Raw genomic sequence first — 57,671 nt, 5'->3', positions numbered from 1 at the left:
TCAAGGTTCAGCGCTGGCTCCAGGAACAGGAGGAAGGCGAGGCGGACATGCGCCCGGTTTCCCTGGCGGCGATGGCTGACAGGGCCGGCCTCGAAGAGCGCACCTTCCTGCGCCGCTTCCACAAGGCGACGGGCCTGAAGCCGACCGAATATTTCCAGCATGTCCGCGTCAGCAAGGCCCGCTCGCTGCTCGAAACCACCAATCGCAATGTCGACCAGATCGCTTGGTCGGTCGGCTATGAGGATCCGGCCGCCTTCCGCAAGGTGTTCGCCAAGCTGATGGGGTTGTCTCCGCGCGATTATCGGCGCCGGTTCGCCGCCGGGCCGGCGATCGGGGCAGCGGCCTAACACCATCGTCGTGATGGGGCGGAACCTTGGATTTGCGTCATTGCGAGCGCCGCGAAGCAAACCAGAAGCCCCGAGCGGTGCACTTGACCGAGAGCGGATTGCTTCGCGGCGCTCGCAATGACGCGTCCGATCAAAAAGTTAGAGCAAAGTGCGTTCCGTCTAAACGCGCTTCGCACTAGCCTGCAACGGCAGCGGCTTCCGGTTCGCGCCTGTCGGAGCGTTCCAGGGCCCAGGACACCAGGAAGACCAGCAGGCCGGCCACGGCCAGGAGGGCGCCGACCCAGCCGGTCGACGCCCAGCCGAAGCCGGCGGCGACGGCAACGCCGCCGAGCCAGGCGCCGAGGGCATTGGCGATGTTGAAGGCCGAATGGTTGAGCGCGGCCGCGAGCGTCTGGGCATCGCCAGCCACGTCCATCAGGCGGGTCTGGATCGCCGGGCAGATGGCGAAGTTGCAGCCGATCAGGAAGACGCAGAGCGAGATCATCCAGGGATTGGATGCGGTGAGGCCGTAGAGCGCCATCACCACGATCACCCAGACCAGCATGCCGCCGATGGTCGCCATCAGGGCGCGATCCGCCAGCCAGGAGCCGGCGATGTTGCCGACATTCATGCCGATGCCGAACAGCACCAGCGCCACCGGCACGAAAGCCGGCGAGAAACCGCTGAGCTGGGTGAGGGTGGAGGCGACATAGGTGTACACGGCGAACATGCCGCCGAGGCCGATGGCCGGAATCGCCAGGGTCAGCCAGACCTGCTTGCGCCTGAGGGCGCCGAGTTCGCGCAGCGGGCTGGCGCCCGGCTGGACCTTGTCGAGCGGCATGAAGGCCAGGATCAGCATGGCGGTAAGAGCGCCGATGGCGCCGACGGTGGCGAAGGCGAGGCGCCAGCCCAGGGCCTGGCCGAGCCAGGTGGCGAGGGGGGAGCCGACCAGTGTCGCCAGGGTGATTCCCATCATCACGCGCCCGACGGCCTGGGCGCGCCGATTGGGCTCGGCCATGCCGGCGGCGACCAGGAAGGACACGCCGAAATAGGCGCCATGCGGCAGGCCCGCCAGGAAACGGAAGCCGATCAGTTGGTAATAGCCGCTCGCCAGGGCGCTGGCGGCATTGGCGGCGGCGAACACCACCATCAGCCACAGCAGCAAGGTACGGCGCGCCATCCGGGCCGAGAGCACGGCGATCACCGGCGCGCCGACGACCACCCCGAGCGCATAGGCGCTGATCATGTGGCCGGCCTGCGGCTCGGTGACCAGAAGCCCGTTGGCGACGTTCGGCAGGATGCCCATCGAGGCGAATTCGCCGGCGCCCACGCCGAACGCGCCGACGGCGAGGGCGAATTCGATCCAGGCGGTGCGATGGCGCTGGGAGGGGCTGCCGGCGTTCAGGTCGGCAAGGGAGGCGGTGGCCGGATGGGTCACGGGAAGGCTTTCAGGGCAAGGAAGACGAAACAAACGAAATGAGGAAGCCGGCGGCGCGGAAGCGCAGGCTGGCAATGGCTTGAATCGGCGATTTGGGAACGATCTATTGCATCGCAATATTGCTGGCGACGGCGAGAATGTAAATCGGTTTACGTCTGCATTTCGGCATGGCTCGGGCATGAGCTATGCCTGAAGACGGACGTCTCGCTCGCTCTTGGAAATGCGGCGGTTCGCAGGGACGGCGTTTGGCTGCAAGCGCCTCTATCCTGAGTTCCCTGCGAGAGTGGCTAAGCGGGTCGGCTCCACGGCCGAGCAAGGCTGCCCGCGACCCTGATGCGGCTAATAGGGCTTGGCTGCCACATAGCCATAATAGTTCATCAGGAAGTCCCCCAGCGTGAGCGTTCCGCTCAAGGGTACCTCGCGATAACCGTTGCCCCAGGTGTAGATGTGGAACCTGACCTCGCCATTCTCCAGCTTCATCTCGGATTGCAGCACGACCCAATGATCGTCGCGGATATCGGAGCTCTGGGTCTGATGGCCGTCGACCATGTTGGAGCCGATGAGCAGGACGACATGGTAGCCCGCCGCGAGCAGCCGGTTTGCCTCCTTCATGTTGTCGGTGTCGCGCTGGTGGCGGAAGAAGTTCGCATCCTCCCGCACATCCGTGTAGCCGGCCTGGCCGAACCAGTAGGCCAGTTCCATCGGCGTCGTCATGCCCGAGAACCCGCCACCGGTCGAATCGTAGTGGATGGCCCAGTCGTTGGAATTACGGATGCTGGCCAGCGTCAGCCAGTCGACCGGCGCAATATCGGAGGATGAGGGAGCCGCATGGCGCAGATCGGCTTTCGGCTTGATCGGAAGTCTGTAGAGCACGCCCTCGCCCTTGTCGTACATGTCGCAAGCGAAGGCGGCATAGGTTCCCGGGCGGTCGCGCAGGACATTGAAGACCAGCGCAGCCGGCCCGCACAGATTCGTCTGGTTCTGGTCGAGCGTCCCCGGGTAGGCGACGCGGATGATGATGCCGATGCCGACTTCGTCCCGGTCGAGGTTCGGCCATTGGGCGCGGCCGAGTTTGCGCATGAAGTCGCAGGCGCGGCCGACGGCATAGCTGCGCTGGACCGAGGAAACGTCGAACGGCCATTTTGCGATCATCGTGCCGGCCTGGTCGACGAAGCGCTCCAGCATCGTTTTCGATCGCGGCATGATGGTGTTGGATTTCTCGCTGATCATCTTCAAATCGGCGAGTTCGCTCTGCGTCACCCGACCATCCTGCAGGGTCGCCCGGAGAATCTCGACGACCTCGACATGGTTGAGATGGTGATCATTCGCCAGGGCCTCGCGCAGCGCCTTGGACACCGATTTGCTCTGGAACACGCCCCACGGCCCGGCGGGAGCAGCAGCCGGTGTCGGCGAGGGACGCGCCGCCAATTCCTCCAGCTTGGCGATGGCCGCGCCGGTAGGTTCGATGAAGCCCGTCTGGTGCGCGGGAAAATATTTCTTCTGGAACGTCAGGATGGCGCTGCACAGCGCATCGCTGGCAATGCCGCCGACGACACGGCCTGTAATGCCGGCCTCCGCTCCGCCTTCATTCCTGGGAATGAGGTTGAGGAGGGCGATGACGATCTGTTGGTCTTCGGCCCAGTTCTGACACTGGGCGCCGGTCGAAGCGTGGCGGCCGACGCGCGCACGAAGGGGTATGGCGATCCTCCTTCTCGCGATTGGCACTGTCTTCTCGCGATCGGTACTGTCCCGGATGGACTGACCTTATCGACGCCTGGCGTTTTGAGTATCCACTTTATAGGGGAGGCGCGTGACTTGCCCGTTATCGGCCCGTGTCCGTGCTTCCCTTCTCGTCCGGCAGCACGGCAATGGCGTCGATCTCCACCAGCACGTCGGGCAGGAACAGCGAGGCGACGCCGACGAGGGAACTGGCCGGCGGCCGCTCTGTGCCGATCCAGCGATCGCGCACCGCCCGGATCACCGGCAGCTGGCTGGGCTCGTAGTCCCGCACGTAGATGGTCACCCGGGCCAAGGCGCTGAAATCAGCACCGGCCGCCTGAAGAGTGGCGAGGAGATTGGCGAAGACCTTGTCGAGCTGGGAGGCGAGGTCGTCGCCCACGACCTTGCCCGCTTCGTCGAACGGAACGTGGCCGGAGAGCAGCAACAGGCGGCCGTCTTCGACCAGCATGGCCTGAGAAATGCCGGGAATGGTAGAGCCGGGTGGATTGATCGGGCGTAGCATGAAGACTTCCTCCGTCAGCCGGAGCGTTTTGGCAGGTGAAGATGACGCTGTCTCGACCCATGCATCTCGCCGAAAGGCGCGCAACCTTCTCGGTCGAGAAAATGCGTCCAAACAACGGGCCGGTTCACACCGTCCTGTCGAATTCCGTCAGCGCCCGCCGGGCCAGGCGATAGAGCTGCGCCGGGCGCTTGCGTTCGGCGGTGGCCGTCGCCTTGGCGTCGACTTCCTCGAGAATCTGCATCTCCATCAGCTTGCGGCGGAAGGCGCTGTCATTGAGTTGAGCGCCCATGGCCTTCTCGTAGACGGCCTTGAGTTCGGGCAGGGTGAACTGCTCGCCGAGCAGGAAGGCCGGCAGAGTGGAATAGCTCGCTTTCGAGCGCAGCCGCGCCAGGGCGGCGGCGATCAGCCTGTCATGGTCGAAGGGCAGGGGCGGGCAGCGGTCGGGATCTACGCGCTCGAAAGGCGGGGCGCCGGCTGCCTCGGCGGCGGCCAGGCGCTCTTCCGGCACCAAGGCGAGATAGACGACGGCGATCGACCAGCCCCGCGGATCGCGGTCCGGGCCGCCGAAGCTGCGCACCTGTTCGAGATAAAGGCCGTCGAGCCTTGCCTTGGCGGCGAGGATGCGCCGCGCCGAGGCCTCGATATCGGCATCCTCCTCCGGCCTGACATAACCGCCGATCAAGGCGAGCGCGCCGCCATGGGGATCATATTCGCGCCGTTGCAGGCAGAGCCGCAGGCCATCCTCGTGCAAGGTGACGAGAACGATGTCGACCGTGGCGATCGGGCGCTGTTCAGGCCCGGCAGGAGGGGCGGAGGGCATTTCGGCATCCATTCGCTGAAGTGTGGAGCAACGGCAGGGTCCATGGGCGCTCCCCGCCTGCGCTGCCAATTCCACCCGATCGCCATAGCACAGCCGAAAGCCGGGGCAAGAGCAAGACGCAAAATGCAATTTGTGATTTCATGGAGTGGCAAACACGCTTTCACGGATACGTTCCCCTCATTGCGTGTTCGCTCGGGAACTGACCGGCGCTGCGATCCACCGTGGAATGGCGTCCAATCCGGAGTGGAGGGAGATATGCGTTCATTCCTGTCGTCAGCCTTGCTGGTCGTCCTCGTCGCGGGCTGCGCCGAACATCGCCCCGAGGTCGTCAGCAAGCCCTACATCCCCCATGTGCCGAGAATCCCCGGCAATTACGAAGCCGCCGCCCGCTTGCCGGTACCGCCCCGGCCGGAACCGCAGCAACCGTCCTCGTCCGGCAATTTCCTCGAAGAGATGGACCGGTCGGACAGGGTCTATTGTTCCACAATGGTCACGCCCACCCATAGTTCCTATCGCTGGTGCAACAAGCATAGCTACCCAACCAAGTACGACCGATAGGCCTGTCTCGGCAGTATCTCCCGAAGCTGGGGGGCTCGGATCGGACGCCTGCACGTTCGCGCGCAGAGCATTTCGCGACTGGACGGAGTCGCCGGGAATCGCAAGGACGTACGTCAGAACAACGAGTTAGAGCAAATGAGCGTTCACGCTTGAGTGCGCTTTGCTCCAGAGCTGTCGGAGGCGCTGCCGGGGCCGGGATCCGCCGGCGATGTGCGCTCCAGCACCAACGAAAAAGGCAGTTCATTAAATTACAAAATACAATTTGCACTTTGTAATTTAATGACTTAAAACGAACTCTATCGACCTCGATCACCTCAGGAGCCAGCCATGGCCACCATTCGCCGCTATCCCTTCTTCAGCCACGCCCGTGTCGAGGCCTCCTCCTTCCTCGGCGTCTACAGGCGAGGCCGCCTCGCCCGGTCGGGCAGGGGCCAGGCCGTATGGTTCTCGCCGCAGGGCAGCACCTCGCTGGTGGAGGTGCCGGCCGATGATCGCAATCACATCGTCGCCGTCACCGGGCGCACTGCCGATTTCCAGACGGTGAGCGTGCAGGGACTGGCAAGCTGGCGCGCCCAGGAGCCCGCCTTGCTGGCCGAACGCATCGACTTCTCCGTCGACCTGCGCACCGGCTCCTATCGTGCCGATCCGGTAACCCAGGTCGAGAGCCTGATCGACGGACTGGTGAAGACGGCGGTCGAGCGCTTTCTCTCCGCCCGCAGCATAGGCGCCGTGCTGGCCGAGGGCGTCGGCGCCCTGCTGTCCGAAGTGGAGCGGGATCTCGCCGCCACCGGATCGCTGGCGGCCATCGGCGTTGCCCTCACCGGCATTCACCTGTCCGACCTCACGCCCTCGCCGGAACTGGTGCGGGCCCTGCGCCAGCCGACGGCCGAGAAGCTGCAGCAGGCCGCCGACGAGGCGACCTTCGCCCGCCGGGCCGCCGCGGTCGAGAAGGAAGCGGCGATCGCAGAGAACGAAACCAAGGCGAAGATCCGGCTGGAGGAGGAGCGGGGCCGGCTGTTCGAGCGCGAGCGCGAGAATGAGCTCGCCCAGGCGCGCACGGCCGCAGACAAGAACCTGGTGGCGGCCGAAGGCGAGGCCACGGCCCGGGAGTTGACGGCCCGCAGCCAGGCCGTCACGCGCGGCGTCGCCTCGGAGGCGGAAGCCGAGGCGATCCGACGGCTGGACGAGGCCAGGCTCGCCGGCGAGCGCGTCCGCGCCGAGATCGCCAACACCCTGCCGGTGCTGATCCCGGTGGCGGAGGCCCTGAAGGAAGCCTTCGCCAACGCCAAGGTCGGCACGCTCAATCTCGGCCCCGACGTGCTGGCCCAACTCGGCACCGTGCTCGGCGCAGCCCTGGCCAAGGGCGAGAAGCAGGTGGGGTAATGTCGTACCAGGAGCGTCGACCTTCAGGTCGACATCGTCGCCCTGCCGGCAAGCGCCTCGTTTTCAAGATGTCGATCTATAGCGTTTTGCGATTAGACGGAGTCACCTAGAATCGCAAAGACACGTCAGAACAATGAGTTAGAGCAAATAAGCGTTCACGCTTGAACGCGCTTTGCTCTAGAGATCGACACTCCACTTAGGAGCCCGCCATGTCCCTTCTCGCTCCCCGCGTCATCCTGGTCCGGCGCGAGACCGATCTCGATCGCATCCGGGCAAGCTACACCAGCGCCGCCGCGGCGCGCTTCGTGCTGGAGCGCAAGGGCCTGACGCTGGAGGCGGTGGAGGACACACACCGGCGTTTCACCGAGGCGCTGCAGCGCATACGGACCGCCATCCCGGCGGACTGGCGCCAGGCCACCATTCTGCGGGCCGATGTCGAACGCTTCGTCTTCGGCCCCGAGGATGTCGTGCTGGCGGTCGGCCAGGACGGGCTGGTCGCCAATGTCGCCAAATATCTCGATGGCCAGGTCGTCATAGGCATCGATCCGTTTCCGGGACTGAACGCCGGCGCCCTGGTGCGGTTCGGGGTGGAGGATGCCGGTGACGCCTTGCGGGACGCCGTGAAGGGCAGCATCCGTATCGAGGAGCGGGTGATGGCGGAGGCGCGCCTCGATCAGGGCGAGCGCCTGCTGGCCCTCAACGAGATCTTCGTCGGCCATGCCAGCCACCAGTCGGCGCGCTACACGCTTTCATCGGGAGGGCAGAGTGAGCGCCAGTCCTCCTCGGGCCTGATCGTCGCCACTGGGACCGGTGCGACCGGCTGGGCCGCCTCGATCCTCAAGGCCACCCATGCCAGCCTGGACCTCTCGTCGGTGCAGCCGCGCCTCGGCTTCCTGGTGCGCGAGGCCTGGCCGAGCCCCACCACCGGCGCCGAGCTGGTACGGGGGCTGGTGGAGGAGACGCCTGTCGTCGTGACCTCCGAAATGGACGGCGGCACCATTTTCGCCGACGGCATCGAAAGCGACCGCCTCGCCTTCGACTGGGGCCGCCGTGTGGAGATCGCGCCGTCGGCAAGACGGCTGAGGCTGGCCGTGCCGTGAGGAGGCGACAGGTGTGCCGATCTCCAGATCGGCATCTGCCAGATTGACAAATGTCGTGTTTCGAGAATGCCGATCTGGAGATCGGCACACCTATCCGGCGCCATACCGGCAGGACGGACATTCGCAATCTGCCGCCCTTGGGTTCTGCCGCCCTTGGGTTCTGCCGCCCTTGGGTTCTGCCGCCCTTGGGTTCTGCCGCCCTTGGGGCAAGACGTCGCGGGGGTTACGCCGGATCGCGCGCCATGGTATCGGCTTGCGCCTGTCATTTGGTGTCGGCCGCCGAGCTTCGGCGGGCCTTGATGCGTCTCCTCCAGGAGATCCGTATCCCGGGGGCCAGTTCTTAGGAGTGTACCGTGCGCTTTGCTTCCGTGACCGATCGTTTGGCCGATTTGGGTGCGGCGAAATGGGCCGTGCATTTCGAGTCGCGCCGCCGTGTCGCCGCCGGCGAGCCGATCATCGAGCTCACCATCGGAGAGCCCGATACGCCGGCGCCGCAGGCGCTGATCGATGCCGCCATCGCCAGCCTTCAGGCACGCCGCATCCGCTATTCCGGCGGGCGTGGCGAGCCATCGGTGCTTCAGGCGATCGCTGCCAAATATTCCAAGCGCACCGGCCGCAGCATCACCACCGACAACACCGCCTATATGCCCGGCACCCAGACCGCCCTCTACGCCGCCCTCGCCGCCCTGGCCGAGGCCGGTAACGAGGTCCTGGTCGGCGATCCGCTCTATGCCACCTATGAAGGCGTGATCCGCGCCAGCGGGGCCGACATCGTGCTGGTGCCGCTCGACCCGGCCAATGGCTTCCATCTGCGCGCCGAAGACCTGGAAGCCCGCATCACGCCGCGTTCGCGCGTCCTGCTGCTCAACTCCCCGCATAACCCGACCGGAGCCACGCTGTCGCGCGACGAGATCGCCGCCATTGTCGACGTCTGCCGCCGCCACGATCTGTGGATCGTCTCGGACGAGGTCTATGAGATGCTGTCCTATGGCGCGCCCTTCGCCTCGCCCTTCGACCTGGCCGAGGGGGCCGAGCGCACCGTGGTGGTGTCTTCGCTCTCCAAGTCGCACATGCTGCCGGGCATGCGGGCCGGCTGGTGCGTCGGCCCCACGGAATTCATCGAGCGCCTGCTGCCGCTGTCGGAGATGATGCTGTTCGGCGGCCAGCCCTTCATCCAGGACATGGCGGCCTATGCCCTGAGCGAAACCTTTGCCGAATGTGCCGAGAGCGCCGAGAGCTTCCGCGTGCGGGCCGAGATCCTGCCCGAGATGCTCGCCAATGCGCCGGGCCTGCGTTGCCCGAAGCCCGAAGGCGGCATGTTCGCCATGGTGGACGTCTCCGGCACCGGCATCGACGGCGAGGCCTTTGCCTGGCGTCTGCTCGAAGAGGAGAAGGTGGCCGTCATGCCCGGCGCTTCCTTCGGTCAGCAGGCGGCGGGGCACGTGCGCGTCGCCCTCAGCGCCGATGCTTCGCAACTGCGCGAGGCCGCCAGCCGCATGGTTCGTCTGGCGATCCGGCTGAACCAGGGCAAGGCGGCCTGAAGCAGGATTTTCCTTCTCCCCCTGTGGGAGAAGGTGTCCCGAAGGGACGGATAAGGGGTGACATGCCAACTGGATATGGCGTGTCACCCTCATCCCCCTGCCGGGACCTTCTCCCGCAAGGGGAGAAGGGACTATTTTCGGCAAGACTATGCCAATCCGATAACAAACCACATTCCCGGGGAAACCATGGCCGATCATCCTCATCTCGGCACGCTCATTCCGCAATTGCTGGTCGAACGCGGTATCGATACGGTGTTCGGCATTCCCGGCGTGCATACGGTCGAGCTCTATCGCGGCATTCCGGGTTCAGGGCTCACCCATGTCACGCCGCGCCATGAGCAGGGCGCCGGCTTCATGGCGGACGGCTATGCCCGTGCGACCGGCAAGCCTGCCGCCTGCTTCATCGTCACCGGCCCGGGCCTTCTCAACATCGCCACCGCCATGGGACAGGCCCTGGCCGACAGCATCCCGATGCTGGTGATCACCACGCTCAATCCGCGGCAGACCCTCGGCCGCGGCGAGGGGCGCCTCCACGAATTGCGCGGACAGTCCGTCGTCGGCCGCGAAGTATCCGCCCTCGCCCTGACGATCTGGACCGTCGACCAGCTCGTTCCCGCCTTCGACGAGGCCTTCGCCTTCCTGTCCTCCTCGCGCCCCGGCCCGGTGCTGATCGAGATCCCGATCGATCTTTTGTCCGAGCCCTTTCCGGGACCCGTCACCAGCATGCGCAAGCCAGCCGGGCCGCCGATGCCGCGCGCCGACGACGTCGAAGCGGCCGCCACCCTGATCGCCAAGGCGAGGAAGCCGCTGGTGATCGCCGGCGGCGGCGCGGTTGCCGGCGCCGATGCCGTTCGCGAACTGATCGAGAAGCTGGGAGCCGCTACGCTGCTCACCGCCAATGCCAAGGGTATCCTCCCGGCCGCACATCCGCTGCTGGCCGGCGGCTGCATGCTCACCCCCTCGCTGCATCGGGCGATCGGCGAGGCCGATCTCGTGCTGGCGCTCGGCACCGAACTCGGCGAAACCGAATTCTGGTACGAGCTCGATGGGCTGAAGCTCAACGGCGTGGTGATCCGCGTCGACATCGATCCGCGCCAGCTGCATCGCAATGCCCGCCCAACCCTGCCGGTGGTGGGCGATGCCGGCCTCTTCGCCGCCGCCCTGGCGCCACTGGTGAAGGCGATCGAGGGAGGTGCCGCCTATGCCCGGCAACTGCAGGCCGCGCGTCTCGACGGAGCCGATCCCCGCTATGTCCGGCATCGCCCGCTGCTCGACGCGATCTGGCAGGTGCTGCCCGACGCCGTCGTCGCGGCCGATTCCACCGCGGCCAGCTATGGCGGCAACTTCATGGCCGAGCCGCCCGCCGCCCGGCGCTGGATGAGCGCGGCCACCGGCTTCGGCACGCTCGGCTACGCCCTGCCCGCCGCCGTCGGCGCCAAAGTCGGCCGTCCTAAGGTGCCGGTGGTCTGCATCATCGGCGATGGCGGCTTCCAGTTCACCTTGCCCGAGCTTGCCAGCGCGGCCGACGCCGGCGCCCCGATCATCGTGCTGCTCTGGAACGACCAGCGCTACGGCGAGATCGAGGAATATATGGTCCGCAATCAGATCGCCCCCCTCGGCGTGCGCCTGCAGGCGACCGATTTCAGCGCCGCCGCCAAGGCCTTCGGCGCCAAACATGTCGCGGCCCGCTCCCTCGGCGAGGTCAAGGAGTCCCTGCTCGCGGCCGCGAGCGCGCCCGTGACTACGATCATCGAGATGGACGCGTCGCAATACGCCTGATCCATGTCGCGATCGGCATGAAGGGCGCCATGAAAAGACTAGAAATGACGCCTTCATCTGCTGGAAGTTTCGAGCGCCGTTCAATCGGCGCGGATCGAATTCCGCTCGATTATAGCGTTTTGCGATTTGGTGGAATCGCCAAGAATCGCAAAGACGCGTCGAACCAAACAGTGTGAGCAAAGCGTGTTTCCGTCTGAACGCGCTTTGCTCCAGGGGGAAACGCCGATGCAGTTCGCATTGACCGAAGAGCAGGACATGCTGGTCGAAACGGTGCGCCGTTTCGTCGAGGAGGAGCTCTATCCGCATGAAGCGCTGGTCGAGCGCACCGATGAGGTGCCCGACGACCTCGCCGCCGAGATCAGGAAGAAGGCGATGGAGCTGGGGCTCTACGCCGCCAACATGCCGGTGGAACTGGGCGGCGGCGGTCTCGATGCCGTCGGCATCGCCTTGCTGGAGCGCGAACTCGGCCGGGCCAATTACGGCCTGCAGATGGTGGTGGCCCGCCCCTCGAACATCCTCCAGGGCTGCCGGGGCGCCCAGCGCGAGCGCTGGCTGCTGCCCGCGATCCGCGGTGAGCGCGTCGACTGCCTGGCCATGACCGAGCCGGGCGCCGGTTCCGATGTGCGTTCGATGAAGACCAAGGCCGTCCGCAAGGGTGACAGCTATGTCATCAACGGCCAGAAGCACTTCATCAGCCATGCCGACAAGGCCGATTTCATCATCCTGTTCGCCGTCACCGGCACGGAGGAAACCAAGCGCGGCCCGCGCAACCAGATCTCCGGCTTCCTGGTCGACAAGGACACGCCCGGCCTGACCGTGCGCCCCGGCCCGCATGCGCTGTCGCATCGCGGCTACCATAATTGCGAGCTCTATTTCGACAACTGCGTCATCCCGGCCGACCAGCTTCTCGGGGAGGAAGGCAAGGGCTTCGACCTGATGAGCGAATGGCTGGGCGCCACCCGCCTCACCGTGGCCGCCACCGCCGTCGGCCGGGCGCGCCGGGTGATGGACGAGACCCTGGCCTGGGCCGGCCAGCGCAAGCAGTTCGGCCAGTCGATCTCGCAGTTCCAGGGCATCTCCTTCCCGCTCGCCGACCTCGCGGTGGAGCTGGAGGCGGCCGATCTCCTGACGCTCCGGGCCGCCTGGCTGCTCGACCAGGGCAAGGCGACCGACGCCGATTTCGCCATGGCCAAGCTGGCGGCCTCGGAGATGCTGGGCAAGCTGACGGATCGGGCCATCCAGACCTTCGGCGGCATGGGCCTGATGGACACCCTGCCGATCGCCGGCTGGTGGAAGGATGCGCGCGTCGAGCGCATCTGGGACGGCACCAGCGAGATCCAGCGCCTGATCATCGCCCGGCAGATGCTGCGCCCGCATGAGGGGCGCTGAGGCGATGTCCCGAAACAATTGAGGCGTCACCTTTGTCATACCCGGGCTTGACCCGGGCATCCAGAGGCCCGTCGCCGAGGTTGGGAGGGAGGAACTGGATTGCCGGGGCAAGCCCGGCAATGACAAAGATCGAGCCAGCTCGATCCGTTTCGTGACGGATGAACTCAAAACGGCGGCGCTTGGCGGGAGCATGAGGATCGTGCAGGAAGGAACACCTCTCCCGCATGCAACTGCCAGGCCCCGGAAGATCGCCATGACCGAAATACCGACCGCCGCCGCCTATCTCGCCGATCTCACCCGGCGCATCGGGGCCCTGTTCTGGGCCAATGCCGATGCCATTGCCGCGGCGGCCGCCGCAGTGGAGCGCACGGCCAGGCAGGACGGCCTGGTCTATGTCTTCGGTACGGGCCATAGCCATATGCTTGCCGAGGAGGCGCATTATCGCGCGGGCGGCCTCGCCCTCACCGTGCCGATCCTCTCGGCGGTGACCATGCTGCATGACGGCTCGGTGGCCAGCACGGCCTTCGAGCGCATTCCGGGCATGGTCGCCCCTGTCCTGGCACGTTATCTGATCGGCCCCAAGGATGTGCTGATCATCGCCTCCAACAGCGGCGTCAACATCGCTGTCATCGAGGCGGCGGAGATCGGCAAGGCGGCCGGCGCCACGGTCGTCGCCATCACCTCGCTCGCCTATTCCAGCCAGGCGGCGCAGGGGCGGCCACGGCTCGCCGATCGCGCCGATATCGTGCTCGACAATGGTGCGCCTCCGGGCGACGCCAGTGTGGCGCTGCCGGACAGCGAGTTGCGTACGGGACCGGTCTCGACCTCGGTGGGCGCTGCCCTGCTCAATGCGGTCTTCGCCGAGGCAGCCGCACGCCTGCAGGCCGAGGGAGGCAATGCCCCGCTCTATCGCAGTGCGAACATGCCGGGGGCTGCCGAAACCAATGCGGGGCTGATCGCGCGCTATCGCCCGCGCAACCCGCATTTGTAGGGAGAGCCTGGCACATGGAAGGAACCCGCAGCGAAAAGGGGCGTCGGCCATTCGAGCGTTTGGCTCCGAAATGGCAGGGCAGCAAGTGAACACGGTCCCTTCCGTGACAGAATTTTTACACGAAGCGGCATCAATCGCCATGAGCAGATTGACGCCGATCTCATGCTCGTCAACCTTGTAGCAACGCCTCCTCCCTAGGGTGCGAGGTTTCCCCGCCTGCTTTGTCTCCATAGGTCCTACCGCATGTCCGTCGTCGATGGCCTCCGCCGCCTGCTCAAACCCCGCCATATTGCTGTCGCGGGCGGGCGATTGGCCTCCGTGATCATCCGTGAATGCGACCGCATCGGCTATGCCGGGCCGATCTGGCCCATTCACCCCGAGAAGACCGAGATCGCCGGCCACAAGGCCTACAAGACCGTCGCCGATTTGCCTGAAGCCCCCGATGCGGTCTTCATCGCAACGCCGCGCGAGCCCACGGTCGACATCGTCGCGGCCCTCGCCGAACGGGGGGCCGGCGCGGCCGTCTGTTATGCCGCCGGTTTCGCCGAGGTCGGCGAGGAAGGCGCGGCCCTGCAGAAGAAGATGGTCGAGCTCGCCAAGGGCATGCCGATCGTCGGCCCCAACTGCTATGGCGTACTCAATCTGCTCGATGGCTGCGTGCTCTGGCCCGACACCCACGGTGCCGAACGGGTGGAGAAGGGCGTCGCCATCATCACCCAGTCCGGCAACATCGCGCTCAACATGACGATGCAGCGCCGCGCGCTGCCCATCGCCTATGTCATCGCCGTCGGCAACAAGGCGATCGGAGACCATGGCGACTATATCGAGGCGCTGCTGGCGGATGAGCGCGTCACGGCGATCGGGCTGCATGTGGAATCGATCGACGATGTCGCCTTGTTCTCCAAGGCGGCGATCAAGGCACTGGAAAAGGGCGTGCCGCTGGTGGTGCTGAAGACGGGCCGTTCGGAGATCGGTTCGGAGATCGCCATGAGCCACACCTCCTCGCTCGCCGGCGCCGACGCGCTCTACAACGCCCTGTTCGCCCGGTACGGCGTTGCCCGTGTCATCGACGTACCGGCCTTCATCGAGACGCTCAAGCTCATGCATCTTTTCGGCGGCCTGCCCGGCAAGCGCATCTCCTCGATGAGCTGCTCGGGCGGCGAGGCGGCCCTGATCGCCGACCTCGCGGCCGACCGGGACCTGGACTTCGCGCCGATCCCGCCGGAGAACGCCGCACGCCTGCAGGAACTGCTCACCGAGAAGGTGCACGTCTCCAATCCGCTCGACTATCACACTTATATCTGGGGCAATGAACCGGCCAACGAGGCGGTGTTCACCGAGATGCTGAACTCGGGTTTCGACCTCAATCTCCTGGTCCTCGACCAGCCGCGCACCGATCGCGGCCTGGTGCCGGATGGCGGCTTTGCCGCGGCCCGCGCGGCGATCACCCGTGCCGCCGTGGCTACGGGTGCGCGTGCCGCCGTGGTGTCTTCCCTGCCCGAGAACATGCAGGAGGACGACGCCAAGGCGCTGCTCGCCGATGGTGTGCTGCCGATGCAAGGCATGGGGGATGCGCTCACCGCGATCACCCACGGCGTCGATTTCACCGCGGCGCGTGCGGGCTGGGAGAAGCTCGTCCCGCTGCGCCGGGTCGCACGCATCGATGTCGGCAGGGCACGCCTGCTCACCGAGTATGAGTCCAAGCACTTGCTCGGCCGCCACGGCCTGGAGCTGCCGCCGAGCCGCATCGCCGGCACGGTCGAGGCCGCCTCGACGGCTGCCGCCCTCGGCTTTCCGGTGGCGATCAAGATCCACAGCGAGAAGATTGCCCATAAATCCGATGTCGGCGGCGTCAAGCTCGGCCTGCGCTCGCGCGCCGACGTGACCGATGCCGTCGCCTCCATGTCGCATCTGGGGGATCGCTTCCTGGTCGAGCGCATGGTGGAGGGCGCCGTCGCCGAGCTCATCGTCGGCGTGGTGCGCGATCCCCAGTTCGGCCCGACGCTCACCGTCGGAGCCGGCGGCGTATTGGTCGAGATGCTCAAGGACGCGGCCGTGATGCTCCTGCCGGTCACCGCCGAGGAGATTCGCGAAAAGCTGATGAGCCTGCGCGTGGCCCGCCTGCTGGAGGGCTTCCGCGGCAAGCCGCGCGGCGATATCCGCGGGGCCATCAAGGCCATTTTGGCCATCGCCGATTTTGCCGAGCGCCATGCCGACCGGCTGGTCGAGCTCGACGTCAATCCGCTCTTCGTACTGCCCGAAGGGCGCGGGGCCGTCGCTGCCGACGCGCTGGTGCGCATGCTGGATTGAGCCTGGTGTCGCCACCGGGATTGACCCACTGATAATATCGTCATTGCGAGCGGAGCGAAGCAATCCAGAGCTTCTCCGCTGAAAGGCTGGATTGCTTCGCTCCGCTCGCAATGACGGCAAGGATTGATTGGCGGGCGAGCACGGGCTTGCCTGTGTGGCCTGTTTCAGGAGATTGCCATGTCCGAATCCGTCAAGCTCGAGCGCCGCGGCGCCGTGCTGGAGATCACGCTGGATCGCCCCAAGGCGAATGCCATCGATCTCGCCACCTCCAAGGCGCTGCATGCCGCCTTCCGTACCCTGCAGGACGATCCCGATCTGCGGGTCGCCATCCTCACCGGCGCAGGCGAGCGCATCTTCTCGGCCGGCTGGGACCTCAAGGCTGCCGCCTCCGGCGCCGAGGAGCCGGACACCGATTTCGGGCCGGGCGGCTTTGCCGGCCTGACCGCCTTCTGGGAGCTGACCAAGCCGGTGATCGCGGCCGTCAACGGCGTCGCCATCGCCGGCGGCTGCGAGCTGGCGCTGGCGGCCGATCTCATGGTGGTGGCTGACCACGCCGAGTTCGCCCTCTCGGAAGTGACGGTCGGCCTCGTCGCCGATGCCGGCGGCATCCAGCGCCTGCCGCGCCGCATCCCGCTTGCCATCGCCAGTGAATTGCTGCTCACCGGCCGCCGTTTCACGGCTCGGGAAGCCCATGGCTGGGGTCTTGCCAACCGCATCGTGCCGATGGCCGATCTGATGGCCACGGCACGGGACCTGGCTGATACCATCGCGGCCAACGCGCCGCTTTCGATCGCCGCGGTCAAGGCCATCCTCGCCGCCACGGAAGGCATGGGCGTGCGCGAGGCCTATGAGCATGTCTATGCCGGCAAGGTGCCCGAGCACCGCGCCATGCAGCTTTCCGAAGATTCGCGCGAAGGCGCCAAGGCTTTCGTCGAAAAGCGCGCGCCGGTCTGGAAGGGACGGTGATCGGGGCTGGTCTTCAGTCCGGCCTGGAAGCGCCGCATGTGCCGGATCTGGCGGAGCTGAAGAGCCTGACCGAAATGGCACCGAGTCTCGACCATCACCGCGCTTGTCCTGTATCCGGAAGGTTATATAATAATCTTCCGGAAATTATTGAGTGCATGTCAGGCATGGAAAAGCCAGCCAAAACGCCCGATCTCATCGATAGCAAAGCGGTGAAGGAACTGGTGGCGGCACGCGCCTTGCGTGGGGCGACCGTGCTTGGGCGGCCCGGCGGCTGGGGTGTGCTGGTCCGCTATGGCGATGCCGAGCGCGCTGTGGCGGGACAGAAATCACGGCGCATGCGTCTGTGGCGCCATGCCGATAGCGCGATCGGCTTCGTGCGCAGCGAACTGGGCATGGACCGCTTCGACGTCGATGCGCAGGACTATCGCCCCGACGAAAGCGAGCGCCGGCGCCCGGACGCTTCGGAGCGCCTGAAGCGGGTGTTGTCCTATGACGAGTGGATCGGTCAAGATCTGGAACTTGCCCTGCGTCAGGCCGACGATCCGGCTACCGGGTGGGTCGATCATGATGATGCCATGGCGGAATTGGAGGGCGTACTGGCAAAAGCACGCGCTATGAAGGCTCCGCCGCGTGGCTGATGAGCCGCTGTGGAAGGTCCGATGGATGCGGCCTGCGCTTGATGGCCTTGCAGGCGTCATCGCTTACCTGGCCGACAAGAACCCGGATGCGGCTGAGAGGATCGTCCTGCGTTTGCGCCAGCGCGCCGCCAGTTTGGCGCATACGCCGGAGCAGGGCAGGCCGGGCAGACTCGCCGGGACGCGCGAACTTTCGGTCGCGGGTACTCCCTATATCCTCTTTTACCGGCTTCGGCGTGGTATCGTCGAGATCATCAGGGTTCATCATTCCCTCCAGAAATGGCCACCTGATAGCTGAGCCAGAAATCGGTAGCATCGAGCAAGAGTCGCGCTTGCCTCCTGCCGATCGAATCGGCTCTCGGTGCAAGGCAAGCCATGCTTTCTTGCCATTGAGACCGGTGTCCTGTTTATCTCACCCTCATGGCGCATCGCCCGAATCTCCTGACCATCGCTCCCGGCACGCCCTTTCTGGAGACGCTGGTCGACGCCCTGCTGGACGGACGGCTGGTGCCGGGCTTTGCCCCGCGCGAGGATCCGCTCGCGCTGGCGAGCGCCACGCTTTATCTGCCGACCCGCCGCGCCATCCGCGCCTTGCGCGGCATCTTCCTCGACAGGCTGGGCAGTGATGCCGCGCTGCTGCCCCGCCTGAGGGCGCTCGGCGAGATCGACGATGACGAAGTCGCCTTCGCCGAGGCGAGCGACGACCTGCCGGAGCCCGTCGCCGGGCTCGACCGCCAGATCGCCCTCACACGCCTGATCCTGCAATGGAGCGCGGCCCTGAAACAGGCGCTTCTGCCGATTCCGGGCGAGGAGGGGGCCGAACCGCTGCTGATTCCCTCCTCGCCCGGCGATGCGGCAGGGCTCGCGGCCGAGCTCGGTACTTTCCTCGACGGCCTGCAGATCGACCGGGTACCGCCCGAGGCGATCCTCAATCTCGGCGAGAGCCATGCCGGGCTCTATGACAAATATTGGGACATCACGCTGCGCTTCCTCGAGATCGCCACCGTGCACTGGCCGCAGCACCTCAGGGAGATCGGCCGCGGCGACGCCGTGCTCCTGCGCAATGCCCGCATGGAGCGCGAGGCCGCCAGGCTTGCGGAAAACCCCAAATCAGGCCCGGTGATCGTGGCGGGCTCGACCGGCTCCATTCCGGCGACCCGAGACCTGATCAAGGCGGTGGCCGCCCATCCCCGGGGCGCGGTTGTCCTGCCGGGGCTCGACCTCGAGCTCGATGCCATTGGCTGGAACGCCATCGGCAAGGGCGAAGGGGCTCCCGGCCACCCCCAGGCCGGTCTTGCCGCCTTGCTTGCCGATATCGGCGCCGAGCGCGGCGGCGTGACCGAACTCGCGTCGCCGCCGCCCATCCTGGCGCTGCGTACAGCCCTGGTCTCGCAGGCCCTGCGGCCGGCGGAAACCACCGATCTGTGGGCCGGCCGGCACCATGAGGATCCCACGGCAGTGAGCGAAGCCTTTGCGGGCGTCGCTCTGGCCGAGGCGGCGCATGAAGGCGAGGAAGCCCTGGCGGCGGCGCTGGCGCTGCGGGAGGCCTTGACCGTGCCCGGCCGCAAGGTGGCCTTGGTGACGCCCAACCGCCAGCTTGCCGAGCGCGTGGTCACCGAACTGGGCCGCTGGGGCATCGAGGCCGACGACAGCGCGGGCCAGCCGCTGACGCAGACCCCGCCCGGGCTGTTTGCGCGCCTGGTGCTCGATGCCGCGCTGAATGATTTCGACCCCGTCACCCTGTTGTCCCTGCTCAAGCATCCATTGGCGCGACTCGGCCTGTCATACGCGGATCTGGAGCGGGCGGTAACGGCGCTGGAGATCGGCGCCCTGCGTGGGCCGAGGCCGGCCGGCGGTCCTGCCGGCCTCGTGGCGGCCCTGGCTCTTGGCAAGGCCTCGCTCGGCGACCCGCATTGTCCACCCGCCCGGTTGGCGCTCGACGAAGAGGACTGGGCCGGGGCGCAGGCGGTGATCGAGGCCCTGGCCGGGAGGCTCGAACCCTTCGCGGCGTTGCTGCGCCAGCCGGATCCCTTGCCGGCCGCCAGCTTCTTCGCCGCGCATCGCGCCGCCGTCGAGGCACTCGGCGAAGCTGGCCCCGGCGAAACTGATGCGCTCGGTGAAGGAGAAGCCGGCGAAGCCCTCACTGGCTTCTTCGATGATCTCGGCACTGTCGCGCCCGAAGCCCTCTCCTTGCCGGCGCCTGAATATCCCGGCCTGTTCGCGGCCCTGATCGCCGGGCGGTCGGTGCGGGGCGGCGATCCCAAGCACCCGCGCATCGCCATTTACGGTCTGCTGGAAGCCCGCCTCCTGCCGGTCGACAGGCTGGTGCTGGCGGGGCTCGACGAGAGCGTCTGGCCACCCGACGTCAAGACCGATCCCTGGCTGAACCGCCCGATGCGGGCGGCGATCGGCCTGTCTCCGCCGGAAAAGCGCATCGGCCTCGCCGCGCACGACTTCGAGCAGGCGCTCGGCTATGGCGACGTGGTGATCACGCGGTCGCTGAAGCGCGGCGGCTCGCCCAGCGTGCCCTCGCGCTGGCTGCAGCGGCTCGGCGCCTTCCTGGGGCCGGCCTTTGATGACGTGCGCAGGCGGGGCGAGCTTTATTGCGCCCTGGCGCGCCAGCTCGATGCGGCCGGAGGGCCGCCGCCCGTGCTCGGCGCGCCCAGGCCCAAGCCGCCGCTGGCCCTGCGTCCGGCCCGCCTGTCGGTGACCCAGATCGAGCATCTGGTGCGCGATCCCTATACGATCTATGCGCGCCATATCCTCAAGCTCGAGCCGCTCGACGAGATCGCGATGCCGCCCGGCGCGGCGGAGCGCGGCACGCTGATCCATGGCGCGCTCGAGCGTTTTGCCGCCCTGTGCGCGGACGGCGTGCCGCCGGATGCCCTCGCACGCCTGATGGCGATCGGCGAAGAGCTCTTCGTCCCCTTCGCCGACTTTCCGGAAGTCCTGGCGTTCTGGCGGCCGCGCTTTGCCGCCATCGCCGAATTCCTGGTGGACTGGGAGCGCGAGCGCCGGCCGCGCCTCGCCCGCGTGCTGAGCGAAATTCCCGGCAAGCTCACCTGGCCGACCTTGGCCGAGAGAGCCTTTACTTTGTCCGCCCGGGCCGACCGCATCGAGGTCGCCGCCGATGGCCGGGTTGCCATCCTCGACTTCAAGACCGGCCAGGCCCCGACGGCGAGGCAGGTGGAGACGGGCCTCGCGCCGCAATTGGCGCTCGAAATGGCGATGCTGCTCGAGGCCGGCTTCAAGGGCGTGCCGGCCCCGGAGGCCCTCGGCGATCCCGCCATCGTGCATCTGGCCGGTGGCGGCAAGGGGCCGAGCGAGAAGCCGCTGATCTTCAAGGACACCACGCCGATCGAGGTGGCGATGCAAAGCCTGGAACGGCTCAAGGCGCTGATCGACCGCTTCGAGAACGAGAAGACGCCCTATGCCTCCCTGCTGCACCCGATGTTCAAGGGACGGCGCTATGGCGACTACGACCATCTCGCCCGGGTGCGCGAATGGTCGGTGAGCGCGGAGGAAGCATGATCCCGCGCAGGCCCTCTCCCGACACAATCCATAACCAGCGCCTGGCCTCCGATCCCTCGCTGTCGGCCTGGGTGTCGGCCAATGCCGGCTCGGGAAAGACCACCGTATTGACGCGGCGCGTCATCCGGCTTTTGCTCGCCGGGGTCGATCCATCCGCCATCCTCTGCCTCACCTTCACCAAGGCTGCGGCGGCGAACATGCAGAACCGCATCTTCGCCATGCTCGGGCAATGGGCCGTCGAGGAGGAGAGCAAGCTCGTCGCGGCGATCGAGGGCATCACCGGCTTCAAGCCCAATGCCGCGGGCCTGAAGCGGGCGCGCCAGCTTTTCGCGGCAGCGATCGAGACCCCCGGCGGGCTGAAGATCCTTACCATCCATGCCTTTTGCGAGCGGGTGCTGCACCTCTTCCCCTTCGAGGCCAATGTGCCGGCGCAGTTCGCGGTGCTGGACGACAGGGCCGCGCGCGAACTGCTCGATGCCGCCCGCACCAGCCTGATCCTGGAGGCGAATGCACAGCCGGAAGGCGGCCTGGGGCGCGCCATGGCGCGTCTTCTGGAGGATACGGGGGAGGGCGCCTTCGACGGGCTGCTCGCCGAAATCACCTTCGAACGCGAAGCCCTGCGTCCCTTCCTGAGCGAGAAGGGCGCCGCGGACGCCCTGGACCAGCTGCGCGGCCTGCTCGAGCTGAAGGAAGGAGAGAGCGTCGCCGCCATCGAGGCCGAGATCGACGAAGCCTCGATCCCCTTCGGCGAATGGGCGGCGATCGAGGCGAGCCTGCGGGAATATGATGGCAAGCGCATCCTCGAACTTGCCGATAGGCTCGGCGCCGCGATCGCGGCGGCGCCGGCCCGGCGTGCCGAGGCCTGGCGTGCGGTCTTCCTGACCGGCACGGGCGAGGCGCGCTCGGCCAATGCCTTCCTGGTCAAGGATTTCACCAAGGATTACCCCCACTATGCCGAGCAGCTCTTCGCCGAGCTCGGGCGCATCGCCGAGCTCCTGCAACGGCGCAAGGCGGCCTCGGCCTATGAGCGCAGCGCCGCCCTGATCGCCGTCGCGGCGGCCCTGCTTGGGCGATACAAAGCCGGCAAAGCAGCGCGGGCAGCGCTCGATTTCGATGATCTCGTCCAGCGCACCGCCGACCTGCTCAGCCGGGCCGGCGCCGAATGGGTGCTTTACAAGCTCGATCGCGGCATCGACCATATCCTGGTCGACGAAGCCCAGGATACCAGCCCCGCGCAGTGGCATATCATCGAGATGCTGGCGCATGAGTTCACTTCGGGTGCCGGTGCGCGCAGTGAACGGCGCACCATCTTCGCCGTGGGCGACGAGAAGCAGTCGATCTTCTCCTTCCAGGGCGCGGCGCCGGCGGAATTCGCCCGCATGCGCAGCCATTTCCGCCGCAAGGTGGCCGAGGCGGAGGCGCGTTTCGAGGCGATCGAACTCAAGCAATCCTTCCGCTCGACCCCCGATATCCTCCTGGCCGTCGACCATGTCTTCGCTATCGCCGATAATCGTCGGGGGCTGTCGTCGGATGATGTCGCCACCGTGCATGAGACGGTACGGGCCGGCGATCCCGGCCGTGTCGAGGTCTGGCCAGTGGAAAAGCCGCAGCCGGCCGCCGAGATCACCGCCTGGGATGCGCCTTTCGACGAGACCCCGGTCTCCAGTCCGGTGGTGCGGCTTGCCCGCAAGATCGCCGCCGAGGTGAGCAGCCTCATCCGGGACGGTGATCCCTCGACGGGCGCGCGTTACGATGCCGGCGACGTCATGGTGCTGGTGCGCAGCCGCAACGCCTTGTTCGAGGCGGTGATCCGTGCCCTGAAATTCGCCGGCGTGCCGGTGGCCGGTGCCGACCGCATCGTCCTGACCGACCATATCGCCGTGATGGACCTGATGGCGCTTGCCCGCTTCGTGCTGCTGCCGGCCGACGACCTGACGCTGGCGACGGTGCTCAAGACACCGCTCATCGGGCTCGACGACGAGGATCTCATTCGCCTGGCGCCGGGCCGCAAGGGTACGCTCTGGGCTGCCTTGGGCGAGGCCGCGCGGGAGGACGAGCGCTACGCCTCCGCCTTCGCCCGTCTGGTTTCCTGGCGCGAGGAGGCGGCCGGCAAGACGCCCTTCGCCTTCTTCGCCGATATCCTGGCCCGCGACGGCGGCAGGCGCATCATGCTGGCCCGCTTCGGCGCGGAGGCCGCCGATGCCCTGGACGAATTCCTGCGCGTGGCCGGCGATTATGAACGCGCCAATACCGCCAGCCTGCAGGGCTTCCTTGCCTGGCTCGCCGAGGCCAAGGCCGAGATCAAGCGCGACATGGACGTGGCGCGCGGCGAAGTGCGCGTGATGACGGTGCATGGCTCCAAGGGGCTGGAGGCACGCGTCGTCATCCTGGCCGATACCTGCAGCGCGCCGGACGGGCGGCACGATCCCAAGCTGTTCTTCCTGCAGGCGCAAGGAACGACAATCGATCGTCATCGATCGAATATCGTTCCAATCTTGCTTGAGACAGACGCGTCTTTCCAATCCGAAGGCATTGGAAAACACTATGGGCGGCCTGCCGGCAGCAGCATCCCGGTCTGGTCGCCCAGCAAGGCGTCGGATCCGCCGCCGGTCGCCGCCGCGCGCGACGCGATCCGGGCCGAGAACGAGGCCGAGCATCGCCGCCTGCTCTATGTCGCCCTGACGCGGGCCGAGGATCGGCTCATCATTGCCGGCTTCGAGGGCGCCACTGCACGACGGCCGGGTAACTGGTACGACATGATTGCGGACGCCCTGCGCGAGCGGGGCGCCAGGGTCGAGCCGGACGGCGAAGGCGAAAGACTGGTCTATGAGCCGACGCCGCGGCGCGCCGTCGAGGGCCGGCCCGCGAAGGACCAGGCTGCGGCGGTGCCCACACCGGACTGGCTGCGCCAGAAGGCGGCGCCAGAACGGGCCGAGGAGGTTGCCCTCAATCCATCGGAGACCGAGCATCCCGAGGAACTGGCCGGGCTGGCGGATACGCTGCCGGCCGACAGCCGGACCCTGCGGCGCGGGGCCCTGATCCACGCCTTGCTGCAATATCTGCCCGACGTCGAACCGCCGGCCCGGCGCGACCAGGCGCTCGCCTTCCTTGCCCGGGCAGCGGCGCAATGGCCGGAGGATCATCAGGTCTGGGCCGAGGAAGCCCTGGCGGTGCTGGCCTTGCCGTCTCTCGAACCGCTTTTTGCCGCCGGCAGCCGGGCCGAGGTCGCCCTTACCGGCCGCATTACCAGGCAGGGCCGGGCCGATTATGCCGTGTCCGGGCGGATCGATCGCCTGGCCGTCGGGCCGGACACGGTCTGGATCGTCGACTTCAAGACCAACCGCCGGCCCCCGCAGGCGCTCGAAGCCGTGCCGCAGGCCTATCTCAGCCAACTCGGGCTCTACCGCCATCTGCTCAAGCGGCTCTATCCAGGCAAGGACGTGCGGATCGCCCTGGTCTGGACGGCGACGGCCGCGCTCATGGAACTGCCGGCGGAGAGGCTGGAGGAGGCGGTGCGGGCAGTTGTGGGGTGATATTTATGCGTGGTGCACACCCCTCATCCCCCTGCCGGGACCTTCTCCCCTTGCGGGAGAAGGTCCCGGCAGGGGGATGAGGGGAGAGCCTCTACCTAAAGCGTTTTGTGATTTGATTGAATCGCCTCAAATCGCAAAGACGCGTCGAACCAAAGAGTAAGAGCAAACAAGCGTTCACACCTGAACGCGCTTTGCTCTAAGTCACCCCCATCTGCCGTACCGGCCTGATGATGCAATCCCGCGTCTGGTCGAGTTCGTCCAGTTCGGCGGCGTGTCGCTGCCCCCAGTCGCACAGGGCCAGCAGCACCGGCTCGAGGCTCTGGCCGAGCGGCGTGGCCGAATAGTCGACGCGGGGCGGCACCTGCCGGAAGATCTCGCGGTGAACCAGGCCATGCTCCTCCATTTCGCGCAATTGCTGGATCAGCACCTTCTGGCTGATCTCCGGCACCAGCCGCTTCAGTTCGGAAAGGCGCTTGGGACTGTCGAGGAGATAATACAGGATCACTGCCTTCCAGCGGCCCGAAATCACCTTGAGGGCCCGCTCGACGGGCAGCATGGGCAGGCGCTTGGTCATCTCCGTCATGGTTACCTTCAGGTCCGTATGGCACGAAAGAGTGTGTAGAGACGCAACGGAGAATATCACACAACCGGCCCATTCGAGACCAGCACCCGGTGATTCCATGCAAGCCATCCGTTTGAGCCGCTTCGGCGCGCCCGACGTCCTCCAGCCCGTCGAGCTGCCCGTTCCCGTTCCCAGCGCCGGAGAGGCCTTGATCCGCGTGCGGGCCGCCGGCGTGAACTATTTCGAGGTCCTGATGCGCCAGGATCGCTATGCCGTGACACCCGACCTGCCGATGGTGCCGGGTGTCGAGGCCGCCGGTGTGGTCGAAGCATTCGGCCCCGGCGCTGCCGGACCGGCTCCCGGCACGCGAGTGGCGGCGCCCCTCTTCGCCATGGGCAGGGCCGGCGGCTATGCCGATTATGTCACTGCCGAAGCCGCCGCGCTGGTGCCGCTCCCGGACGGCCTGTCCTTCGAGGCGGGCGCTGCCCTGATGGTGCAGGGATTGACCGCCCTTCATCTCCTTCGCCGCAGCCCGCCGCAGGGGAAGTCGATCCTGGTCAACGCCGCTGCCGGCGGCGTGGGATCGTTGCTGGTCCAGCTCGCCCGCAGTGCCGGCGCGCGCCAGGTGATCGCCGCTGGCGGATCGCCGGAGAAGCTCGATCTCGCGCGATTCCTGGGGGCGGACGCGGCTGTCGACTATCGCAGCACCGGCTGGGTCGACCAGGTGTTGGCGGCGACGGCAGGGGCGGGCGTCGACATCGCCTATGATCTCGTCGGCGGGCCACAGACTGCCGCCTGTCTGGGTGCGCTCGCCCCGGCCGGAGAACTCGTCTGTGCGGCGATGGGGCGGTTCGAACTCGGCAAGCGCGAGATAGAAGCCCTGCTGGGGCGCAACCAATCGCTGAAAGGCTTCGCCCTCCTGCCTTTGCTGACGCCCGGCACGCTGTACGCCGATCTCGGCGATCTCTTCGTTCAGGCCGCGGCGGGGGCGCTCAAGGTCGTGATCGGTGGTCGCTTCCCCCTGGCCCGGGCCGCCGAGGCACATGAAAGCCTGCAATCGCGCCGGAACGTCGGCAAGGTTGTCCTGGTCCCCTGACGATGCGTCTCAGCCCAGCAGCAGGCTGTCGTCGTCGAGCTGTTCGCCACGCACCTTGCTGAACAGCTTGAGCAGGTCAGGAACATCGAGGCCCTTGCGATGCTCGGCATCGAGGTCGAAGGCAACCTGGCCCTCATGCAGCATCACCGTACGGGTGCCGTAGTCGAGGGCATGCCGCATCGAATGGGTCACCATCAGCGCGGTGAGCTGCTGCTCCTCGACGATCTTGCGGGTAAGCTCCAGCACGAAATCGGCAGTACGCGGATCGAGCGCCGCCGTGTGCTCGTCGAGCAGCAGGATCTTCATGCCGGTCAGCGTCGCCATCAGGAGGCTGACGGCTTGGCGCTGGCCGCCGGAGAGCAGGCCCATGGAATCGCCCAGGCGATTTTCGAGGCCGAGGCCGAGTATCGAGAGCTTGTCGCGGAACACCGCGCGGCGGGCGGCGCCCAGGGAGGAGCCGAGGCCCCGGCTGCGGCCGCGCGCGAAGGCCAGCGCCATGTTCTCCTCGATCGACAGCCTCTCGCAGGTGCCGGCCATCGGATCCTGGAACACGCGGGCGATCAGGCTGGCGCGGCGCGGCGTCGGCCAGCGCAGGACGTCGACACCCTCGATGACGATGCGGCCGCGCTCGGCCTGGGCGTCGCCGCTCAGAACGTTCAGCAGGGTGGATTTGCCGGCGCCGTTGGAGCCGATCACGGTGACGAATTGGCTGGTGGGGATGGTCAGCGACAGCCCGCGCAAGGCGCGGTTCTCCAGCGGCGTGCCGCGCCCGAAGGTGACGTGGATGTCCTTGATCTCGATCATCGCCGCCTCCTTACTTGGACGCTGATTTGGGGGCGGGCGAGAAGATCGCGCGCAGGCGGGGGAACTGGCTCGGCAGGATCAGCGCCAGGCCGACCAGCACCGAGGTCACCAGGTTCTGGTCGCTGGAATTGAGGCCGATCGAGCGCGACCATTCGGAATTGAGCGCCAGCGCGATGGCGAGGCGATAGAGGATGGCGCCGACGATGCAGGCGATCAGCAGCCAGGCGATCGAGCGGGTGCGGAACAAGGTCTCGCCGAGGATCACCGCGGCGAGACCGCCGACGATCGTGCCCGTGCCAAGCGTGATGTCGGCAAAGCCGCTGGTCTGGGCGAACAGGGCGCCGGCGAGCGCGACGAGGGCGTTCGAGATCGCCATGCCGACATAATTGTGCATCTGGGTGGAAACGCCCTGGGCCCGTGCCATGCGTGGATTGGCGCCGGTCGCCCGCATGGCGAGGCCGAATTCGGAGTTGAGGAACCAGCTGAGCAGCGCCCAGACGATCAGGACGATCACGCCGAGCATCCAGACTTTCAGCTGATAGGAGGGCGGTGCCCAGCCGAAGATCGCCGTCAGATGGTCGCGCGTCCAGGTCACCAGCGTTTCCTGGTTGAGCAGCGGGACATTGGGCTTGCCCATGATGCGCAGATTGATCGAATAGAGCGCCGTCATGGTCAGGATGCTGGCCAGCAATTGCAGGATGCGGAAACGGATGTTGAGCCAGGCCGTCATCGCGCCGGCGAGGCCGCCGGCAATGATGGCCAGCGCCGTGGCCGAGAAGGGATCCAGGCCTGCCACGATGCCGGCGGCGGCCGTCGCGGCGCCGAGCGGATAGGAACCGTCGACCGTCAAGTCGGGAAAATCGAGCACCCGGAACGACAAAAATACGCCCAGCGCGATCAGCGCATAGATCAGGCCGATTTCAATCGAACCGATAAAAGCGAATAGGCTCATGCATCAATCCCAACAGGAGAGCGGGTCACGGATGAATTGCGGCAGCCCTGCTGCTCGACCGACAGAGCGCGTCATTGCGAGCGTAGCGAAGCAATCCAGAGCCGGAAGGCGGGGTACACAGGTCTGTGGATTGCTTCGCTACGCTCGCAATGACGCATGAGTCAATCACTACCGCCCGCGGATTCTACTTTGCGACGTCCTTGGCACGCGCCAAGACGGCCGGCGGCAGGGGAGCCCCCATCTTCTCGGCCACCTTGGTGTTGACGACCAGGCTGACGCCCCTGGAATTCTCCACCGGGATATCGCCGGGCTTTTCGCCCTTCAGCACCCGGGCGGCGACATGGCCGGCTTGCCGGCCGATCTCGAACTGGTCGAGGCCAAGAGCGGCGACGGCGCCACGCCCGACGCTGTCGGGATCGCTGGCGAACACCGGCAGGCGGCTGTCGAAGCCGACCTGCAGCACCGATTCAAGGGCGGAGACCACCAGATTGTCGTTGGGGATGTAGATCGCATCGGCCTTGCCCACCAGATTCTGGGCGGCCGCACCGACATCGGAGGATTTGGTTGCGGGCGAAGGCAGGATTTCCAGCCCGCGTTCGCCAGCCAGCTTGCGCAGGGCTTCGATCACCGACAGGCTGTTGACCTCGCCGGAATTATAGACGACGCCCACCACCTTGGCCTTGGGCAGGACTTCCTTGATCAGGTCGAGCTGCCCGGCTGCGGGCGGAAAGTCGCTGACGCCGGTGATGTTGCCGCCGGGCTTGTCGAGGGTCTTCACCAATTGCGCGCCGAGCGGATCGGTCACGGCGGCGAAGACGACGGGGATGTCCTTGGTCGCCGCGGCGACGGCCTGGGAGGAGGGGGTGGTGATCGGCACGATCACCGCCGGATCTTCGCCCACGAATTTCTGGGCGATCTGGGCTGCGGTGGCCGGGCTGCCCTGTGCCGATTCATAGAGCACGGTAATGGCCTCGCCCTCGGCGTAACCCTTGTCCCTGAGGCCCGCCTTCACGCCCTCGCGGATGGCATTGAGCGAGGGGTGCTCGACGATGGCGGTAATGGCGACCACGGGCTTGTCCGCAGCGGCGGCGCCCGTGATCGGTGCGAGGCTGGCGAGAAGGACGGCGGCAAGGCCGAAGGAGCGGAAAGTGGTCATGGCGCGGCTTGCTCGGAATGGTTGATCTTGGGATTGTTCAGGAATAAGCGCCTGTCTTCGCAGCGTTGCGCCGCCCCTCACCCTTACCCTCTCCCCGTAAACGGGGCGAGGGGGCTTCGGCGTTGCGTTTGTGCCGAAACAGTCCCATCTCGCCCAACCGGAGAGCGAGATGAGAGTTTTGAGGATGAACCGCGAGGCCTGCGCCCCCTCGCCCCGTTTACGGGGAGAGGGTAAGGGTGAGGGGCAGCACGACGCGGAATTATCCCTGAACAGGCTCTTGCGACGATCCGGATTACTTTACGACGGTCTTGGCCTTGGCGACCAGATCGGCCGGCAGCGTCACGCCCATCGGGCCGGCGGTCTTCTGGTTGAGGAAAAGATCGGTGGCCGAAGGAAAGGCGACCGGAATGGCGCCGGGCTTCTCGCCTTTGAGGATGCGGACCACCATCTCGCCGGCCAGTACGCCGGACTTGAAATAGTCGACGCCGATGGAGGCGACCGCGCCGCGCTCGACGCCGTTGGTGTCACCGGAGAAGACGGGAATCTTGTTCTCGGTGCCGACCGTGATCACCGCTTCCAGGGCCGAGACCACCAGATTGTCGGTGGGCACGAAGATGGCATCGGCCTTGCCGATCAGGCTCTGCGCCGCGGCGCCGACATCGGCCGACTTGGTGGCCGGTGCCTCGATCGTCTCGAAGCCGAGGGCAGCGGTTGCCTTCTTCATATTCTCGAGCTGGACGACCGAATTGGCCTCGCCCGGATTGTAGATGAAGCCGATCTTCTTGGCGCTGGGCGCGACCGCCTGGATCAGCTTGAGCTGGTCGGGCATCGGGGTTGCGTCGGTCACGCCGGTGACGTTGCCTTCGGGCTTGGCCGGATCCTTGACGAGCTGGGCAGCGACAGGATCGGTCACGGCGGTGAACACGATCGGAATGTCCTTGGTGGCGGCCAAGGCGGCCTGGGCCGACGGCGTGGCGATGCCGACGATCACATCCGCTTTCTCGCCGACATATTTCTGGGCGATCTGGGCGGCGGTGGCAGGGCTGCCCTGTGCCGTCTCGAACTGGAAGGTGAGGGTGTCGCCATCCTTGTAGCCGGCATCCTCCAGGGCCTTCTTGACACCGTCACGGGCGGCGTTGAGGGCCGGATGCTCGACGATCGAGGTCACGGCCACGGTCTTCTTGTCGGCAGCAAAGGCCACGCTGCCGAGGAGGGCGAGTGCCACGCCGGCTACGAGTGTCAAACGATGGATACGCATATGGTTGTTTCCCCCTTGCTCGCGAATTTCCCGCCGGGTGGCGGCCATTCGGGGCTTGCAAGGCACAACCGATCAACCAAACGCTGCGGCAATGCAAGATGCTCATGCGCTGGAAAGCGGAAAAATTCACCAAACATGCAAGGGCGCCAGTCTAACCGGCCTTTTTGGAAAGATTGTTAAGCTGGGGGGCGCCAACGCGAAATCTTGCCTGTGCATCGTTGGCGCCGGCCTTGCAGGCCAAGCAGCTTTTGGCTGCACGGCATAGGGCTGGCTGTGCTTGCTCGGAGTGTCGACCTCCTGGTCGAGATCTTTCATGCCGGCACGCACATCGTTTCCAGGAATGTCCATCTGGAGATCGACACTCAAAAAAGAAAGGGCGCGAACCCCGTGAGGTCGCGCCCTTTCCCAATCGTGGTGGTCCAGAAGCCGGCCGGAGGCCGGCACTCCGGCTTACTTCTTCTCGGTGCGGGCGCGCAGCGCAGCGCCGAGAATATCGCCGAGCGAGGCGCCGGCGTCCGAAGAACCGTAAGCGGCGATCGCTTCCTTTTCCTCGGCCATTTCGAGGGCCTTGATCGAGACCTGGACCTTGCGGGCCTTGCGGTCGAACTGGATGACGCGGGCGTCAACCTTCTCGCCGGGTGCGAAGCGCTCGGGGCGCTGATCGGCACGATCGCGGGCCAGATCGCCACGGCGGATGAAGGCCGTGAGGTCGGTGCCGGTGATCTTGACGTCGATGCCACCTTCCTTGACGTCGGTGACTTCGCAGGTGACGACCTGGTTCTTCTTCAGTTCGCCGGCATCGACGAAGGGGTCACCCGCGAGCTGCTTGATGCCCAGCGAGATGCGCTCCTTCTCGACATCCACGTCGAGCACCACGGCCTTGACCATGTCGCCCTTGCGGAAGTCGTCGATGACCTGCTCGCCCGGACGGTTCCAGTCGAGGTCGGAGAGATGGACCATGCCGTCCACATCGCCGTCGAGGCCAATGAACAGGCCGAACTCGGTCTTGTTCTTGACTTCGCCTTCGACCACCGAGCCGTTCGGATGCTTGTCGGCAAAATCTTCCCAGGGGTTGGAAAGGGTCTGCTTGAGGCCGAGCGAAATGCGGCGCTTGATCGGGTCGACCTCGAGGATCTGCACTTCCACTTCCTGCGAGGTGGAGACGATCTTGCCGGGGTGGACGTTCTTCTTGGTCCACGACATTTCGGAGACGTGGATCAGGCCTTCGATGCCCGGCTCCAGTTCCACGAACGCGCCGTAGTCCGTGATGTTGGTGACACGGCCGGTGAACTTGGCCTGCAGCGGGTACTTGGCGTCGATGCCCAGCCACGGATCGGCCTGGAGCTGCTTCATGCCCAGCGAGATGCGGTGCGTCTCGTGGTTGATCTTGATGATCTTGACCTTGACCTGCTGGCCGATGGTCAGAAGCTCCGTCGGGTGGTTCACGCGGCGCCATGCGATGTCGGTGACATGCAGGAGGCCGTCGATGCCGCCCAGGTCGACGAACGCACCGTAATCGGTGATGTTCTTGACCACGCCGTCGACCACCTGACCCTCTTCGAGGTTCTGGACGATCTCGTGACGCTGCTCGGCGCGGCTCTCTTCGAGGACCGTGCGGCGGGAGACGACGATGTTGCCGCGGCGGCGATCCATCTTGAGGATCTGGAAGGGCTGCGGAACGTTCATCAGCGGGGTGACGTCGCGGATCGGACGGATGTCGACCTGGCTGCGCGGCAGGAAGGCCACGGCGCCGTCGAGATCGACGGTGAAGCCACCCTTGACCTGGTTGAAGATGACGCCGTCGACCTTTTCATTGGCCTCGAACGACTTCTCCAGCTTGATCCAGCTCTCTTCGCGGCGGGCCTTGTCACGCGAGATGACGGCTTCGCCCAGAGCGTTTTCGATGCGCTCGAGATAGACCTCGACGACATCGCCGACCTTGAGCGCGCTGTCGCGGCCCGGGCCGTTGAATTCCTTCAGAGCTACGCGGCCTTCGGTCTTGAGGCCGACATCGATGACCGCAAGGTCCTTCTCGATGGCAACGACAGTACCCTTGACGACCGAGCCTTCGGCCATATCGCTGGTGCCGAAGCTCTCGTCGAGCATCGCAGCGAAATCTTCACGCAGCACGTTTTCCTGTACGGACATATGTTTTCCTGGCGCCGGCGGTTGGTGTTGATCATCGTTTCCGGACTGCGGCAGGGTTGCTGGCGCAACCACAGGCGGGGTGTTTTGAGAAAAAACACACCCGGCCGGCGCAAGGCCCGCAAGGCGGAAACGTCTTTCTGGTCTATTGTCGAACGCCCGTCTCATCAGCGATGACGGGTTGAGCGTCAGATGGGCGGTTCCATATCAAGATGGAAGGGGCGGAGCAAGGCGAAACGCGATTTTTTGGCGTTTTCCGGCCCGGAATCCTGCAAGAAAACCCGATGGGCGCAGCTGACGGGCGAGCGAGAGCCGATTATTCCGCCATCGCCTGCTGGAGCACGCTCGGAGCGCCCGTGCGATAGTCCTCGCGCAGGGGATGGAAGACGTCCATCGTCCGGCACTCCGTCAGGGCCCGGCCGGAATGCGCGGTGTTTGGCGGCACCACGGCGACCATGCCCGGCTTGAGCACGGTGGTTAAGCCGTTCACGGTGACTTCCAATTCGCCTTCGAACTGATGCACCACCTGTTCATGCGGATGGGAATGCAGCGGCAGCGCGGCCCCGGCCTCGATCCGCCAGAGCACGAAGGTCATCGCGCCCGAATGGATGAAACGGCCGTGGAAGCCGGGAATGACCGTGCGCGGTTCTATCTTGTCCCAGTCGAAGAGGGTGTCGGGCATGGAAATCCCCGGGGATGCCTGCGGTCCAGGTAGTCGCTCATCCCCAGGTCATTCCGGGCGCGCGACCATGAAATGCCGTGATGCAGACCCGGAACCATTTTGAAAATGAGCTTTTCTCGTCTTGCGGTCCCGGGTCTGCGACGCGGTACTCCGTACCGCATCGCGTCCGGAATGACCCTGTGAGCAGTGATCGATTCCGGAGTTCACGCCTTTTCGCGCAGGCTTTCCAGGGCCTTCCTGACCAGGGGATCGATGCCCTCGCCGCCGGCGTCCAGATGCGCGAAGATCCGGTTGCGCATGCGCGGTTCCCAGAATTTGCGGATATGGTCGGCAATGCCGGGGATCCGTACGTCCTCGCGCTGGGAGGCGAAGAACAGGCCGATCTGATTGGCCATCCTCACCAGTTTGGCGACCGGGTCGTGTGCATGGCCCTCATGCACGGATTCATCAGGCGACATGGGCGAGTTTCTCCGGAACGATGCGATGAGGATGGGTGAAGATCTCGAAGCCGTCGGAACGGGCCACACCGATCAGGGTGATACCTGCTTCGTCGGCGGTGCGGATGGCGAGGGCCGTGGGGGCGGAAACCGCGGCGACGATGGGGGCACCCATCATCGCCGATTTCTGCACCATCTCCACCGAGATCCGGCTGGTGAGGACGACGATGCCCGCAAGTGTTTCCGGCTGCGCGGACGTCTCGTCCGCTCTTGGCTCCGCTGCGCCTGCAGGCTGGGAAGATGCAGACAGGATGTCCGCGCTCCGATGACGAGCCAGGGCTCCCGCCAGCTTGTCGAGCGCATTGTGCCGGCCGACATCCTCGCGCAGGGCGACCAGGCCGTCCGCCTTGGTCCAGAAGGCGGCAGCGTGCACGGCACGTGTCTGGTGGTTCAGCGTCTGGGCGGGCGCGAGCGAGGCGAGGGCGGCTTCGATGTCGGCCGGGGACAGTTTGAGATCACCGATGACCGGTTGCGGTTTGCGCACCGCCTCGGTCAGGCTGTCGATGCCGCACAGGCCGCAGCCCGTGGGACCGGCCAGCATGCGCCGGCGGGCGGCGAGCGCGGCGCCGCGATCGCCCCTCAGCCATAGGCGCAATTCGACGCCTTCCTCGTAATCGACGCGTTCGAATTCGGTGACGTCGTCGAGCGAGGCGACGATGCCTTCGGTAAGAGAGAAGCCGTAGGCGAAATCCTCGAGGTCGACGGGGCTGGCCATCATCACGGCATGGGAGCCGCCGTCATAGACCAGGGAGACGGCTGTCTCTTCCGGAATGGTGCGCTCGCCAGGGGTGAGCACGCCATCCCGCCAGGCGAGGCGGGAGATGGTACGGACGGGAGGCGGCTGTCTGGTCATGAAATTTTTTGTGCTCCGTTCCTCAAAAGCGAGCGTCGCGTTGCCCTTCACCCTTACCCTCTCCCCGTAAACGGGGCGAGGGGGCGCAAGCGTTGCGATTGGTCCTCCGAACTTTCATCTCGCCCTGCTGTTGGGCGAGATGAGAGGTTTTCGGCATGAAACTCGACATTTGAGTCCCCTCGCCCCGTTTACGGGGAGAGGATAGAGGTGAGGGGCAGCGCGATCTTCGCAGACCAAGCTGCCGCAAAACCTCACTCCGCCGCGATGCGGCGCGAATTCATCGCCATCGTCGCATATTCGTTCTGCCATTCGGTCGGGCCGTTGGACGGCATGACCTGGACCGCCGTCACCTTGTATTCCGGGCAATTGGTTGCCCAATCCGAATAGTCGGTGGTGATGACGTTGGCCTGCGTGGAGGGATGGTGGAAGGTGGTGTAGACCACGCCCGGCGCCACTCGGTCGGTAATGGTGGCGCGCAGCGAGGTCGAGCCCGAGCGGCTTTCGAGCCGCACCCAGTCGCCCTCGCGCACGCCGCGCTGCTCGGCATCATGGGGGTGGATTTCCAGCACATCCTCTTCGTGCCACAGCGAGTTCTCGGTGCGCCGGGTCTGCGCGCCGACATTGTACTGCGACAGGATGCGGCCGGTGGTGAGCAGCAGCGGGAAGCGCGCGCCGGTGCGCTCGTCGGTCGGGACATATTCGGTGACCATGAAGCGGCCCTTGCCGCGCACGAAATGGTCGATATGCATGATCGGCGTGCCCTCGGGCGCCTTGTCGTTGCAAGGCCACTGCACCGAGCCGTCGCGTTCCAGCTTCTCGTAGGAGACGCCGGCGAAGGAGGGCGTGAGGCGGGCGATCTCGTCCATGATCTGCGAGGGATGTTCGTAGGGCATGGGGAAGCCCATGGCTTCGGCGATCAGCAGCGTGATTTCCCAGTCGGCATAGCCGGCCTTGGGCGACATCACCTTGCGCACGCGCTGGATGCGGCGCTCGGCATTGGTGAAGGTGCCGTCCTTCTCCAGGAAGGAGGAACCGGGCAGGAAGACATGGGCGTAGTTGGCGGTCTCGTTCAGGAAGAGGTCCTGCACGACGACGCATTCCATCGCGGCCAGGCCCGCCGTGACATGCTTGGTGTCGGGGTCGGACTGCACGATGTCCTCGCCCTGGACATAGAGGCCGAGGAACGAGCCCTCGACGGCGGCGTCGAGCATGTTGGGAATGCGCAGGCCCGGTTCCTTGTCGAGCTGGACGCCCCACAACTCCTCGAAGGCGTGACGCACCTCGTCGCCGGCGATATGGCGGTAGCCCGGCAGCTCATGCGGGAACGAGCCCATGTCGCAGGAGCCCTGCACATTGTTCTGGCCGCGCAGCGGGTTCACGCCGACGCCGCGCCGGCCAATATTGCCGGTGGCCATGGCAAGGTTGGCGATCGCCATCACCGTGGTCGAGCCCTGGCTGTGCTCGGTGACGCCGAGGCCGTAATAGATCGCGCCATTGCCGCCGGTGGCATAGAGGCGGGCGGCGCCGCGCACCAGCTCGGCCGGCACGCCGGTATATTGCTCCACCGCTTCCGGCGAGTGCCTGGGATCGGCAACGAAGGCTGCCCAGTTCTGGAACTCGTCCCAGTCGCAGCGCTCGCGTACATAATCCTCGGCGACCAGGCCCTCGGTGACGATGACATGGGCCATGGCCGTCAGAATGGCGACATTGGTGCCCGGCAGCAGCGGCAGATGGTAGTCGGCCTCGACATGCGGCGTGCGCACGATGTCGGTCTTGCGCGGATCGATGACGATCAGGCGGGCGCCCTCGCGCAGGCGCTTCTTCATGCGCGAGCCGAAGACGGGGTGGCCGTCCGTCGGATTGGCGCCGATGACGACGATGACGTCGCTGTCCTCGACCGAGTCGAAGTCCTGCGTGCCGGCGGAGGTGCCGAAGGTCTGGCCGAGGCCATAGCCCGTCGGCGAATGGCAGACGCGGGCACAGGTATCGACATTGTTGTTGCCGAAGCCGCCGCGGATCAGCTTCTGGACGAGATAGGTCTCCTCATTGGTGCAGCGCGAGGAGGTGATGCCGCCGATCGAAGCCTTGCCGTGCTTGGCCTGGATGCGCTTGAACTCGGAAGCGGTATAGGCGATCGCCTCTTCCCAGCTCACTTCCTTCCAGGGATCGGTGATCTTGGAGCGGATCATCGGCTTGAGGATGCGCTCCTTGTGGGTGGCGTAACCCCAGGCGAAGCGGCCCTTGACGCAGCTATGGCCGCGATTGGCCTTGCCGTCCTTGTAGGGCACCATGCGCACGACTTCCTCGCCGCGCATCTCGGCCTTGAAGGCGCAGCCGACGCCGCAATAGGCGCAGGTCGTCACCACCGAATGCTCGGGCTGGCCGATCTCGATCACCTTGTTCTCGGTGAGCGTGGCCGTCGGGCAGGCCTGGACGCAGGCGCCGCAGGAGACGCATTCGGAATCGAAAAAGGCCTCGTTCATGCCCGGCGACACCCGGCTTTCGAAGCCTCGGCCGGAGATCGTCAGCGCGAAGGTGCCCTGCACTTCCTCGCAGGCGCGCACGCAGCGCGAGCAGACGATGCATTTGGAGGTATCGAAGGTGAAGTAGGGGTTGGACGTATCCTTGTCGAGACCGAGATGATTGTCGCCCTCATAGCCGTAGCGTACCTCGCGCAGGCCCACGGCACCCGCCATGTCCTGCAATTCGCAATCGCCATTGGCGGCGCAGGTCAGGCAGTCGAGCGGGTGGTCGGAGATGTAGAGCTCCATCACGCCCTTGCGGATCTCGGCGAGGCGCGGGGTCTGAGTCTTCACCTTGATGCCCGGTGCCACCGGCGTGGTGCAGGAGGCGGGCGTGCCGTTGCGGCCCTCGATCTCCACCAGACACATGCGGCAGGAGCCCCAGGCGTCCATCATGTCGGTGGCGCAGAGCTTGGGGATCTGCGTCCCCATCTCCATGGCGGCGCGCATGATCGAGGTGCCTTCGGGCACGGTGATTTCCTGGCCGTCGATGGTCAGCGTGACCATTGTCTCCGACTTGGAGAGCGGCGTGCCGTAGTCGACTTCGTGGACGAGGGACATTGACTGTCTCCTTGGCGATTATTCGGCGGCGATGCGCTGAGGCGTGCCGTGGAAATCTTCGGGGAAATGGCGGATGGCCGAAAGCACGGGATAGGGCGTGAAACCGCCGAGGGCGCAGAGCGAGCCGAACTTCATGGTCTGGCACAGGTCCTCGACGATCGCGATGTTGCGCGTCACGTCCTTGCCGGCGATGATCTTCTCGATGGTTTCCTTGCCCCTGATCGCGCCGATGCGGCAGGGTGTGCACTTGCCGCAGCTTTCGATGGCGCAGAATTCCATGGCGAAGCGGGCCTGGCGGCGCATGTCGACGGTATCGTCGAACACCACGATGCCGCCATGGCCGATCAGGCCGTCCTTGGCCGCGAAGGCCTCGTAGTCGAAGGGCGTGTCGAAGAGTTCGCGCGGGAAATAGGCGCCCAGGGGCCCGCCGACCTGGACGGCGCGCACCGGCCGGCCGGTGAAGCAGCCGCCGCCGATGTCGTCGACCAGTTCGCCCAACGTGATGCCGAAGGCGGTTTCGAACAGGCCGCCATAATTGAGATTGCCGGCGAGCTGGATCGGCATGGTGCCGCGCGAACGGCCCATGCCGAAATCGCGGTAGTGCTCGGCGCCCTGCGCCAGGATGATCGGCACGGTGGCGAGGGAGAGCACGTTGTTGATCACGGTCGGCTTGCCGAACAGGCCCTTATGGGCCGGCAGTGGCGGCTTGGCGCGCACGGTGCCGCGCTTGCCTTCCAGGCTCTCGAGCAAGGATGTTTCCTCGCCGCAGACATAGGCGCCGGCGCCGGTGCGGGTTTCCATGTCGAAATCATGGGCCGAGCCGAGAATGCCCTTGCCGAGCACATTGGCGCGGCGGGCCTTGTCGATGGCCGCTTTCATCGCCGCGATGGCATGGGGATATTCGGAGCGGATATAGACATAGCCTTTGGTCGCGCCGGTGGCGAGGCCGGCAATGGCCATGCCCTCGATCAGACAGAAGGGGTCGCCTTCCATCAGCATGCGGTCGGCGAAGGTGCCGCTGTCGCCCTCGTCGGCGTTGCAGACGATGTATTTCTGGGGACCGGCGGCATCGGCGACCGTCTTCCACTTGATGCCGGTCGGAAAGCCCGCGCCGCCGCGGCCGCGCAGGCCGGATTTGGTGACCTCGTCCACGATGGCGACAGGGCCGATGGCGATGGCCTTTTCCAGGCCCTGGAGGCCGCCATGAGCCTTGTAGTCGTCGAGATCGCGCGGATCGACGATTCCGACGCGCGCGAAGGTCAGGCGGGTCTGCCGCTTGAGGAAAGGCTGTTCCTCGGGCTTGCCGACGCGCAATTTATGGGCGCCGTCGCCGGCGAAGGCGGCGATCAGGCTGTCGGCGTCCTCCGGCTCGGCCGGCCCGTAGCCGATGCGGCCTTCGGGAGTGACCAGTTCCACCAGCGGATCGAGCCAGGCCATGCCCCGCGAGCCGTTGCGGATGATTTCGATGTCGAGCTTGCGGGCGATCGCGGCGACCTTGAGGGCTGCGGCGAGTTCGTCGGCGCCACAGGCGACGGCGGCGGCATCGCGTGGAACGTAGATGCGCATGGTCATCGTACGACCTCTTCAAGAGCCTTGTCCAGGCGCTTGGCATCGAGCCTGGCCACCAGGCGGCCGTCGATCATCGCGGCGGGCGAGATGGAGCACAGGCCGAGGCAATAGACCGGCTCGAGTGTAACGCGTCCATCCGGCGTCGTTTCGCCGAACTCGATGCCGAGCTTCTCGACGAGGTGATCCGCCAAGGCCTCGCAGCCGGCGGATTGGCAGGCCTCGGCCCGGCAGAGCTTGATGACATGCTCACCGGCCGGTTCCCTGCGGAAATCATGGTAAAACGTCACCACGCCATGGACCTCGGCGCGGGAGAGATTGAGCGCTTCGGCCACCATCGGCACGGCCGGCTCGGGGACATAGCCGAAGGTTTCCACAAAGGAGTGGAGGATCGGCAGAAGCGGGCCTTCCAACGTCTGGCCTGCCGCGATGAGTTCAGCCGCGCGTGCGGTATTCCAATCTTCGTGGGCTGGCATGCCACTCTCTTTCGACTAGTTCCAGAGAGGAAGAATGTGCCCTCGTTCCAAGGCGATCAAGCATCAATTTTCGTCGAACGATAGAGATTTTCTATTAAACTCCGCAGTCACGAGAGACACTGCAAGACGGTTCGATCCGGGACCGTTCCATGGAGGCGGACGATCCCGGATCGCAAGAGGCCTCAATAACGGTAGCAGATGCGTTGACGGCGGATACGCCAGCCATAATCGGTCAAGACCCGCACCCGCCGCCAGCGGCAGGCCGGCGCGTAATCGTAATAACCGTCGTCATAATAGCCGCCATAGCCCCCATAGAGGCCCGGCGTCAGCAGAAGGGGGGCGAGCGCCAGACCGGCACCCCAGCCCCAGCCATCGTCACGCCAGCGCCGGCCGTAGCCGCCGCCATACCAGCGGCGGTGGCCCCAGCCACCGCCCCAACGACGGCCGCTCCAGCCGTCGCCGCGCCAGCGCGATCCGCCCCAACCGCCGCCGCCCCAGTGACGGCCCCCGCCGCCCCAGTTGCCGCCGCCGTGGTGAGGAAAGAAATAGCCGTTGCTGCGCGCTTCGGCCGGACCGTTCCCCGTCATGGTCGCGGCGCCCAGGGTCAAGGCCGCCACGGCGGCCACCAGCAATTTACGAAACATGGAACACTCCTCGGAGAGGTCGTTCCGGCCTTAATCGCACCAGGGCCGGCGAGTAGCCTCTCCACCTGGAAATTACTTTAAGTTAATCATTAAGCCAGAGCAGATGAACTCTCGCTATCAACACCGTTCATGTGGTGTTCATCTTGACGGGTAAGCCCGCCTAAGATCTTGAGATCATAGCCCAAAACAGGGCGCTTGTCATGACGAGACGAGCAGACGGCAGGCGGAATGATATCAATGGTCGCGACGTTTGACTCACGGGTCATTGCGAGCGTAGCGAAGCAATCCAGGGCTCGTAGACGCGGTGCCATAGCTCCTGGATTGCTTCGCTACGCTCGCAACGACGGTGCTCGGTCAAGCATCAATACCGTGGGCATGACTCCAGGACCGGCCCTCACACAACAGCTTCTGCGGGCAGTGGAGAAGCCGCCAATTACCTTCGCCCCTGAAGTCGCCGCAAGTATTCGCGCTGCGATACTACCGCCGGTTGCGACGCGGCTGACCACCTCGCCGCCGCAGGCGGCAGGGCGCTGTCGGCCGCGGCAATCGCGCCATTGCAAATGGCGGCGATTGATTGTTTCTTTTCGCTACAAATAAACTCCAGGCAGCAGTGAGTCGCGAAGCGTCTCGCTGTCGGCCGGACATTTCGAACAGGTAGAGGAAATGCAGGGTGAGCGTCCATCCTCGGCGCGTTCCGGTATCGTCACGGCCGGAACCTGGTGCGTCGACGGCAACAAGCTGGTGGAGTATTGGCCGGGCGAGGACGGCCTTGCCGAGATCCTGAACGAGGAAGCGCGTGGCGGCGGATCGGGCTGCAACCTCGCCATCGATATCAAGCGCCTCGATCCGGACATCTGGGTGGAGACGCAGGGCCTGATCGGCGAGGACGAGGACGGGCGCCTGCTCCATGCCGAGGCCGACCGCTATGGCATCGACCGCCGCCGCCTGGTGATGACGCGGGAAGCCCGCACCTTGCACACCGACGCCTATACCTCCCAGCGCAGCGGCCGCCGCACCCATATCTTCAATCCCGGCGCCGCCTCGCTGATGACGCCGGACCATTTCGATTTCACCGACACGAAAGGGCGCATCCTCCATCTCGGCCTGCCCGGCGTGCACAAGAAGATGGACGCCCCCTGGAACGGCGACGCCAATGGCTGGCTGACCGTGCTGCGCATGGCGAGGCAGGCCGGCCTGATCACCAATCTGGAACTGGCCACCGCTTCGCCGGCGCGCCTGCGCGAACTGGTTCGCCCGCTGCTGCCCCATCTCGATCTGCTCATCGTCAATGACAGCGAGATGGGCGCGATCGGCGAGGAGGAGACGGTGCGGGACGACCGCACCGTGGTCGAGGCCTGTATCAGGGCGGCGCGCAAGGTCCTGGAGGCCGGCAGCTGCCAGGTGGTGGCGGCGCATTTTCCGACCGGGGCCGTCGCCGTGACCCGGGATGGCGACATCGTCACGCAGCCATCCATCCGCGTGCCCAAGTCGGTGATCGCAGGTGCCAACGGGGCGGGCGATGCGTTTGCCGCCGGTTTTCTCTACGGGTTCCACGAGGGCTGGGAACTCCGGCGCTGCCTGGCGCTCGCCCATGCCGCGGCGGCGGCATCGCTGCGCTCGGTGACGACCTGCGATGCCGTGGCTCCCTGGCGCGAATGCCTCGCCCTCGCCGACGAATGGGGCTGGAACGACGGGATCGGCTAAGGGTCAGAAAATCTCGCCGATCCTGCGGTCGACGGCGGCCTCCCGCGTGCGGAAGGTGTTGGCGACGCGGCGCGAGCGATGGAAATAGGGGATCCAGATCGCGGCCGCGACGATGACCTTGGTGAGTTCCCCCCAATTCTTCGGATCGGTCGATCCTCCGGTGAGAGCCACGACGCGATAATCGACCAATATCTCCACCACGGTGGCGGCGATGACGAGGATATAGAAAATAGTCATCAGCCACGGCACGCGCGGCGAATGCGTGAAGATAGAAAACAAGCAGGCGAGAGCGACGCCGATTGTGATCAGTGCGAAGCCGGACGATGCCGCTACGGGCAACCGCAGGGCAATGGCCGTGTCATTCGTGCCGGCGACAATCGCCTTGATGCCTTCCCATTCCTCGACCACGCCATAGAGGTTGTAGACGGTCAGCCCGACCGTCAGGATGAGGCCGATGATCGGCAGGATCATCCAGCCGCCGATGCCGCGCGGCCCATCCTGCACCTGCCTCGTCGCCGTCATGGTCTCGCTTGAATGGGCCATGTCATCCCCCTGCTGCCGCCAGGGATCATAATCGAACGGCTTGCTTCATTTGTGCAACTCCACACGATCCGCGTCCTTGCGATCTTGCACGCCGGCCGGACCGCAGCATTCGGCTTCCTGCGGCTGGTGGCGGCAGCCGAGCTGGCTTTCGAAGACGCCTGAGCCGGGCTCCTATCTCAGGGCAAGGCCGGTGTCGGGCGCGAAGAAGCGGGCCTGGCCCATGTCGACGCCGATCTCGATATGGTCGCCGCGTTCGGGCAGGCGGGCCGGCTCAACCCGCGCGGTGATGCGGTTGGCCGCGCCGGCGCCCGCTTCCGATCCGGTCGCGAGCCGCCCGGTCCCGGCCACCGCCGACGCGGCGGGCAGGTCGAAGAAGACATAGGCATCCGCCCCCGTCATCTCGGTGAGCAGCACCTCGCAGGACAGGCCTTCCCCGGCCGGAACCGGCAGGCGGAAACTCTCGGGCCGCAGGCCGAGAATGACGTCGCGCCCCTTGAAGGCGGCGAGACCGGCATTGGCCTGAAGCAACCCAGCCGGGAGAGGCAGGCGCAGCGCGGTGCCGGCGATCGCCGCGAAGGCGGCGCCGGCCTCCTCGCCGAGGCGCACACTGAGGAAGTTCATGGCCGGCGAGCCGATGAAACCGGCGACGAACAGATTGACCGGATTCTCATAGAGTTCGCGCGGCGGGGCGCATTGCTGAAGATTGCTCTCGCCCTCCTTCGTCACCGGGCGCAGCACGGCGACGCGGTCGCCCATGGTCATCGCCTCCACCTGGTCATGCGTGACATAAAGCGTGGTGACGCCGAGCTGGGCGTTCAGCAGCTTCAATTCGGCCCGCATCTGCACGCGCAGCTTGGCGTCGAGATTGGAGAGCGGTTCGTCCATCAGGAAGCATTGCGGGTCGCGCACGATGGCCCGGCCCATGGCGACGCGCTGGCGCTGGCCGCCGGACAGGGCCCCGGGCTTGCGCTTGAGCAGATGGGAGAGGTCGAGGATGCGGGCGGCCTTTTCCACCTTTTCCCTGATCACTGCCGGCGGCACTTTGCGCTGGCCGAGGCCGAACGCCATGTTCTCATAGACGTCCATATGCGGGTAGAGCGCATAGTTCTGGAAGACCATGGCGACATCCCGGTCGCCGGGGTCGGCATTGGTGACGTCGCGCCCGCCGATCAGCACCTGGCCTTGCGACAGGTCCTCCAGACCGGCCGCGCTGCGCAGCAGGGTCGACTTGCCGCATCCCGAAGGGCCGACCAGCACCAGGAATTCGCCGTCCCTGACATCGAGATCGACATTGGCGAGCGCCAGCGTGCCATCCGGGAAGCGTTTACCGACGGATTTGAAGGAGAGAGTTGCCATCAAGCACCTGCCTTTGGGGTGGACGCGACCTCCACCCTTCCCTTGAGGTATCGGCACTTCCTCTTGGAAGTGCCTGGGGTCGACGCGAAGCGTCGGTGTGGGGTGTTTGCGCGACTGAGCTGCATCGATCTCGATCTCATTGATTGCCAAGGTGGCGGTTCTCACCCCACCCCGGCCCTTTGGGCCGCCCCTCCCCCTCGAGGGGAGGTATCGGTCAGGCTTTCGCCAGCGTCACCGCCTTGCCGCTGGCGGCGGCCTGCTCGATGGCCGCGAGCACGCGCGTGACCTTGAGGCCATCGGTGGCATCGGCCAGCACGGCGGTGCCGGTGGTGACAGCATCGACGAAGCGGGCGATGGCCTCCATCACGAAGCCGCCGATGCGACCGCCGGCGGCAGGCGTCACCCCGAGCAGGTCGGCGGTCTTGAGACCGGCGCCGGCATATTTGCGGAAGGCGCCGTTCTGGGCTGTGTCGAGCTGCAGCGAGCCCTTTTCGCCGACGATCTCGGCCCTGAAGTCGAAGACCAGCGGCAGGTCACGCGGCAGCACCCAGCTGTTCTCCAGCGTAGCGACGGCGCCATTGTCGAATTCGAGCAGCGAGATATGGACATCGGCGGTGTCGACGCCCTGGGCTGCGAGATGGCCGCGGCGCGCCATTGCCTGCACCTTGACGACATCGGCATCCAGCATGAAGCAGAGCGCATCGACCGCATGGCTGCCCAGGAACCACAAGGCAGAGGAGCGGCTGGCCCAGGACAAGAGCTCGAAGGGCACGAAGACGGTGTTGGAGAGCCGGGCCGAGGCATGCAGCGGCTTACCGATCTCGCCTTGGGCGATCGTCTCCCTAGCGGTGTGGACGGCCGGATTGACGCGGTTGTGGAAGTCCACCATCACCTTGACCCCGCTTCTGGCGGCGGCTTCGGCGATGGTCTCGGCTTCGGCGAGCGTGGTCGCCAGCGGCTTTTCGCTCATGACATGCTTGCCGGCCTCGATGGCCGCCAGCACGATTTCGGCATGGGCGAAGTCGGGCGTTGCCACCGTCACCGCCTCGACATCGGGATCGGCGATGAGGGCGCGGAAGTCCTGATAGACCTTCTTGGCTCCGAACTGGCGCTGCATCTCTGCGGCCCGTTCCGGATTGAGATCGCACACCGCTGCAAGCTCGGCGCCGGGAATGGCATTCAGCGTCTTGCAGTGGAAGGAGCCCCACAGGCCGGCGCCGACGACACCGAAACGGGCGGATTTGAGGGTAGACATCAACAATTATCCTTTGACAGAACCGAAGGTGAGGCCGCGCACGACATAGCGGTCGAGCGCGAGGAAGATGATCATCGGCGGCAGCATGGCGGCCAGCGCCGCGGCGCCGATGAAGCCCCAGGTCACGCCGGCCGTGCCGAAATATTGCAGCGTGCCGACCGGCAGGGTCGCCGTCGCCCGGTTGGCCAGCACCAGGGGAAAGGCGGCGTTGTTCCAGGCGAAGACGAAGGCGAACATCGAGGTGACGATGATGCCGGGGCGCACCAGAGGCAGCACGATCTTGAGCACGATGGCTGGCGTCTTGGCGCCGTCGACGCGCGCCGCTTCCTCGATCTCCACCGGCACCTCGTCGATGAAGCTCTTCATCAGCCAGATCGAGAAGGGGATGGTCAGCGTCTGCATGATCAGGATCATGGAGAAATAGCTGCCTTTCAGGCCCACCGAGCTCGCCAGGATCGAATAAGGGATCAGGAACGCCACCGGCGGGGCCATCAAGAGGCCGAGATACCAGAGCATGATGTTCTTGCGGCCGCGGATGCGGAAGCGTGACAGGGCGTAGGCCGCCGGCAGCGAGAAGGGCAGGTTCAGGAGCACGGCGCCGACGGCGACGATCAGGCTGTTGACGAGCTGGGGCAGGTTGTTGCCCGGATTGCCGAAGGTGTAGTGCAGCGAGGTCCAGTCCGGCTTGAAGGCCAGCACCGGCGGCATGGTGAAGAAGGTGTCGGAGGGGCGGATCGCCAACAAAGCGAACCACAGGATCGGACCGATGAAGAAGGCGAGCAGCAGCAAAGTGAGCGCATAGCTTATCGCGGTGCCGGCCAGTTTCTTGCCCTTGCGCATGGTCGGCTCCTCCTAGTCCAGGTCTTTGAAGGCGAAGAAGACGAACAGGCCGATGATGGCGTTGACGATGACAACCATCATCCAGGTCATGGCGCTGGAGAGCCCGATGTTGAAGTCGACGAGGCCCTGCTGATAGAGGCTGTAGCCGAGCGTTCGGGTGGAGGATCCCGGCCCGCCCTTGGTCAACACCAGCACGAGGTCGAAGGTGTTGAACAGCTGCATGAAGCGCAGCATCACCACGATCAGCGCCGTCTTGCGGATCAGCGGCAGCTTGATGCGTACCAGCATCGCCCAGGGCGAGGTCTTGTCGAGGCGCGCGGCCTCGATGATGTCGGGCGGCACCGAAAGCAGGCCGGCATAGAGCACGATGGCGAAGAACGGCGTCCACTGCCAGATGTCGGCGAACAGGATGGCCCAGAGCGCGGTGCTGCCGGAGCCGAGCAGGCCCTGCGCCGGCAGCGGGATGCCGGCCGAGGACAGCATCCAGGGGATCAGGCCGCCATTGGGATCGTACATGTAGCGGAAGAGGAAGCCGACCACGATCGGGGCGATGGTGGTCGGCATGATCAGCAAGGCGCGGGCGAGATTGAGCCCGGGCAGCTTCTTCACCAGCAGGAGCGCGATGGCCAGGCCCAGGCAGAACTCGATGGCGGTGCCCACCAAGGTGAGCAGCAGGGTGTTCTTGAGGGCGCCCAGGAAGAAGGAATTGGAGAACGCCATCTCGTAATTGCCGCCGCCGATATAGCCCATCGGCACCGGGCTCATCTGCAGGTTCCAGAAATAGAAGCTGTTCTTGAGCGCGAAGAGCAGCGGGAAGGCGATCAGGGCCAGCAGCAGGATGATCGAGGGGCTGATCAGGAGATAGGGCAGAAAGGCCGGCACCCGGCGCTTCGGCCGGGCCGGGATGGCTGATGTTTCGGCGATGGTCATGGCATTGCCCTCGCTGGTATCGCTAATTTTCAAGCGCCGCGCAGCCCCTCACCCTTACCCTCTCCCCGTAAGAACGGGGCGAGGGAGTGGCAGTCGTCGCGCGAGGCGACAACCGTGCCGCTTTGCAAGTGCGAGGGGTGAGGGGCAGCACAAAGCTGTCCGAAGACCACGGCCCCCCATCATGAAAACGGCACGGCCCGCGCGGTGGGAGACCCGGCGGGCCGTGCCCACTCTCACGCGAGCGAGGCGATCAGGGCCTTGGTCGCGTCGAGCGTGTCGTCATAGGTGGGCTGCTTGTAGGGAATGAGGAAATTGCCGGTCAGGATGTTGGAGAAGAAGGACACGGTGTCCTTCAACGCGGCATCCGGCGCGGTGTCGCCCGACAGCACCTTGTTGAGGTTGAGGCCGTAAATGCCTTCGAGCGTGGTGTAGACGGGGCAGGGCGGGCGCACGATCTTGCCGTTGCCGCGCTTGAGATCGGCGATCTGGGCGGGCAGATAGGGATAGATCTTCAGCAGATCGGCATCCTCGTAGAGCGAGGGGCGGGCGAAGTCGGAGAACTGGTGGCCATATTTGGTGTAGAGCGCCATGGCCTTCTGCGTCTTGGCCGAGGTTGCCCATTTGATGAACTTCCAGGCCCCATCCTTGTTGGCGGTATTGGAGGGGATGCCGAGGCTGTGGCCGCCGATCGAGACCACCTGGTCCTTGCCGGGCGAGCGGGGCAGGCGGGTGATGCCGAGCTTGTCGGCCACTACCGAATCCTTGCCGGACATGTAGCCGTCCTTGCGGCAGAGATAGGAATAGGGCGTCCACCAGTAGAACATACCGACATCGCCCTTCGCGAAACGCATACCGGCATCGAACCAGTTGTAGCCGATCGCCTCGGGCGGGGAGTTCTTGTAGAGCTCGAGGAAGAGCTTGAGAGCCTCGACATTCTCCGGCGTGTTGATGGTGGGGGTGAAATCCCACTGGCCGGTGGGGAACTGCTTGAACCAGCGCACGCCGGAGCTGGCGGCCAGTTGGGTGTACATGTGCACGATGGGCGCGGGCTGCTGGCCGGCGAGCACGGTGCCCGCCATCTTCTTGCCGTCGAATTCCTTGCCGTTGAGCTTCTTGACGATGTCGAGATAGTCGCTCCAGCTCCAGGAGCCGTCCTCGGGGATCTTCACGCCGGCGGCGTCGACGAAGTCCTTGCGGTAGAGCACGCACTGGCCATAGGTCGCCACCGGCAGCGTGCCGACCTGCCCGCGCCAGGTGTTCATGGAGTAGAGGACCTCCGGGACGAAGTCCTTGATGTCGGTGTCCTTGTCCGCCTTGATGAAGTCGTTGAGCGGCAGGATCCAGCGGCTCTCCAGATATTGGCCGAGCCACATCTGGTCGACGGAGATGACGTCGGCGTCCGGCTGGTTGGAGATGAAGGACGAGGTGAGGCGGGCCTGCAGGGCTTCCAGCGAGATGCTCTCGATCTGCAGCTCGATGCCGGTCTCCTGCTTGAACTGGTCGGCCAGGCCCTGGATGGCATAGTAGAAGGGATCGCCCGCCAGCAGCACGCGCAAGGTCTTGCCCTGCGCGGCGGCCCGCCCGGCATTCAGGCCCAGGGCGGCGGCGCCCGCAAGGGCGGCCGTGCTGCGAAGCAAGGCGCGGCGCGAGATTTCGGGTGTCGTAACCATGCTCGTTCTCTCCTCTGATGTCGGTCTGATGGTGCAGTTCTTGTTGTTATTGTCGTGAGGATCCGAAGCGCGGCGCGGCAGGAGCCGCTCGCCGGCATCGGCCGATTGTCGGGCCTCGAACCAGTTGGAGGTGTCTGGACCGGCACCTCTCTGACGACCGGGTTGTTGAATCTCGCCGGTTTCTCTCTAATATGTTTGATGCTCACACAAACTAACTGTATCGTCAAGGTGAACTGTTATGGTCGGAGTGTCGACCTCCGGCCGACATGTCCATTCGGAGGTCGCACGCCAACCACGCCCACTCGGCGGAAGGCGACGTATTGGAGGACATTCCGACGCGCCGGTTCTAAGAATGGGCAAGCGATTCTCTTCCGCGGCGACCGTGCGTGCCGTGGCTTTTCAGTCCGGGACGGGTAGTCATGGCGTCCGATGATAGGTTTTCGTCCGATGGCGAACGCGGCGGCCTCGCCGCGCTGAACGATCTTTTCGACGACACGCCGCGCCTCGAAGCCCGCCGGCAGGGCCTGATTTCCTCGACCTCCATCGGGCTGGCCAATCGCGGCCGCGTGCTGCAGGTCCTGTTCGATCTCGGCCCGACCAGCCGCGCGGAACTCGCCCGGCATGTCGGCGTGAACCGCGCCACCATCACCGGCATCATCCAGCCCTTGATCGACCAGGGCATCCTGGTGGAGGGCGAGCCGCTGCCCTCGAAGGAGGGAGGCGGCAAGCCGGCGCGGCCGGTCTGGTTCGCCGAGGATGCCGCGCCGATCTGCGCGGTCCTGCTCATGCATGACGGCGTGCATTGCTGCCTGGTCTCGCTGGACGGCACCATAACCGCGGAGGTCCGGGCGGCCTTCCCCGACGGGGCCGCGACGGTGGAGCCCCTGATCGACATTCTGTTCGGCTGTGTGGGACAGGTCCTCGATCTCGCCCATCGTCCGCCCCTCGGCATCGGCGTGGCGGCCGGCGGCATGATCGACACCGACAGCGGCACGATCGTCGCGGTCAATCTGGCGCCGCTGCTCGACGGCTTCCCGCTCGGCCCCGCTTTGGCGCGCCGCTTCGGCCTGCCCGTGCGGGTCGACCACCATCCCCGGGCCTTGCTGGTCGGCGACCGCTGGTTCGGTATCGGGCGCGGCAAGCGCAATTTCGCGGTCATCTATACCGGGGACGTGCTGGGAGGCGCCATTTTCCTGGACGGCCATCTCTATCGCGGGCCGGCCGGCGCGGGCGGGGAACTCGGCCATACCTTCGTGCAGGTGGACGGGGCGGCCTGCCGCTGCGGGCGCAGGGGCTGCTGGGAGACGATCGCCACCCTGGGCTGGCTGCGCCGCGAGGCCCGGCAACGTCATCTTTCTTCGGCCGAAATCATGGATTCGCGCAGCCTCGCCGTGCTGGCGGCCGAGGAGGGGAGCGCGGCGGCCGGCCTCCTCGATCTCTATGCCCGCAACATCGCGATCGGAATCGCCAATCTGCAGCAGACCATGGCGCCGAATTTCTTCGTGCTGCATGGCGATGTCGCCGGCGCGGGGACGGCCCTGCTGGAGGCGATCGCCGCTCATGTGCGCGACCTCGTACCCTGGCGTCCTGGCAACGATATCCAACTCGTCATGGGGGACCTCGAAGACCGGGCGGCGCTCAAGGGAGCCGCCGGCCTGATTCTTTCTGAGTTGCTGCATTTCGCGCTGTGACGGCGGATCAGCCCATATAGACGCCGCCGGTGACGTTCACGGCCTGGCCGGTCATGAAGCCTGCGCCCTCCGAGGCGAGAAAGGCGACGAGAGGGGCGATATCTTCGGGCGTCTCGATGCGTCCGAGCGGAGTCTGCGCGATATAATCGGCGGTCACGGCCTCCGGCGTGATGCCGCGCAGCTTGGCTTCCCATTCGATCTCGCGCTCCTGCATCGAGGTACGAACGAAGCCCGGGCAGACGCAGTTGACGCGGATGCCGTGCGGCGCCATCTCGCGGGCGATCGCCTGGGTCCAGCCGACCACGGCGAATTTGCTGGCCGAGTAGTGCGCCAGGAGCGGGGCGCCGACCTTGCCGGCCAGCGAGGCGGTATTGACGATCACACCCTTGCGGCCCGCTGCGAGGAAATGGCGGACGGCGGCCTGGTTGGTCAGGAAGACGCCGCGGATGTTGACGTCGAAATTGAAGTCCCATTCCTCGTCGGTGAGATCGACCACCTTGTTCATGGTCGAGACGCCGGCATTGCCGATCAAGAGGTCGTAGCCGCCCCAGTCCTGAACGATCGCGGCAAAGGCCGCCTCGACGGAGTTGCGCTTGCGGACGTCGATGGCGATGCCGCAATGGTCGCCGCCCAGGCTCGCCGCCAGTTCCGAGGCTCGCTTGTCATCGAGGTCGGCCACGGCGATCCTAACGCCCAGGCCGGCCAGGTGGCGGGCGATGGTTGCGCCGATGCCGGAGGCGCCCCCGGTTACGATTGCCCGTTTTCCGGCCAGATCCTGCATCGATATGTTCCCGCTTGTGAATGATTTTCTAACATATTGAAACACAATCGAGCATGATCACACAAGCGTAAATCTGAGGGCGACGGCATCGGGTTCGGCGCGGGTGACCGCCAGGCCGGGTCCCGCCGAAAGCTACGCCCTGGGCTTGCGATGATCCGGCTGCAGCAGATCGATCGGCAGGAAAAACCTCCCTTTGTGGATAAGATTTGGCCTTGCCTGCCGGCAAGCGCCGCGGCGCGCAACCTCCGTCTCCGCTCCGGGCTTTGCCCGGCACGGCGCACCGTTTCATGCCATAAAATTCCGGTATTGCGCTCAAATGGTGCTTGCTACCTGATCGAAGATGTTACATCTTGTGATCGAATATGTTCGATTTCGTCATAGTGCATGCTGCCTTTGTGGGCGCTACAAGGGCAATCTGAATGCAGCTGAACATGGCGAAGAGAATGCAGATGACGCCCGTGATGACGAATGCTTCCCGGATCCCGGCAACGGCGCGGCGCGACAGGCTGATCCAGATGATCGGCCAGCGTCGCTACATCAATGTATCCGATGCGGCGGCGGAGCTTCAGGTTTCGGAAATGACGATCAGGCGCGATCTCGACCGCCTCGCCGAAAGCGGGCTGATCAGTCGGGACCATGGCGGGGCGACCGCGCGGGCGCCCGAGACGGCCTTCGACGCCGAGGAACCGGCTTTCGAGGTGCGTGGCCGGCGGCAGGCCGAGGCGAAGGAGAAGATCGCACGGGCGGCGGCTCGCCTGGTGCAGCCCGGGCATACCATCGGCATCGATACCGGCAGCACCACGCATCGTTTTGCCCGCGAACTGCTCGACCGCCCCGGGCTCCGGCTGTTCTGCAGCAATCTGCGCACGGCGGGGCTGCTGGCCGGCGGCAAGAGCCCGGTCTATGCCCTCGGCGGGCTGATCCGCCCCCATGAGTTTTCCGTATGCGGGCCGATGGCGAGTTCGCAACTCTCGACCCTGTGGCTCGACGCCGTCTTCCTGGGGGTCTCGGGCATCACCGCCCAGGCCATTTTCGACTACACGCTCGAAGATGCCGAGATCAAGCGTGCCTTCATGGAGCGCTCGCGCCAAGTGGTGGTGCTGTGCGATTCCTCGAAGTTCGACCACCGCTCCCTCGTGCAGGTCGGCCCCTACGGGCAGATCCACGTCCTCGTCACCGATGCCGCCCTGCCCGAACACCTGGCCGAGCCCCTGGACCGGGCCGGCGTCCAGGTCATCGTCGCCGGGCATGAGGGGCCGGCCTTCTCAGAACCTTAAGTTTCGATAGGAGTTATCGATGGTTTTCGACTTCCTCGGGCCCCGCCGCAAGGCTGTGATCGCGATGGTGCATATCGGCGCGCTGCCCGGCGCCCCGCTCTTCGACGCGAAGGGCGGCGTGAACAAGCTCATCGACGATGCCGCAAAGGATATCGAGAACCTGCAGGACAACGGCGTGCATGCGGTGATGTTCGGCAATGAGAACGACCGCCCCTATCGTTTCAAGGCTCCGATCGAATCCCTGGCGGCGATGACGGCGATCGTCACCGCGCTCAAGCCGCTGCTCAAGGTGCCTTTCGGCGTGAACTATCTGTGGGATCCTGCCGCCTCGGTGGCGATCGCGGGGGCGACCGGCGCTTCCTTCGCCCGCGAAATCTTCACCGGCCTGTTCGCCTCCGACATGGGGCTGTGGCAGCCCAGCGCGGCCGATGCCCACAAGCTGCGCCGCGAGGTCGGCCGTCCGGACCTCAAGCTGCTCTACAACATCAATGCCGAATTCGCGTCCTCGCTGGACAACCGGCCGATCGAGTTGCGCGCCCGCAGCGCCGTTTTCTCGTCCCTGGCCGACGCCATCCTGGTCTCCGGCCCGCTCACCGGCCAGCCGGCCGCCGCGGCGGACCTGAAGAAGGTGGCGGAGACGGTCAAGGATGTGCCCGTCTTCGCCAATACCGGCGTCAATATCGACAATGTCGCCGACGTGCTGTCGGTGGCTTCCGGCGTGATCATCGGCACTCATTTCAAGGTCGACGGCAACACCTGGAATGCCGTCGATCCGGCGCGGGTGAAGCGCTTCATGGACAAGGTCGCGCCGCTGGCGTGAGGGGGGTGCCGAATCGGGAGGGCGGGTCTTCAGACCCGCCTGCTAACGCAGTGCCTGTCACAGAGCCGGGTCTGAAGACCCGCCCCCCAACCTGCGAACATGCGTATTTTGGAACTTTCCATGCCCTGCGTCCTCGGACTCGACATCGGCACGACCTCCACCATCGGCATCCTGATCCGGCTGCCGGGTGAGGTGCTCGGCCTCACCTCCCGCCCCGTGACGCTGCGCTCGCCCCATGCCGGCTGGGCGGAGGAGGATCCGAACCAGTGGTGGGAGAATGCCTGCGCCATCACCCGTGAACTGATCGCCACGAGCGGCATCGCGCCCGGTGAGATCGCGGCCGTCGGTGTTACCGGCATGCTTCCGGCCGTGGTGCTGCTGGATGGTGACGGCAATCTGATCCGCCCCAGCATCCAGCAGAGCGACGGGCGCTGCGGGGAGGAGGTGGCCGAACTGGCTGCCGAGATCGCGGAGGACGCCTTCCTGGCCCGGGCCGGCAACGGCATCAACCAGCAATTGGTGACGGCCAAGCTGCGCTGGCTCGAAAAGCACGAGCCGGAGGGCTTTGCGCGCATCGCCACCGTGTTCGGCTCCTATGACTACATCAATTGGCGCCTGACCGGAGTGAGGGCGGTCGAGCAGAACTGGGCGCTCGAGGCCGGCTTCACCGATCTTGCCAGCCATGACATCGCCGATGATCTGGTGGCGCTCGCCCATATTCCGCGCAGCGCCGTGCCGCCGCGCCGGCTGTCCCACCAGATTCTCGGCTCCGTCACGGCGGAAGCGGCCGCGGCCACCGGCCTCGATGCCGGAACGCCTGTCGTGGGCGGGGCGGCCGACCATATCGCCTCGGCCCTGTGTGCGGGTGTGGTGGCGCCCGGTGATGTCCTCCTGAAATTCGGCGGCTCGGCGGATGTGCTGATCGCCTCCGACAAGGTGGCGCCGGATCCGCGCATGTATCTCGACTACCATCTGGTGCCGGGGCTCTACGTGCCCAATGGCTGCATGTCGACCGGCGGTTCGGGGCTCAACTGGTTTGCCGCGACCTTCGCGGGCGGCGAGCGCGAGGCGGCCATCCGGGAGGGCCTCAGCCTGCACCAGCATCTCGACCGGCTCGCCGCCGACATACCGGCGGGGGCCGAGGGCGTGCACGTCCTGCCCTATTTTCTCGGCGAGAAGACGCCGATCCACGACCCCGTCATCCGGGGGTCCTTCTCGGGCCTCAGCCTGGCGACCGGGCTTGCCCATCTCTGGCGCGCCTTGCTCGAAGCCTATGCCTACGCTATCCGCCATCACGTCGAGACCCTGAATGACATGGGGCACGCCACCACCAATTACCTGGTTTCGGATGGCGGTTCGAACAGCGCGGTCTGGATGCAGATCGTCGCCGACGTGCTGCAGGTTCCCTTGCAGCGTCTCAACGGCCATCCCGGTTCCTGCCTCGGCGCAGCCTGGACGGCGGCCATTGGGGCGGGACTTGCCTCGGAATGGCCCGAAGTCTCGCGTTTCATCAGCCTGCGCGATCGGATTGAGCCGAATGCGCAGAACAAGGCAGTCTATGAAGCGGGATACCGGGCCTTCCGCGGGCTCTATCGCCGGCTTCGTGAGGAGGACGTATGAGAATCGAGGCCATCGCCTGGGACATCGACGGCACGCTGGTGGACAGCGAGCCGCTGCACCAGGAGGCACTCAATGCCATCAGCCGCGATCTCGGCATCGACATGTCGGACCTGCATGACGATCGTTTCCGCGGCATTCACATGGGTGATGTCTGGCGTATGCTGGAAAGCCGCATGCCCGCCGGCGTGACGGAAGAAAGCTGGGGCAAGGCGATCGTCGACTATTACATTGCCCGCGCCCACACGTTGCGACCGCTGCCTGGCGTGCTCGATCTCGTGCGCCGCTTCGCGGACGCCGGCATCCGGCAGGCCTGCGTCTCCAACTCCAGCCGTCCTGTGGTCGATGCCAACCTTGCCGGGCTCGGCATCCTGCCCTTCATCGCCTTCTCGATCAGTCTCGACGATGTCGCCAAGGGCAAGCCCGATCCCGAGCCCTATGCCACGGCCTGCCGCAGGCTTGGCGTTTTGCCGGCTCATGTTCTCGGAGTCGAGGACAGTCATACGGGGTTTGCCTCGGCCAAGGCCGCGGGCCTGCTGACCGCCTTCCACGGCGCCGGCGGCAAGGCGCCCGCAGGCGCCGATATCGTCTTCGCCGATATGCGCGATCTCGGGGCCTTCGTGCTCGCGCCAGTCGCCCCCGCCGTTCCATCCGGAGCAGAGCGCGTTCAGGCGTGAACGCTCATTTGCTCTCCCTCTTTGGTCTGACGCGTCTTTGCGATGGCGTGCTTCAATCAAATCGCAAAACGCTCATGCCCGTGAAGGCTGTGCCATGGTCTACAAGATCGATCCCCAGGCGGACCGTCAGTATATCGAGGAATTCCGCCGCTGCCCGATCGGGCGCCACAGCCCCGGTCTGCAGCGCGTGCTGCACATCATGCGCCAGGATCCCAGCGGCAACCAGGTGATCCTGTTCTGCCGCAAGCCCTTCGAAGAATGGGTGCTCGCCACCATGCCGCCCGACCGGCGCGATCCGATCGTCTATGAGGACGAGCCCGTCTTCACCAGCCGCGAGGAGGCGGAATGGGAGATCTTCCGCCGGCGCTGGCGCCTGCTGACCGGTGAGAGCATCAACCTGCCTTTCCGGGACTGAGGCGAGAGAGCCTTCACCCACAAGGGGAGAAGGCCTTTCCGCCCTGCCACGATAACAATTCCATCCGAGAGCCACCCCATGCTGAAAATCACCGGCTATCCCGATCGCTATTCGGTTGCTCCCGGCGAGACCATCGCCTTCAAGATCTCGCTCGAGGAAGGGGATGGCTTCGACGCCCGGCTGGTGCGGGTGCGGCATGGCGACTGCAATCCCGAAGGACCGGGCCTGAAATTTCCGCATGTGCCGACCGCTATCGACGGCCGCCACGCCGGCCGTCCCCAGCGCATCGATGCGGGCTCCTACATGCAGGCGACCAGCATGCCCGCGCTTGGCGCCCAGCCCTTCACCTTCTTCGCCATGCTGTGGCCGACCTTGCCGTCCCGCGGGCCGCAGACCATCGCGGCGCAATGGGACCCGGCCACGCAGCGCGGCTTTCGCATCCAGATGCTGGAAGGCGGACGCCTCGCCGTCATCGTGGGCGACGGCCCGGGCCGGCTGGCCGAATTTGCCCTGCGCGACGGCATGCTGGTGCGCCAATGGTATGCGATCGCAGTGGCGATCGATCCCGCCGGCGGCCGCGTCATGCTCTCTCAGCGCCCGGTGAAGCCCTATGCCCATGTCTTCGATACGGGATTCGAGGAAACCAGCCTGGCGCTGTCGCTGCCCTCGGTCGAGGCACCCTTCATGCTGGCGGGCTGCCAGCAGGCGGACGGCACGGTGACCGAGCATTTCGATGGCAAGATCGACGGACCCGCCCTGCTCGCCGGCTTCCACGCCCCCGAGGAGCATCAGGCGCTGCTGCTGACGCCGCGGCCGGCCGCCCTGCAGGCCAAAATCATCGCGCAGTGGGATTTTTCGCGGGAGATCGGCTCGACCCGGGCCATCGATATCGGTCCTTCGCATCATCATGGCGAGCTCTTCCATCTGCCGACCCGCGGCATGAAGGGCTGGAACTGGACCGGCGAGGCGCATGACTTCAACCTGAAGCCCGAGCATTACGGCGCCATCCATTTCCACCACGACGATCTCTACGACGCGGGCTGGGAAACTTCCGTCAGCCTCGTCATTCCCGAGGAGCTGAAGAGCGGCCCCTATGCGCTGCACGTCACCTGCGGCGACAGCGACGAGACGGTGACGCGCGAGAACTACATCGCCTTCTTCGTGCGCCCGCCGCGCCGGCGGCTCAAGGGCTCACGCCCCAAGCTCGCCATGCTGGCGCCCACGGCCTCCTACATGGCCTATGCCAATCATGGCGAGCACATCACCGCGCGCGGCGCCGAGCTCGCCATGAACCGGCTGCTCACCTTCGGCCATTCCGATGTCTATCTCTACGAGCATCCCGAACTCGGCGGCTCGCTCTATGACTGCCATGCGGACGGTTCGGGCGTGCATTATTCGAGCCGCCTGCGGCCGGTGCTCAATTTCTCGCCGCGCTATCATTCCTGGCTCGGCGGCCACGGTTCGGCGCTCTACCAGTACAATGCCGACACCCATCTCTATGACTGGCTCGATTTCCGCGACGTCGACTATGACGTCATCACCGACGAAGATTTGCACGAGGACGGCTACGAGCTGCTGCGCGACTACCAGGTGGTGATCACCGGGACCCATCCCGAATATCATTCCACCCGGATGTGGGACGCGATGAAGGCATGGATCGATCGCGGCGGACGGCTGATGTATATGGGCGGCAATGGCTGGTACTGGCGCATCGCCTATCACCAGAGCCTGCCGGGCGTGATCGAATTGCGCCGGGCCGAGGACGGCATCCGCACCTGG

The 57,671-nt window shown here is 65.8% G+C and carries 48 protein-coding genes (2 of these 48 cut by a window edge); 24 read left to right on the top strand and 24 right to left on the bottom strand.

The annotated features are described in order from the left end of the window. A protein-coding gene (locus C5L14_RS18080) for a GlxA family transcriptional regulator (RefSeq protein WP_105863456.1) crosses the window boundary here: on the top strand, positions 1 to 347 show its end. It extends 664 nt beyond the left edge of the window; only the last 347 of its 1,011 coding nucleotides appear in the window; its start codon lies beyond the left edge, outside the window; it ends in the stop codon at positions 345 to 347. A gap of 175 nt (positions 348 to 522) precedes the next feature. Here the strand turns inward: C5L14_RS18080 and C5L14_RS18075 are convergent, their stop codons facing one another. The 4 genes from C5L14_RS18075 to C5L14_RS18060 all read right to left on the bottom strand — a co-directional run bounded on the left by C5L14_RS18075 (position 523) and on the right by C5L14_RS18060 (position 4,826). Continuing rightward, entirely contained in the window at positions 523 to 1,764 is a 1,242-nt protein-coding gene (locus C5L14_RS18075; RefSeq protein WP_428832637.1) for an MFS transporter, read from the bottom strand. A gap of 339 nt (positions 1,765 to 2,103) precedes the next feature. Further along, complete coding sequence (locus C5L14_RS18070) at positions 2,104 to 3,489, bottom strand: hypothetical protein (protein WP_105863454.1); 1,386 nt, start codon at positions 3,487 to 3,489, stop codon at positions 2,104 to 2,106. A 97-nt stretch (positions 3,490 to 3,586) separates the two neighbouring features. Continuing rightward, positions 3,587 to 4,006, bottom strand: coding sequence for a RidA family protein (locus C5L14_RS18065; RefSeq protein WP_105863453.1), 420 nt, complete (start codon positions 4,004 to 4,006; stop codon positions 3,587 to 3,589). Between the two features lie 124 nt (positions 4,007 to 4,130). After that, positions 4,131 to 4,826 carry an NUDIX hydrolase gene (locus C5L14_RS18060; RefSeq protein WP_105863452.1) on the bottom strand — a complete coding sequence of 232 codons (696 nt, stop codon included), beginning with the start codon at positions 4,824 to 4,826 and terminating at the stop codon, positions 4,131 to 4,133. Positions 4,827 to 5,081: 255 nt separating this feature from the next. Here C5L14_RS18060 and C5L14_RS30000 point away from each other — a divergent pair, with 255 nt between their 5' ends. From C5L14_RS30000 to addA, 13 genes are all read left to right on the top strand, one after another. After that, on the top strand, positions 5,082 to 5,384 hold the full coding sequence (locus C5L14_RS30000) for a hypothetical protein (RefSeq protein ID WP_146126948.1): 303 nt from the start codon (positions 5,082 to 5,084) through the stop codon (positions 5,382 to 5,384). Between the two features lie 327 nt (positions 5,385 to 5,711). Further along, positions 5,712 to 6,767 carry an SPFH domain-containing protein gene (locus tag C5L14_RS18055; RefSeq protein ID WP_105863451.1) on the top strand — a complete coding sequence of 352 codons (1,056 nt, stop codon included), beginning with the start codon at positions 5,712 to 5,714 and terminating at the stop codon, positions 6,765 to 6,767. 209 nt (positions 6,768 to 6,976) lie between these two features. Continuing rightward, positions 6,977 to 7,867 carry an NAD(+)/NADH kinase gene (locus C5L14_RS18050; protein WP_105863450.1) on the top strand — a complete coding sequence of 297 codons (891 nt, stop codon included), beginning with the start codon at positions 6,977 to 6,979 and terminating at the stop codon, positions 7,865 to 7,867. Positions 7,868 to 8,220: 353 nt separating this feature from the next. Next, the gene (locus C5L14_RS18045; protein WP_105863449.1) at positions 8,221 to 9,408 is read left to right on the top strand and encodes a pyridoxal phosphate-dependent aminotransferase; all 1,188 of its coding nucleotides are present in this window, start codon (positions 8,221 to 8,223) and stop codon (positions 9,406 to 9,408) included. A gap of 186 nt (positions 9,409 to 9,594) precedes the next feature. Continuing rightward, positions 9,595 to 11,187 carry a 5-guanidino-2-oxopentanoate decarboxylase gene (locus C5L14_RS18040; protein WP_105863448.1) on the top strand — a complete coding sequence of 531 codons (1,593 nt, stop codon included), beginning with the start codon at positions 9,595 to 9,597 and terminating at the stop codon, positions 11,185 to 11,187. 225 nt (positions 11,188 to 11,412) lie between these two features. Continuing rightward, the gene (locus C5L14_RS18035; protein WP_105863447.1) at positions 11,413 to 12,576 is read left to right on the top strand and encodes an acyl-CoA dehydrogenase family protein; all 1,164 of its coding nucleotides are present in this window, start codon (positions 11,413 to 11,415) and stop codon (positions 12,574 to 12,576) included. Between the two features lie 253 nt (positions 12,577 to 12,829). Next, a complete protein-coding gene (locus C5L14_RS18030) occupies positions 12,830 to 13,567 on the top strand; it encodes an SIS domain-containing protein (protein WP_105863446.1) in 738 nt (245 codons plus the stop codon). 243 nt (positions 13,568 to 13,810) lie between these two features. Continuing rightward, positions 13,811 to 15,877, top strand: coding sequence for an acetate--CoA ligase family protein (locus C5L14_RS18025; RefSeq protein ID WP_105863445.1), 2,067 nt, complete (start codon positions 13,811 to 13,813; stop codon positions 15,875 to 15,877). A gap of 177 nt (positions 15,878 to 16,054) precedes the next feature. Continuing rightward, positions 16,055 to 16,843: an enoyl-CoA hydratase-related protein gene (locus C5L14_RS18020; protein ID WP_105863444.1), complete on the top strand. Its 789-nt coding sequence runs from the start codon at positions 16,055 to 16,057 to the stop codon at positions 16,841 to 16,843. Next, positions 16,840 to 17,481: a hypothetical protein gene (locus C5L14_RS18015; protein ID WP_146126947.1), complete on the top strand. Its 642-nt coding sequence runs from the start codon at positions 16,840 to 16,842 to the stop codon at positions 17,479 to 17,481. The genes C5L14_RS18020 and C5L14_RS18015 overlap by 4 nt, the downstream gene beginning before the upstream one ends. After that, positions 17,474 to 17,776: a type II toxin-antitoxin system RelE/ParE family toxin gene (locus tag C5L14_RS18010; protein WP_146126946.1), complete on the top strand. Its 303-nt coding sequence runs from the start codon at positions 17,474 to 17,476 to the stop codon at positions 17,774 to 17,776. Before C5L14_RS18015 ends, C5L14_RS18010 begins: the two co-directional genes overlap by 8 nt. Positions 17,777 to 17,898: 122 nt before the next feature. Further along, entirely contained in the window at positions 17,899 to 21,009 is a 3,111-nt protein-coding gene (addB, locus tag C5L14_RS18005) for a double-strand break repair protein AddB (protein ID WP_105863441.1), read from the top strand. Then, positions 21,006 to 24,542 (top strand): double-strand break repair helicase AddA, encoded by a 3,537-nt coding sequence (addA, locus tag C5L14_RS18000; protein ID WP_105863440.1) that lies wholly within the window; start codon positions 21,006 to 21,008, stop codon positions 24,540 to 24,542. Before addB ends, addA begins: the two co-directional genes overlap by 4 nt. Before the next feature lie 196 nt (positions 24,543 to 24,738). On the opposite strand, the gene C5L14_RS17995 is transcribed toward addA, so the two are convergent. After that, the gene (locus tag C5L14_RS17995) at positions 24,739 to 25,125 is read right to left on the bottom strand and encodes a winged helix-turn-helix transcriptional regulator (RefSeq protein WP_105863439.1); all 387 of its coding nucleotides are present in this window, start codon (positions 25,123 to 25,125) and stop codon (positions 24,739 to 24,741) included. Positions 25,126 to 25,222: 97 nt separating this feature from the next. Between C5L14_RS17995 and C5L14_RS17990 the strand changes: the two genes are divergently transcribed. After that, positions 25,223 to 26,200: a quinone oxidoreductase family protein gene (locus tag C5L14_RS17990; protein WP_105863438.1), complete on the top strand. Its 978-nt coding sequence runs from the start codon at positions 25,223 to 25,225 to the stop codon at positions 26,198 to 26,200. Positions 26,201 to 26,209: 9 nt separating this feature from the next. Here the strand turns inward: C5L14_RS17990 and C5L14_RS17985 are convergent, their stop codons facing one another. From C5L14_RS17985 to C5L14_RS17930, 12 genes are all read right to left on the bottom strand, one after another. Next, complete coding sequence (locus C5L14_RS17985; RefSeq protein ID WP_105863437.1) at positions 26,210 to 27,004, bottom strand: ABC transporter ATP-binding protein; 795 nt, start codon at positions 27,002 to 27,004, stop codon at positions 26,210 to 26,212. A 10-nt stretch (positions 27,005 to 27,014) separates the two neighbouring features. Further along, positions 27,015 to 27,956, bottom strand: a complete 942-nt coding sequence (locus tag C5L14_RS17980; RefSeq protein WP_105863436.1) for an ABC transporter permease — start codon at positions 27,954 to 27,956, stop codon at positions 27,015 to 27,017. Positions 27,957 to 28,140: 184 nt separating this feature from the next. Next, positions 28,141 to 29,112 (bottom strand): ABC transporter substrate-binding protein, encoded by a 972-nt coding sequence (locus C5L14_RS17975; RefSeq protein WP_105863435.1) that lies wholly within the window; start codon positions 29,110 to 29,112, stop codon positions 28,141 to 28,143. A 292-nt stretch (positions 29,113 to 29,404) separates the two neighbouring features. Continuing rightward, the gene (locus C5L14_RS17970; RefSeq protein ID WP_105863434.1) at positions 29,405 to 30,370 is read right to left on the bottom strand and encodes an ABC transporter substrate-binding protein; all 966 of its coding nucleotides are present in this window, start codon (positions 30,368 to 30,370) and stop codon (positions 29,405 to 29,407) included. A 450-nt stretch (positions 30,371 to 30,820) separates the two neighbouring features. Continuing rightward, entirely contained in the window at positions 30,821 to 32,518 is a 1,698-nt protein-coding gene (gene rpsA, locus C5L14_RS17965; protein WP_105863433.1) for a 30S ribosomal protein S1, read from the bottom strand. A gap of 313 nt (positions 32,519 to 32,831) precedes the next feature. Further along, positions 32,832 to 33,197 carry a cupin domain-containing protein gene (locus C5L14_RS17960; protein WP_105863432.1) on the bottom strand — a complete coding sequence of 122 codons (366 nt, stop codon included), beginning with the start codon at positions 33,195 to 33,197 and terminating at the stop codon, positions 32,832 to 32,834. A 203-nt stretch (positions 33,198 to 33,400) separates the two neighbouring features. Next, positions 33,401 to 33,655: a formate dehydrogenase subunit delta gene (locus C5L14_RS17955; protein ID WP_105863431.1), complete on the bottom strand. Its 255-nt coding sequence runs from the start codon at positions 33,653 to 33,655 to the stop codon at positions 33,401 to 33,403. Further along, positions 33,645 to 34,547: a formate dehydrogenase accessory sulfurtransferase FdhD gene (locus C5L14_RS17950; protein ID WP_105863651.1), complete on the bottom strand. Its 903-nt coding sequence runs from the start codon at positions 34,545 to 34,547 to the stop codon at positions 33,645 to 33,647. The genes C5L14_RS17955 and C5L14_RS17950 overlap by 11 nt, the downstream gene beginning before the upstream one ends. Before the next feature lie 251 nt (positions 34,548 to 34,798). Continuing rightward, entirely contained in the window at positions 34,799 to 37,630 is a 2,832-nt protein-coding gene (gene fdhF / locus C5L14_RS17945) for a formate dehydrogenase subunit alpha (RefSeq protein ID WP_105863430.1), read from the bottom strand. 18 nt (positions 37,631 to 37,648) lie between these two features. Continuing rightward, on the bottom strand, positions 37,649 to 39,202 hold the full coding sequence (locus tag C5L14_RS17940) for a formate dehydrogenase beta subunit (RefSeq protein WP_105863429.1): 1,554 nt from the start codon (positions 39,200 to 39,202) through the stop codon (positions 37,649 to 37,651). Further along, positions 39,199 to 39,672 (bottom strand): formate dehydrogenase subunit gamma, encoded by a 474-nt coding sequence (locus C5L14_RS17935; RefSeq protein ID WP_105863428.1) that lies wholly within the window; start codon positions 39,670 to 39,672, stop codon positions 39,199 to 39,201. Before C5L14_RS17935 ends, C5L14_RS17940 begins: the two co-directional genes overlap by 4 nt. Positions 39,673 to 39,854: 182 nt before the next feature. Next, positions 39,855 to 40,316, bottom strand: coding sequence for a hypothetical protein (locus tag C5L14_RS17930; protein WP_105863427.1), 462 nt, complete (start codon positions 40,314 to 40,316; stop codon positions 39,855 to 39,857). Between the two features lie 663 nt (positions 40,317 to 40,979). On the opposite strand from C5L14_RS17930, the gene C5L14_RS17925 reads away from it, so the two are divergent. Then, positions 40,980 to 42,020: a carbohydrate kinase family protein gene (locus C5L14_RS17925; protein WP_105863426.1), complete on the top strand. Its 1,041-nt coding sequence runs from the start codon at positions 40,980 to 40,982 to the stop codon at positions 42,018 to 42,020. A 3-nt stretch (positions 42,021 to 42,023) separates the two neighbouring features. On the opposite strand, the gene C5L14_RS17920 is transcribed toward C5L14_RS17925, so the two are convergent. After that, positions 42,024 to 42,563: a DUF2569 domain-containing protein gene (locus C5L14_RS17920; protein ID WP_105863425.1), complete on the bottom strand. Its 540-nt coding sequence runs from the start codon at positions 42,561 to 42,563 to the stop codon at positions 42,024 to 42,026. On the opposite strand from C5L14_RS17920, the gene C5L14_RS30390 reads away from it, so the two are divergent. Continuing rightward, positions 42,555 to 42,725, top strand: a complete 171-nt coding sequence (locus C5L14_RS30390; RefSeq protein WP_181161224.1) for a hypothetical protein — start codon at positions 42,555 to 42,557, stop codon at positions 42,723 to 42,725. The two genes, C5L14_RS17920 and C5L14_RS30390, sit on opposite strands and share 9 nt — an antisense overlap. Positions 42,726 to 42,734: 9 nt before the next feature. Here C5L14_RS30390 and C5L14_RS17915 read toward each other — a convergent pair whose 3' ends face one another. From C5L14_RS17915 to C5L14_RS17895, 5 genes are all read right to left on the bottom strand, one after another. After that, positions 42,735 to 43,919 carry an ABC transporter ATP-binding protein gene (locus C5L14_RS17915; protein ID WP_105863424.1) on the bottom strand — a complete coding sequence of 395 codons (1,185 nt, stop codon included), beginning with the start codon at positions 43,917 to 43,919 and terminating at the stop codon, positions 42,735 to 42,737. Positions 43,920 to 44,133: 214 nt separating this feature from the next. Beyond that, positions 44,134 to 45,174, bottom strand: coding sequence for a Gfo/Idh/MocA family protein (locus tag C5L14_RS17910; protein ID WP_105863423.1), 1,041 nt, complete (start codon positions 45,172 to 45,174; stop codon positions 44,134 to 44,136). Between the two features lie 6 nt (positions 45,175 to 45,180). Continuing rightward, positions 45,181 to 46,014: a carbohydrate ABC transporter permease gene (locus C5L14_RS17905; RefSeq protein WP_105863422.1), complete on the bottom strand. Its 834-nt coding sequence runs from the start codon at positions 46,012 to 46,014 to the stop codon at positions 45,181 to 45,183. 12 nt (positions 46,015 to 46,026) lie between these two features. After that, on the bottom strand, positions 46,027 to 46,944 hold the full coding sequence (locus C5L14_RS17900; RefSeq protein WP_105863421.1) for a carbohydrate ABC transporter permease: 918 nt from the start codon (positions 46,942 to 46,944) through the stop codon (positions 46,027 to 46,029). A gap of 233 nt (positions 46,945 to 47,177) precedes the next feature. Beyond that, positions 47,178 to 48,614: an extracellular solute-binding protein gene (locus C5L14_RS17895; protein WP_105863420.1), complete on the bottom strand. Its 1,437-nt coding sequence runs from the start codon at positions 48,612 to 48,614 to the stop codon at positions 47,178 to 47,180. Positions 48,615 to 49,033: 419 nt separating this feature from the next. On the opposite strand from C5L14_RS17895, the gene C5L14_RS17890 reads away from it, so the two are divergent. Then, positions 49,034 to 50,305 (top strand): ROK family transcriptional regulator, encoded by a 1,272-nt coding sequence (locus tag C5L14_RS17890; protein WP_105863419.1) that lies wholly within the window; start codon positions 49,034 to 49,036, stop codon positions 50,303 to 50,305. Between the two features lie 7 nt (positions 50,306 to 50,312). Here C5L14_RS17890 and C5L14_RS17885 read toward each other — a convergent pair whose 3' ends face one another. Beyond that, a complete protein-coding gene (locus C5L14_RS17885; protein WP_105863418.1) occupies positions 50,313 to 51,086 on the bottom strand; it encodes an SDR family NAD(P)-dependent oxidoreductase in 774 nt (257 codons plus the stop codon). A 461-nt stretch (positions 51,087 to 51,547) separates the two neighbouring features. On the opposite strand from C5L14_RS17885, the gene C5L14_RS17880 reads away from it, so the two are divergent. From C5L14_RS17880 to C5L14_RS17855, 6 genes are all read left to right on the top strand, one after another. After that, positions 51,548 to 52,363 carry a DeoR/GlpR family DNA-binding transcription regulator gene (locus C5L14_RS17880; protein ID WP_181161223.1) on the top strand — a complete coding sequence of 272 codons (816 nt, stop codon included), beginning with the start codon at positions 51,548 to 51,550 and terminating at the stop codon, positions 52,361 to 52,363. Between the two features lie 19 nt (positions 52,364 to 52,382). Next, entirely contained in the window at positions 52,383 to 53,183 is an 801-nt protein-coding gene (locus C5L14_RS17875) for a BtpA/SgcQ family protein (protein ID WP_105863416.1), read from the top strand. Between the two features lie 120 nt (positions 53,184 to 53,303). Beyond that, positions 53,304 to 54,803 carry an FGGY-family carbohydrate kinase gene (locus C5L14_RS17870; RefSeq protein ID WP_105863415.1) on the top strand — a complete coding sequence of 500 codons (1,500 nt, stop codon included), beginning with the start codon at positions 53,304 to 53,306 and terminating at the stop codon, positions 54,801 to 54,803. Then, the gene (locus C5L14_RS17865) at positions 54,800 to 55,477 is read left to right on the top strand and encodes an HAD family hydrolase (protein ID WP_105863414.1); all 678 of its coding nucleotides are present in this window, start codon (positions 54,800 to 54,802) and stop codon (positions 55,475 to 55,477) included. The genes C5L14_RS17870 and C5L14_RS17865 overlap by 4 nt, the downstream gene beginning before the upstream one ends. Positions 55,478 to 55,571: 94 nt before the next feature. Further along, positions 55,572 to 55,892, top strand: coding sequence for a hypothetical protein (locus C5L14_RS17860; protein WP_068293929.1), 321 nt, complete (start codon positions 55,572 to 55,574; stop codon positions 55,890 to 55,892). A gap of 78 nt (positions 55,893 to 55,970) precedes the next feature. Continuing rightward, positions 55,971 to 57,671, top strand: the 5' portion of a protein-coding gene (locus C5L14_RS17855; protein ID WP_105863413.1) for a N,N-dimethylformamidase beta subunit family domain-containing protein. 564 nt of this gene lie beyond the right edge of the window; the window shows 1,701 of its 2,265 coding nt (coding positions 1-1,701); its start codon is at positions 55,971 to 55,973; its stop codon lies off the right edge, out of view.

It is taken from the genome of Labrys okinawensis, assembly GCF_002982075.1.
Taxonomy (GTDB): domain Bacteria; phylum Pseudomonadota; class Alphaproteobacteria; order Rhizobiales; family Labraceae; genus Labrys; species Labrys okinawensis_A.
This window is presented reverse-complemented; position numbering and strand designations above follow the sequence as displayed.

Bases quoted from the DNA above. Each gene is read 5' to 3' on its own strand.
- C5L14_RS18065 (WP_105863453.1), bottom strand. From the start codon at position 4,006: ATGCTACGCCCGATCAATCCACCCGGCTCTACCATTCCCGGCATTTCT.
- C5L14_RS18060 (WP_105863452.1), bottom strand. From the start codon at position 4,826: ATGCCCTCCGCCCCTCCTGCCGGGCCTGAACAGCGCCCGATCGCCACG.
- C5L14_RS30000 (WP_146126948.1), top strand. From the start codon at position 5,082: ATGCGTTCATTCCTGTCGTCAGCCTTGCTGGTCGTCCTCGTCGCGGGC.
- C5L14_RS18055 (WP_105863451.1), top strand. From the start codon at position 5,712: ATGGCCACCATTCGCCGCTATCCCTTCTTCAGCCACGCCCGTGTCGAG.
- C5L14_RS18050 (WP_105863450.1), top strand. From the start codon at position 6,977: ATGTCCCTTCTCGCTCCCCGCGTCATCCTGGTCCGGCGCGAGACCGAT.
- C5L14_RS18040 (WP_105863448.1), top strand. From the start codon at position 9,595: ATGGCCGATCATCCTCATCTCGGCACGCTCATTCCGCAATTGCTGGTC.
- C5L14_RS18035 (WP_105863447.1), top strand. From the start codon at position 11,413: ATGCAGTTCGCATTGACCGAAGAGCAGGACATGCTGGTCGAAACGGTG.
- C5L14_RS18030 (WP_105863446.1), top strand. From the start codon at position 12,830: ATGACCGAAATACCGACCGCCGCCGCCTATCTCGCCGATCTCACCCGG.
- C5L14_RS18025 (WP_105863445.1), top strand. From the start codon at position 13,811: ATGTCCGTCGTCGATGGCCTCCGCCGCCTGCTCAAACCCCGCCATATT.
- C5L14_RS18020 (WP_105863444.1), top strand. From the start codon at position 16,055: ATGTCCGAATCCGTCAAGCTCGAGCGCCGCGGCGCCGTGCTGGAGATC.
- addB (WP_105863441.1), top strand. From the start codon at position 17,899: ATGGCGCATCGCCCGAATCTCCTGACCATCGCTCCCGGCACGCCCTTT.
- addA (WP_105863440.1), top strand. From the start codon at position 21,006: ATGATCCCGCGCAGGCCCTCTCCCGACACAATCCATAACCAGCGCCTG.
- C5L14_RS17995 (WP_105863439.1), bottom strand. From the start codon at position 25,125: ATGACGGAGATGACCAAGCGCCTGCCCATGCTGCCCGTCGAGCGGGCC.
- C5L14_RS17990 (WP_105863438.1), top strand. From the start codon at position 25,223: ATGCAAGCCATCCGTTTGAGCCGCTTCGGCGCGCCCGACGTCCTCCAG.
- C5L14_RS17985 (WP_105863437.1), bottom strand. From the start codon at position 27,004: ATGATCGAGATCAAGGACATCCACGTCACCTTCGGGCGCGGCACGCCG.
- C5L14_RS17980 (WP_105863436.1), bottom strand. From the start codon at position 27,956: ATGAGCCTATTCGCTTTTATCGGTTCGATTGAAATCGGCCTGATCTAT.
- C5L14_RS17975 (WP_105863435.1), bottom strand. From the start codon at position 29,112: ATGACCACTTTCCGCTCCTTCGGCCTTGCCGCCGTCCTTCTCGCCAGC.
- C5L14_RS17970 (WP_105863434.1), bottom strand. From the start codon at position 30,370: ATGCGTATCCATCGTTTGACACTCGTAGCCGGCGTGGCACTCGCCCTC.
- rpsA (WP_105863433.1), bottom strand. From the start codon at position 32,518: ATGTCCGTACAGGAAAACGTGCTGCGTGAAGATTTCGCTGCGATGCTC.
- C5L14_RS17960 (WP_105863432.1), bottom strand. From the start codon at position 33,197: ATGCCCGACACCCTCTTCGACTGGGACAAGATAGAACCGCGCACGGTC.
- C5L14_RS17955 (WP_105863431.1), bottom strand. From the start codon at position 33,655: ATGTCGCCTGATGAATCCGTGCATGAGGGCCATGCACACGACCCGGTC.
- C5L14_RS17950 (WP_105863651.1), bottom strand. From the start codon at position 34,547: ATGACCAGACAGCCGCCTCCCGTCCGTACCATCTCCCGCCTCGCCTGG.
- fdhF (WP_105863430.1), bottom strand. From the start codon at position 37,630: ATGTCCCTCGTCCACGAAGTCGACTACGGCACGCCGCTCTCCAAGTCG.
- C5L14_RS17940 (WP_105863429.1), bottom strand. From the start codon at position 39,202: ATGACCATGCGCATCTACGTTCCACGCGATGCCGCCGCCGTCGCCTGT.
- C5L14_RS17935 (WP_105863428.1), bottom strand. From the start codon at position 39,672: ATGCCAGCCCACGAAGATTGGAATACCGCACGCGCGGCTGAACTCATC.
- C5L14_RS17930 (WP_105863427.1), bottom strand. From the start codon at position 40,316: ATGTTTCGTAAATTGCTGGTGGCCGCCGTGGCGGCCTTGACCCTGGGC.
- C5L14_RS17925 (WP_105863426.1), top strand. From the start codon at position 40,980: ATGCAGGGTGAGCGTCCATCCTCGGCGCGTTCCGGTATCGTCACGGCC.
- C5L14_RS30390 (WP_181161224.1), top strand. From the start codon at position 42,555: ATGGGCCATGTCATCCCCCTGCTGCCGCCAGGGATCATAATCGAACGG.
- C5L14_RS17920 (WP_105863425.1), bottom strand. From the start codon at position 42,563: ATGGCCCATTCAAGCGAGACCATGACGGCGACGAGGCAGGTGCAGGAT.
- C5L14_RS17915 (WP_105863424.1), bottom strand. From the start codon at position 43,919: ATGGCAACTCTCTCCTTCAAATCCGTCGGTAAACGCTTCCCGGATGGC.
- C5L14_RS17910 (WP_105863423.1), bottom strand. From the start codon at position 45,174: ATGTCTACCCTCAAATCCGCCCGTTTCGGTGTCGTCGGCGCCGGCCTG.
- C5L14_RS17905 (WP_105863422.1), bottom strand. From the start codon at position 46,014: ATGCGCAAGGGCAAGAAACTGGCCGGCACCGCGATAAGCTATGCGCTC.
- C5L14_RS17900 (WP_105863421.1), bottom strand. From the start codon at position 46,944: ATGACCATCGCCGAAACATCAGCCATCCCGGCCCGGCCGAAGCGCCGG.
- C5L14_RS17895 (WP_105863420.1), bottom strand. From the start codon at position 48,614: ATGGTTACGACACCCGAAATCTCGCGCCGCGCCTTGCTTCGCAGCACG.
- C5L14_RS17890 (WP_105863419.1), top strand. From the start codon at position 49,034: ATGGCGTCCGATGATAGGTTTTCGTCCGATGGCGAACGCGGCGGCCTC.
- C5L14_RS17885 (WP_105863418.1), bottom strand. From the start codon at position 51,086: ATGCAGGATCTGGCCGGAAAACGGGCAATCGTAACCGGGGGCGCCTCC.
- C5L14_RS17880 (WP_181161223.1), top strand. From the start codon at position 51,548: ATGACGAATGCTTCCCGGATCCCGGCAACGGCGCGGCGCGACAGGCTG.
- C5L14_RS17875 (WP_105863416.1), top strand. From the start codon at position 52,383: ATGGTTTTCGACTTCCTCGGGCCCCGCCGCAAGGCTGTGATCGCGATG.
- C5L14_RS17870 (WP_105863415.1), top strand. From the start codon at position 53,304: ATGCCCTGCGTCCTCGGACTCGACATCGGCACGACCTCCACCATCGGC.
- C5L14_RS17865 (WP_105863414.1), top strand. From the start codon at position 54,800: ATGAGAATCGAGGCCATCGCCTGGGACATCGACGGCACGCTGGTGGAC.
- C5L14_RS17860 (WP_068293929.1), top strand. From the start codon at position 55,572: ATGGTCTACAAGATCGATCCCCAGGCGGACCGTCAGTATATCGAGGAA.